The 57671-nt window shown below is 33.8% G+C and carries 56 protein-coding genes (2 of these 56 cut by a window edge); 28 read left to right on the top strand and 28 right to left on the bottom strand.

All coding sequences use genetic code 11. The features are described 5' to 3' along the window. From AC3E9W_RS14465 to tsaB, 6 genes are all read left to right on the top strand, one after another. Nucleotides 1-371: the 3' portion of an ABC transporter permease gene (locus tag AC3E9W_RS14465; RefSeq protein ID WP_306159668.1), read on the top strand. Its footprint begins 874 nt before the window's first position; only the last 371 of its 1245 coding nucleotides appear in the window; its start codon lies beyond the left edge, outside the window; the stop codon is at nt 369-371. 2 nt (nt 372-373) lie between these two features. Next, nucleotides 374-1639: an ABC transporter permease gene (locus AC3E9W_RS14460; RefSeq protein ID WP_306159666.1), complete on the top strand. Its 1266-nt coding sequence runs from the start codon at nt 374-376 to the stop codon at nt 1637-1639. A 37-nt stretch (nt 1640-1676) separates the two neighbouring features. Beyond that, nucleotides 1677-2798 (top strand): efflux RND transporter periplasmic adaptor subunit, encoded by a 1122-nt coding sequence (locus AC3E9W_RS14455; RefSeq protein ID WP_125722708.1) that lies wholly within the window; start codon nt 1677-1679, stop codon nt 2796-2798. 85 nt (nt 2799-2883) lie between these two features. Continuing rightward, nucleotides 2884-4335 carry a TolC family protein gene (locus AC3E9W_RS14450; protein WP_306159662.1) on the top strand — a complete coding sequence of 484 codons (1452 nt, stop codon included), beginning with the start codon at nt 2884-2886 and terminating at the stop codon, nt 4333-4335. 6 nt (nt 4336-4341) lie between these two features. Further along, nucleotides 4342-5634 (top strand): efflux RND transporter periplasmic adaptor subunit, encoded by a 1293-nt coding sequence (locus AC3E9W_RS14445; RefSeq protein WP_306159660.1) that lies wholly within the window; start codon nt 4342-4344, stop codon nt 5632-5634. A gap of 95 nt (nt 5635-5729) precedes the next feature. Then, entirely contained in the window at nt 5730-6401 is a 672-nt protein-coding gene (gene tsaB, locus AC3E9W_RS14440; protein WP_488768878.1) for a tRNA (adenosine(37)-N6)-threonylcarbamoyltransferase complex dimerization subunit type 1 TsaB, read from the top strand. Between the two features lie 177 nt (nt 6402-6578). Here the strand turns inward: tsaB and AC3E9W_RS14435 are convergent, their stop codons facing one another. The 3 genes from AC3E9W_RS14435 to AC3E9W_RS14425 all read right to left on the bottom strand — a co-directional run bounded on the left by AC3E9W_RS14435 (nt 6579) and on the right by AC3E9W_RS14425 (nt 8935). After that, complete coding sequence (locus AC3E9W_RS14435; RefSeq protein ID WP_488768877.1) at nt 6579-7391, bottom strand: mechanosensitive ion channel family protein; 813 nt, start codon at nt 7389-7391, stop codon at nt 6579-6581. A gap of 120 nt (nt 7392-7511) precedes the next feature. Continuing rightward, nucleotides 7512-7889, bottom strand: coding sequence for a YtxH domain-containing protein (locus AC3E9W_RS14430; protein ID WP_488768876.1), 378 nt, complete (start codon nt 7887-7889; stop codon nt 7512-7514). Nucleotides 7890-8035: 146 nt separating this feature from the next. Continuing rightward, nucleotides 8036-8935 (bottom strand): NifU family protein, encoded by a 900-nt coding sequence (locus tag AC3E9W_RS14425; RefSeq protein WP_488768875.1) that lies wholly within the window; start codon nt 8933-8935, stop codon nt 8036-8038. Nucleotides 8936-9078: 143 nt separating this feature from the next. On the opposite strand from AC3E9W_RS14425, the gene AC3E9W_RS14420 reads away from it, so the two are divergent. Next, nucleotides 9079-10068: a PorP/SprF family type IX secretion system membrane protein gene (locus tag AC3E9W_RS14420; protein WP_488768874.1), complete on the top strand. Its 990-nt coding sequence runs from the start codon at nt 9079-9081 to the stop codon at nt 10066-10068. A gap of 10 nt (nt 10069-10078) precedes the next feature. Further along, nucleotides 10079-10597, top strand: coding sequence for a gamma carbonic anhydrase family protein (locus tag AC3E9W_RS14415; RefSeq protein WP_488768873.1), 519 nt, complete (start codon nt 10079-10081; stop codon nt 10595-10597). 91 nt (nt 10598-10688) lie between these two features. Here AC3E9W_RS14415 and AC3E9W_RS14410 read toward each other — a convergent pair whose 3' ends face one another. The 6 genes from AC3E9W_RS14410 to AC3E9W_RS14385 all read right to left on the bottom strand — a co-directional run bounded on the left by AC3E9W_RS14410 (nt 10689) and on the right by AC3E9W_RS14385 (nt 15537). Then, nucleotides 10689-11405, bottom strand: coding sequence for a LytR/AlgR family response regulator transcription factor (locus tag AC3E9W_RS14410; RefSeq protein ID WP_488768872.1), 717 nt, complete (start codon nt 11403-11405; stop codon nt 10689-10691). A 106-nt stretch (nt 11406-11511) separates the two neighbouring features. Beyond that, a complete protein-coding gene (locus tag AC3E9W_RS14405) occupies nt 11512-12222 on the bottom strand; it encodes a dioxygenase family protein (protein ID WP_488768871.1) in 711 nt (236 codons plus the stop codon). Between the two features lie 12 nt (nt 12223-12234). Further along, a complete protein-coding gene (locus tag AC3E9W_RS14400; protein WP_488768870.1) occupies nt 12235-13365 on the bottom strand; it encodes a sensor histidine kinase in 1131 nt (376 codons plus the stop codon). Beyond that, the gene (locus tag AC3E9W_RS14395) at nt 13366-13692 is read right to left on the bottom strand and encodes a DUF4907 domain-containing protein (protein WP_488768869.1); all 327 of its coding nucleotides are present in this window, start codon (nt 13690-13692) and stop codon (nt 13366-13368) included. Next, nucleotides 13682-14689 carry a Kelch repeat-containing protein gene (locus AC3E9W_RS14390; RefSeq protein ID WP_306159635.1) on the bottom strand — a complete coding sequence of 336 codons (1008 nt, stop codon included), beginning with the start codon at nt 14687-14689 and terminating at the stop codon, nt 13682-13684. Before AC3E9W_RS14390 ends, AC3E9W_RS14395 begins: the two co-directional genes overlap by 11 nt. Before the next feature lie 14 nt (nt 14690-14703). Beyond that, nucleotides 14704-15537: a DUF6268 family outer membrane beta-barrel protein gene (locus AC3E9W_RS14385; protein ID WP_488768868.1), complete on the bottom strand. Its 834-nt coding sequence runs from the start codon at nt 15535-15537 to the stop codon at nt 14704-14706. Between the two features lie 231 nt (nt 15538-15768). Here AC3E9W_RS14385 and AC3E9W_RS14380 point away from each other — a divergent pair, with 231 nt between their 5' ends. Beyond that, entirely contained in the window at nt 15769-17097 is a 1329-nt protein-coding gene (locus tag AC3E9W_RS14380; protein ID WP_488768866.1) for a DUF4270 family protein, read from the top strand. Continuing rightward, nucleotides 17098-18333 (top strand): BamG family beta-barrel-assembly machinery protein, encoded by a 1236-nt coding sequence (gene bamG, locus AC3E9W_RS14375; RefSeq protein ID WP_488768865.1) that lies wholly within the window; start codon nt 17098-17100, stop codon nt 18331-18333. A 4-nt stretch (nt 18334-18337) separates the two neighbouring features. Here bamG and murI read toward each other — a convergent pair whose 3' ends face one another. From murI to AC3E9W_RS14335, 8 genes are all read right to left on the bottom strand, one after another. Continuing rightward, nucleotides 18338-19114, bottom strand: coding sequence for a glutamate racemase (murI, locus tag AC3E9W_RS14370; protein WP_306159627.1), 777 nt, complete (start codon nt 19112-19114; stop codon nt 18338-18340). A 149-nt stretch (nt 19115-19263) separates the two neighbouring features. Then, nucleotides 19264-19767, bottom strand: a complete 504-nt coding sequence (locus AC3E9W_RS14365; RefSeq protein ID WP_170830271.1) for an OmpH/Skp family outer membrane protein — start codon at nt 19765-19767, stop codon at nt 19264-19266. A 14-nt stretch (nt 19768-19781) separates the two neighbouring features. After that, a complete protein-coding gene (locus AC3E9W_RS14360) occupies nt 19782-20819 on the bottom strand; it encodes an OmpH/Skp family outer membrane protein (RefSeq protein WP_306159625.1) in 1038 nt (345 codons plus the stop codon). A gap of 42 nt (nt 20820-20861) precedes the next feature. Beyond that, on the bottom strand, nt 20862-23609 hold the full coding sequence (locus AC3E9W_RS14355) for a BamA/OMP85 family outer membrane protein (RefSeq protein WP_456893808.1): 2748 nt from the start codon (nt 23607-23609) through the stop codon (nt 20862-20864). Further along, on the bottom strand, nt 23542-24282 hold the full coding sequence (gene uppS, locus AC3E9W_RS14350; RefSeq protein ID WP_306159708.1) for an undecaprenyl pyrophosphate synthase: 741 nt from the start codon (nt 24280-24282) through the stop codon (nt 23542-23544). Before uppS ends, AC3E9W_RS14355 begins: the two co-directional genes overlap by 68 nt. A 1-nt stretch (nt 24283) precedes the next feature. Then, entirely contained in the window at nt 24284-24973 is a 690-nt protein-coding gene (gene porG, locus AC3E9W_RS14345) for a type IX secretion system protein PorG (protein WP_488768864.1), read from the bottom strand. A gap of 173 nt (nt 24974-25146) precedes the next feature. Beyond that, nucleotides 25147-26031 carry an NAD kinase gene (locus AC3E9W_RS14340; RefSeq protein WP_306159620.1) on the bottom strand — a complete coding sequence of 295 codons (885 nt, stop codon included), beginning with the start codon at nt 26029-26031 and terminating at the stop codon, nt 25147-25149. Nucleotides 26032-26129: 98 nt separating this feature from the next. Next, entirely contained in the window at nt 26130-26792 is a 663-nt protein-coding gene (locus AC3E9W_RS14335) for a CBS domain-containing protein (protein ID WP_306159618.1), read from the bottom strand. 115 nt (nt 26793-26907) lie between these two features. On the opposite strand from AC3E9W_RS14335, the gene AC3E9W_RS14330 reads away from it, so the two are divergent. The 7 genes from AC3E9W_RS14330 to AC3E9W_RS14300 all read left to right on the top strand — a co-directional run bounded on the left by AC3E9W_RS14330 (nt 26908) and on the right by AC3E9W_RS14300 (nt 33669). After that, entirely contained in the window at nt 26908-27621 is a 714-nt protein-coding gene (locus AC3E9W_RS14330) for a pyridoxine 5'-phosphate synthase (protein ID WP_306159616.1), read from the top strand. A 96-nt stretch (nt 27622-27717) separates the two neighbouring features. Continuing rightward, on the top strand, nt 27718-28482 hold the full coding sequence (locus AC3E9W_RS14325; RefSeq protein WP_488768863.1) for an alpha/beta fold hydrolase: 765 nt from the start codon (nt 27718-27720) through the stop codon (nt 28480-28482). A gap of 52 nt (nt 28483-28534) precedes the next feature. After that, entirely contained in the window at nt 28535-28879 is a 345-nt protein-coding gene (locus AC3E9W_RS14320) for a phage holin family protein (RefSeq protein ID WP_306159611.1), read from the top strand. A gap of 112 nt (nt 28880-28991) precedes the next feature. Then, on the top strand, nt 28992-30314 hold the full coding sequence (locus AC3E9W_RS14315) for a trigger factor (protein ID WP_488768862.1): 1323 nt from the start codon (nt 28992-28994) through the stop codon (nt 30312-30314). Between the two features lie 317 nt (nt 30315-30631). Next, nucleotides 30632-31306 (top strand): ATP-dependent Clp endopeptidase proteolytic subunit ClpP, encoded by a 675-nt coding sequence (gene clpP / locus AC3E9W_RS14310; protein WP_306159607.1) that lies wholly within the window; start codon nt 30632-30634, stop codon nt 31304-31306. 169 nt (nt 31307-31475) lie between these two features. Further along, nucleotides 31476-32708, top strand: coding sequence for an ATP-dependent Clp protease ATP-binding subunit ClpX (gene clpX, locus AC3E9W_RS14305; RefSeq protein ID WP_306159605.1), 1233 nt, complete (start codon nt 31476-31478; stop codon nt 32706-32708). Nucleotides 32709-33108: 400 nt separating this feature from the next. Then, on the top strand, nt 33109-33669 hold the full coding sequence (locus tag AC3E9W_RS14300; protein ID WP_488768860.1) for a murein L,D-transpeptidase catalytic domain-containing protein: 561 nt from the start codon (nt 33109-33111) through the stop codon (nt 33667-33669). A 20-nt stretch (nt 33670-33689) separates the two neighbouring features. Here the strand turns inward: AC3E9W_RS14300 and AC3E9W_RS14295 are convergent, their stop codons facing one another. Both AC3E9W_RS14295 and AC3E9W_RS14290 read right to left on the bottom strand, forming a co-directional pair. Further along, a complete protein-coding gene (locus tag AC3E9W_RS14295; RefSeq protein ID WP_488768859.1) occupies nt 33690-34163 on the bottom strand; it encodes a hypothetical protein in 474 nt (157 codons plus the stop codon). Nucleotides 34164-34223: 60 nt separating this feature from the next. After that, nucleotides 34224-35189 (bottom strand): GlxA family transcriptional regulator, encoded by a 966-nt coding sequence (locus tag AC3E9W_RS14290; protein WP_488768858.1) that lies wholly within the window; start codon nt 35187-35189, stop codon nt 34224-34226. 140 nt (nt 35190-35329) lie between these two features. Between AC3E9W_RS14290 and AC3E9W_RS14285 the strand changes: the two genes are divergently transcribed. From AC3E9W_RS14285 to serB, 7 genes are all read left to right on the top strand, one after another. Further along, nucleotides 35330-35743 (top strand): VOC family protein, encoded by a 414-nt coding sequence (locus AC3E9W_RS14285; protein ID WP_488768857.1) that lies wholly within the window; start codon nt 35330-35332, stop codon nt 35741-35743. After that, nucleotides 35740-36156, top strand: coding sequence for an SRPBCC domain-containing protein (locus AC3E9W_RS14280; RefSeq protein WP_488768856.1), 417 nt, complete (start codon nt 35740-35742; stop codon nt 36154-36156). Before AC3E9W_RS14285 ends, AC3E9W_RS14280 begins: the two co-directional genes overlap by 4 nt. Before the next feature lie 14 nt (nt 36157-36170). Further along, the gene (locus AC3E9W_RS14275; RefSeq protein ID WP_488768855.1) at nt 36171-36575 is read left to right on the top strand and encodes an SRPBCC family protein; all 405 of its coding nucleotides are present in this window, start codon (nt 36171-36173) and stop codon (nt 36573-36575) included. Between the two features lie 238 nt (nt 36576-36813). After that, on the top strand, nt 36814-37224 hold the full coding sequence (locus tag AC3E9W_RS14270; RefSeq protein ID WP_306159591.1) for a VOC family protein: 411 nt from the start codon (nt 36814-36816) through the stop codon (nt 37222-37224). 1 nt (nt 37225) lies between these two features. Continuing rightward, nucleotides 37226-37663, top strand: a complete 438-nt coding sequence (locus AC3E9W_RS14265; protein ID WP_488768854.1) for an SRPBCC family protein — start codon at nt 37226-37228, stop codon at nt 37661-37663. 58 nt (nt 37664-37721) lie between these two features. Then, nucleotides 37722-38156 (top strand): VOC family protein, encoded by a 435-nt coding sequence (locus AC3E9W_RS14260; RefSeq protein ID WP_456893821.1) that lies wholly within the window; start codon nt 37722-37724, stop codon nt 38154-38156. A 156-nt stretch (nt 38157-38312) separates the two neighbouring features. Beyond that, entirely contained in the window at nt 38313-39542 is a 1230-nt protein-coding gene (gene serB / locus AC3E9W_RS14255; protein ID WP_488768853.1) for a phosphoserine phosphatase SerB, read from the top strand. A 502-nt stretch (nt 39543-40044) separates the two neighbouring features. Here serB and AC3E9W_RS14250 read toward each other — a convergent pair. Continuing rightward, on the bottom strand, nt 40045-40287 hold the full coding sequence (locus tag AC3E9W_RS14250; RefSeq protein WP_488768852.1) for a redox-active disulfide protein 2: 243 nt from the start codon (nt 40285-40287) through the stop codon (nt 40045-40047). 61 nt (nt 40288-40348) lie between these two features. Next, nucleotides 40349-41860 carry a GH3 auxin-responsive promoter family protein gene (locus tag AC3E9W_RS14245; RefSeq protein WP_456893825.1) on the bottom strand — a complete coding sequence of 504 codons (1512 nt, stop codon included), beginning with the start codon at nt 41858-41860 and terminating at the stop codon, nt 40349-40351. Between the two features lie 242 nt (nt 41861-42102). On the opposite strand from AC3E9W_RS14245, the gene AC3E9W_RS14240 reads away from it, so the two are divergent. Then, nucleotides 42103-42897, top strand: coding sequence for a DUF2797 domain-containing protein (locus tag AC3E9W_RS14240; protein ID WP_488768851.1), 795 nt, complete (start codon nt 42103-42105; stop codon nt 42895-42897). A gap of 254 nt (nt 42898-43151) precedes the next feature. Continuing rightward, on the top strand, nt 43152-44198 hold the full coding sequence (locus AC3E9W_RS14235) for a glycosyltransferase family 9 protein (RefSeq protein ID WP_306159576.1): 1047 nt from the start codon (nt 43152-43154) through the stop codon (nt 44196-44198). Between the two features lie 130 nt (nt 44199-44328). Here the strand turns inward: AC3E9W_RS14235 and AC3E9W_RS14230 are convergent, their stop codons facing one another. The 3 genes from AC3E9W_RS14230 to sppA all read right to left on the bottom strand — a co-directional run bounded on the left by AC3E9W_RS14230 (nt 44329) and on the right by sppA (nt 49817). Next, complete coding sequence (locus AC3E9W_RS14230) at nt 44329-46932, bottom strand: AsmA family protein (RefSeq protein ID WP_488768850.1); 2604 nt, start codon at nt 46930-46932, stop codon at nt 44329-44331. Between the two features lie 167 nt (nt 46933-47099). Further along, nucleotides 47100-48047 (bottom strand): alpha/beta hydrolase family protein, encoded by a 948-nt coding sequence (locus AC3E9W_RS14225; RefSeq protein ID WP_488768849.1) that lies wholly within the window; start codon nt 48045-48047, stop codon nt 47100-47102. Nucleotides 48048-48059: 12 nt separating this feature from the next. Next, nucleotides 48060-49817 (bottom strand): signal peptide peptidase SppA, encoded by a 1758-nt coding sequence (gene sppA / locus AC3E9W_RS14220; RefSeq protein ID WP_488768848.1) that lies wholly within the window; start codon nt 49815-49817, stop codon nt 48060-48062. A 138-nt stretch (nt 49818-49955) separates the two neighbouring features. Between sppA and folK the strand changes: the two genes are divergently transcribed. Further along, complete coding sequence (folK, locus tag AC3E9W_RS14215) at nt 49956-51092, top strand: 2-amino-4-hydroxy-6-hydroxymethyldihydropteridine diphosphokinase (protein ID WP_488768847.1); 1137 nt, start codon at nt 49956-49958, stop codon at nt 51090-51092. A gap of 141 nt (nt 51093-51233) precedes the next feature. On the opposite strand, the gene AC3E9W_RS14210 is transcribed toward folK, so the two are convergent. From AC3E9W_RS14210 to AC3E9W_RS14195, 4 genes are all read right to left on the bottom strand, one after another. Further along, nucleotides 51234-51587 (bottom strand): MmcQ/YjbR family DNA-binding protein, encoded by a 354-nt coding sequence (locus AC3E9W_RS14210; protein WP_488768846.1) that lies wholly within the window; start codon nt 51585-51587, stop codon nt 51234-51236. Nucleotides 51588-51705: 118 nt separating this feature from the next. Continuing rightward, nucleotides 51706-54711 (bottom strand): Ig-like domain-containing protein, encoded by a 3006-nt coding sequence (locus AC3E9W_RS14205; protein WP_488768845.1) that lies wholly within the window; start codon nt 54709-54711, stop codon nt 51706-51708. 106 nt (nt 54712-54817) lie between these two features. Next, a complete protein-coding gene (locus AC3E9W_RS14200; protein ID WP_488768844.1) occupies nt 54818-55360 on the bottom strand; it encodes an RNA methyltransferase in 543 nt (180 codons plus the stop codon). Between the two features lie 74 nt (nt 55361-55434). Then, on the bottom strand, nt 55435-55866 hold the full coding sequence (locus AC3E9W_RS14195; RefSeq protein WP_109191880.1) for a DUF1573 domain-containing protein: 432 nt from the start codon (nt 55864-55866) through the stop codon (nt 55435-55437). 159 nt (nt 55867-56025) lie between these two features. Between AC3E9W_RS14195 and mutS the strand changes: the two genes are divergently transcribed. After that, nucleotides 56026-57671: the 5' portion of a DNA mismatch repair protein MutS gene (mutS, locus tag AC3E9W_RS14190; protein WP_488768843.1), read on the top strand. The gene runs 961 nt beyond the window's last position; only the first 1646 of its 2607 coding nucleotides appear in the window; the start codon lies at nt 56026-56028; its stop codon lies off the right edge, out of view.

The following is a 57671-nucleotide window of genomic DNA, read 5'->3' as shown; positions in this document are numbered from 1 at the left end:
GTATCTGTACCATTATTGCAGGCGTGGTAGGTGTGAGTAATATCATGCTTATTATTGTGAAAGAAAGAACCAAAGAAATCGGTATTCGAAAAGCATTGGGAGCTTCACCTTTTTCGATTATTTCGATGATTCTTCACGAATCTATCTTTATCACGACAATTGCTGGTTTTGTGGGCTTGCTAGGAAGTCTGCTTTTATTAGAATTCGTCGGGCCAATGGTAGAAAGCGAATTTTTCAGAAATCCAGAAGTAGATTTCGGTGTGGCTTTAACCACTTTAATCCTGCTAGTATTTGCGGGAGCTATGGCGGGATTTTTTCCAGCCTACAGAGCAGCCAAAATTAAACCTATTGTAGCACTTAGAGACGAATAATTATGTTTAGTAAAGATAATTGGGACGAAATATTACAGGCTTTAACAGCAAACGTCTTCAGAACGGTTCTAACTGCTTTTGGGGTATTTTGGGGAATATTCATTTTAGTAATATTGCTTGCTGCCGGAAAAGGACTGGAAAACGGTGTGAAAAAAGGTTTTGACGGAATTGCGACAAATACCATGTTTATGTGGAGCCAGACAACATCAAAAGCGTACAAAGGTTTGCCAAAAACACGACGTTATGATTTTAGAAACAGCGATGTGGCTGCACTAAAGCAAGCGATTCCAGATTTATTGTACGTTTCTCCTAGAAATCAACTGGGAGATTTTAACGGAACCAATAATGTGGTGAGAGGAACCAAAACTTCTGCTTTTACTATTTATGGAGATTATCCAGAATTGATTAAACAGCAGCCTATGGATATTATCAAAGGCCGTTTTGTTAATCAGCAGGATATTGAAGGAAGAAGAAAAGTAGCTGTAATTGGTAAAGGTGTTATTAGCGAGCTTTATGGTAAAGAAGAAGAATGTGTAGGGACTTATATCAAAATTAACGGTATCAACTTTATGGTGGTTGGAGTTTATAAATCCAAACAGCAAGGCGGAAATGCAGAACAAGATCAAAAAAATATTTTTATTCCGTTTACTACTTTTCAGCAGGCCTTTAATTATGGCGATAAAGTAGGATGGATGGCTCTTACAGCAAATGATGAATCGTCTATAACGGAATTAAAACCTAAAATATTAGAAATCATTAAAGCACTGCATTCTGTGAATCCTACAGATGATCGTGCCGTAGGAAATTTTGACTTGTACGAACAATTTAATAAAGTGCAAAGTCTGTTTAATATTCTGCAAGTAATTGCTTACTTTGTTGGAACATTAGTTTTGATTTCGGGAGTAATTGGGATTTCTAATATCATGCTGATTGTAGTGAAAGAACGAACAAAAGAAATCGGAATTAGAAGAGCTTTGGGAGCAACTCCTGCAGCAATTAGAGGACAAATATTATTAGAATCTATATTTTTAACCATTATTTCAGGAATGCTCGGTATTGCTGTTGCTACAGGAATTATAGCGCTTTTAAATATGGCATTAGATTCCATGCCGCCAGGAAGCGACACTATGTTTGCGAATCCTAGCGTAGATTTGAGAGTTGTATTTGTGGCATTATTAATATTAGTAGGTTCAGGACTGCTTGCAGGTTTTATTCCGGCGCAGACCGCTATTAGTGTTAAACCTGTAGATGCATTAAGATCAGAATAAATTATCAATCAAAATAAATCGATTAAACCAAAAACAAATGAAAAAAGGAGTAACCGTAACCATTTTAATATTTATTGCAGTTGTTTTTTTTGGCGCGCTTTACTATTTGTATGCTAAAAATCAAGAATCGCCAATTGTATTTAAAACGGAAAAAGCAGAAATTAAAACCATCGTAAAAAATACTATTGCGACGGGAAATATTCAGCCTGACGAAGAGGTTTTAATCAAGCCAAATATTTCAGGTATTATTGAAGAAGTGTATATCAAAGCTGGAGAAAAAATCAAAGCTGGTGATATGATTGCCAAAATTAGAGTGGTGGCAAATGTTTCGAATGTGAGCAGTACACAAAATCAAGTGACGACAGCGAAAATTGCATTAGACAATCAAGAAAAGCTTTATAAGAGACAAAAAACATTGTTTGAAAAAGATGTAATTTCTGCAAATGATTTTGATGCGGCTCAAGTAGCATATAATCAGGCGAAACAAACTTATTTGGCTGCAAAGCAAAGTTTGGATATTGTTAAAACGGGAACAACGTCATCTTTAGGAAACTATGCAAATACTTTGATTCGTTCTACAGTTAACGGAATGGTGCTGGATGTTCCTGTAAAAGTAGGAAACCAAGTTATCGAAAGTAATAACTTTAATGAAGGAACAACAATTGCAAGTGTTGCCGATGTTGGAAGAATGATTTTTATTGGGAAAATTGATGAATCTGAGGTTGGAAAAATTAAAGAAAAAATGCCGATTGAAATTACAATTGGTGCAATTGAAAATAAAAAGTTTGATGCTGTTTTAAATTATATTGCTCCAAAAGGAGTTACAGAAAATGGTGCAATCCAATTTGAAATAAAAGCGCAAATGGTTAACAGAGACGATACTTTTATTAGAGCTGGTTTAAGTGCTAATGCTTCCATTATTTTGGAGAAAGCAGAAAAAGTTCTGGCAATAAAAGAGTCTCTGGTTCAATTTGACAAAAAAACACAAAAGCCTTATGTAGAAGTTGAAACTGCTCCACAGAAATTTCAAAGAAGAGATTTGGTTCTTGGGGTTAGTGACGGAATCTATGTTCAAGTTAAAAGCGGTGTAAATGATACAGATAAAATTAAAATCTGGAATCAAGGCTTGATTAACGAAGGAGACAAAGAAAAAAAATAATCTAATTTGAAGGTTTAAGGATCTTTTTGGTTTTAAAAATGTTAAATTTGCGTAGTTCGGTTTACTGCGCCTTCATTAAAAGTATATGAAAATAAACAAATATAATAGTCTGGTTATTGCAATGTTATTCGGTTTCGGATTAACTGGACAGGCACAATCAAAGCAATGGACTTTAGAAGAGTGCGTTAGATATGCTCTTGAAAATAATATCACAGTAAAACTATCTGAATTAGATGTAAAAAATGCTGAAATTGATAAAAGAGGTGCTTTAGGAAATTACCTTCCATCTGTAAACGGAAATGCTTCTCACTCTTGGAACATTGGTTTGAACCAAGACGTAACTACCGGTATTTTACGTAATTCAACTACACAATATTCTTCTGTAGGATTAAATGCTGGAGTAGATATATATAAAGGTTTGCAGAATCAAAATACTATGAGGAGAGCAAAATTAAGCATCATTTCTTCTCAGTATCAGCTGCTAAAAATGCAGGAAGATATTTCTTTAAATGTTGCCAGCGCTTTTTTGCAGATTTTATCTAATAAAGAAGATTTAAAAGTTAAAAAGGAACAGTTGATAATTGATGAAAAACGATTTGCGCGTTCTGAAGAAATGGTAAATGCAGGAACTATTCCGCGTGGAGATTTATTCGATTTGAAAGCAACTGTTGCAACAGACAAACAAAATATTGCAGTTTCTGAAAATAATTTATTGATTTCTAAATTGAGTTTAGCTCAGCTTTTACAATTGAAAGAATTTGCAGATTTTGATGTTGTAGATGATACTAAAGTGGCAGATGAAAACAATATACTGGCACAGACACCAGTAGAAATCTATAATAAGGCTAAAGAAACGAGAACAGAGTTAAAACTAGCCCAGACAAATCTGGAAATTGCAGAAAAAAACGTTGCTATCGCTAAAGGGGCGTATCAGCCAACCTTAAGTGCTTTCTACAACTTTAATACGAGAGCAAGTTATTCTGATATTATAACTGGGTCAACACCAAATACGGCAAATCCAACTTCTCAGATTGGATTTGTTGAAGGAACTAATCAAGCAGTTTTACAGAATAATTTCACGCCTGTTTTAGGAAAAGCAGATCCAATTTTTGACCAATTTAGAGATAATAAAGGACAATCTTTCGGATTTCAGCTTTCAGTGCCTATCTTCAATGGTTTCTCAGTACGAAATAATGTAGAACGTAACAAAGTAAGTTTAGAAAAATCTAAAATAGATTTAGAGCAAAAAAGTTTAGATTTGCAACGTAATGTTTATACAGCTTTTACAGATGCTAAAGCGGCTTTAAATACGTTTGAAGCATCTACAGTAACCTTAGAAGCAAGACAGCAGGCTTACAATTATGCAAAAGAAAAATATGATGTTGGTTTAATGAATTCATTCGATTTCACACAAGCTCAAACATTATTGACCAATGCGCAGTCTGATGTTATCAGAACGAAGTACGATTACATGTTCAAAATTAAAATATTAGAGTTTTATTTCGGAATTCCAATTGTTCCAATTATTACAAAATAATCTATTATGTCAAAAAAAACAGTTTATTTCTTATTAGGCGGTGTGTTAATACTTATCATTGCTTTAGTGGCTCTTAAAAATGGTGGAATAATAGGAAGTAAAGATGAAGGAAAAGAAGTAGAAATTGCAAAAGTGACGGCTTCTACAATTGTTGAAACCGTTTCGGCGACAGGTAAAATTCAACCTGAAATCGAAGTTAAAATTTCACCTGAAGTTTCTGGAGAAATCATATTATTGAATGTAAAAGAAGGGCAAGTTGTAAAAAAAGGAGATTTATTGGTTAAAATCAATCCCGATTTATATACTTCAAGCTACAATCGTTCGGTTTCTAATTTGTCTGGATCTAAAGCTGGTTTAACACAGTCTGAGGCTAGTTATAAAGAAGCAAAAGCCAATTACGAGCGTAATAAAACACTTTATGACAAAGGTGTAATTTCGAGATCGGATTGGGACAAAGCAATTGCATCTTTTGAAGTGGCAAAAGCAACGAAACAAAACTCCTATTATAACGTTCAGAGTGCTTCGGCTTCTGTTAGTGAAGCAAGAGATAACTTAGGACGTACAACAATTTATTCTCCAGCAGACGGAACTATTTCTGTATTAAACGTAGAGTTGGGAGAAAGAGTTTTGGGAACGCAGCAAATGGCCGGAACAGAGCTTCTTCGTGTTGCCAACCTGAATAATATGGAGGTTGAAGTTGACGTAAACGAAAATGACATCGTAAAAATAAAAATAGGCGACGAAGCAAATGTGGAAGTTGATGCTTATTTGAAAAAGAAATTTAAAGGAATTGTAACCAGTATTTCAAATTCTGCAAGCACCACTTTGACTTCAGATCAGGTAACTAATTTTAAAGTTAAGGTTCGTATTTTAAAAGACTCTTATCAAGATTTATTAGAAGGAAAACCAAGTACTTATTCTCCTTTTAGACCTGGAATGACCGCTACGGTTGATATTATTACCACAACAAAAACAAATGTTTTGGCAGTGCCAATTAGTTCTGTTGTTGTAAAATCGGACACTACGGCTGTAAAAGATTTTAAAGTTGAAGATCCAAATGAAGATAAAAAAGCAGCTCCAAAAAGCGATAAAAAATTCGAATGTGTTTTTGTTAAAGTTGGAGACAAAGCTAAAATTAGAGTCATTAAAACTGGAATTCAGGACGATACTAATATCGAAGTAATGTCTGGGTTAAAACCTGGCGATGTTGTGATTACAGGTCCATATACTACAGTTTCTAAAGAGCTAAATTCTGGAGATAAGGTAAAACTTAAGAAAGCTGAAACTCCAAAGAAATAATCATATTTTAAGCTAAAAGAAGCCGAAGCTAGTTTTAAAACCTTCGGCTTCTTTTAGTTCACAAAAAAATAATTAATATTTAAAAATTACATATTTTGTCTTTTATTCTCAATATCGAAACGGCTACTAAAAATTGTTCAGTATCTATTGCAAAAGATGGCCAGACCATTGTTTGCAGCGAATTGTCAGATGAAGGATATTCGCATGCCGAAAAACTTCATGTTTTTATTGAAGAAGTAATAGCAAAAGCAGGTATTTCTGTGCATGAATTAAAAGCTGTTGCAGTTAGTCAGGGACCAGGATCGTATACGGGTTTGAGAATTGGTGTTTCGGCAGCAAAAGGTTTGTGCTATGCTTTAAATATTCCGTTAATTGCTGTAGATACCTTGCAGACTTTGGCTTCTCAGGCAGGAGTTGCAGATGGGAAAATCATACCGATGTTAGACGCACGCCGTATGGAAGTTTACAGCGCTATTTTTAATTCAGATTTAACGCTTGAGAGAGCTATTAAAGCTGAAATTATTGACGAAAACTCATTTCAAGAATATACAGACAAGCTTTACTTTGTTGGCGATTGTGCTGATAAATGCAAGCCATTTTTGACTAAAGACAACTTTGTTTTTTTAGAAAATATAAAATACCCTTCAGCTCAAGCAATGAGTAAAATTAGTTTTGATAAATATCAAAAAAGCGACACTGTAGATGTCGCTTATTTTGAACCTTATTATTTGAAAGATTTTATGATTGCTCCGCCAAAGAAACAATAATAATTTACTTAGACGAAATTGCTTTTAAACACATAGAAACATAGTTTTAGAAACTTAAATAAAGGCGTTTCACTTATTTAAATACACATAGTTGAACTATGTGAAAGAAATATTTTTCTCTTTGTTGTCGTCTTTGTGTTAAAATTAAATTTTCAATTTCAATAACACTGATAAGTACTATTTCTGTATAGTATACGGTTGAACTGAAATCCCAGCTTCATCCAAAGCTATTTTGCAATTTTCTAGAGTGTCAGAAAAAACGGCTCCGTAATTAGCATTTTTTGCCCAAGGACGAACAGCAAAATCAATAGAACTTGCCGATAGATTTTTTACGAAAACCTCTGGCGCAGGAGTCTTTAATACTTTAGGATTTTTATCCAGAACCTCAAGAAGAATTTCTTTCGCCTTTCTGATATCTGAATCATAAGAAATAGCAAAAGTCAAATCTGCTCTTCTTTCTCCCTGCATCGAGTAATTGATGATATTTCCGTTAGATAAAGAACCATTAGGAACAAATACAGTTTGATTATTTCCGGTAAGCATTTTGGTTACAAAAATCTGGATTTCAAGAACTGTTGCGATAACACCTTGCGCTTCTATCGTGTCTCCCACTTTAAATGGTTTAAAAACAATAATAAGCATTCCGCCGGCAAAATTAGAAAGTGATCCTTGCAATGACAAACCAACTGCAAGACCCATAGCTCCTAAAATAGCGACGAATGAAGAAGTCTCTATTCCTAATTTGGAAATGAAGGTTACAAACAATAATATTCGTAACGCCCACAGTAAAATGTCCGATAAGAATTTTGTCAGCGTCGGATCAAGATCTCGCTTGATCATTATTTTTTTAATAATTCGATTAATCAATCTGATGGCATATAAACCAACAAATAAGATTAAAAAAGCAGAAATTAATTTTGGTGAATAATCTACCAAAATATTAATAAATCTAGTAACGTATTTACTTACTTGTTCGGGATCGAGATTCATAATTTTTAAAATAAAAAAACCTTCTCATAGGGAGAAGGTGGTGTTTGTGCTGCAAATATAAATATATTTTATATTATTAGAAATATCAGTTTATGCTTTGACCTAGTTTTTTATTGTTTGTTAAGCCTCTGTAACGGGTTTTTCGCTTACATCGACAACAGTTTCAGAAGAAGTAGTTTCTGCAGGTTCGTTTGCAAAAGAAGCTGTTTTTTCTTTAATAGTATCAACTGCATCATTTACCACTTTGGCCGCTTTATCGGCATATTCGTTTACCGTTTCTTGTGCTTTTTCAGCATAATCTGCAGCTTGATCAATAATAGGTTCCGAAACTTCTTTTACTTTTTCAATTGTTTCTTCTGCAAAAGCTTCGGCTTTCTCGATATACGGTGCGGCAGCTTCTTTAGCTTGTTCAAAAGTACTTTCGGCATTATTGGCCAATTCGGTCACAGACTCTTTGGTTGAGCCAAATAAATTTTTAAAAAATGAAGATAATCTCATGGTTGTTAATTAATTGGTTAGGAGCACAATATTAGTTAAAATTTAGAATTAACTCGTTTTTTTTAATGATAAATAATTGATAGCGAGTGATTAATAATAAAAAAAGCGCCTCAAAGAGACGCTTTCTATGTATTTTTTTAAAGTAATTAAGCATTAACCGCTTCCACTTTAATCGCTTCATCGTTTAGCATGCTTTTTAGCATGTTTTCGATGCCGCTTTTTAGGGTAAAAGTAGAAGAAGGGCAACCGCTGCAAGCACCTTGAAGCAATACTTTTACTGTTTTATCATCTTCGTTATAAGATTCAAAAGCAATGTTTCCGCCATCAGCAGCTACTGCAGGTTTTACATATTCTTCTAAGATATTGATGATTTGCTGAGAAGTAACATCCAGTTTATCAAAAGCTTCATCTTTAGTAACTTCATTTTTCGTAGCAGTCTGGATAAGACTTTCGTCCAAAACAGTTCCTCCGTTTTCGATAAACTGTTTAATAAAAGTTCTTAATTCTAAAGTAATTTCAGACCAGTCATTGATTTCATATTTGGTAACAGAAATATAGTTTTCGTCAATAAAAATCTCTTTCACGTAAGGGAATTTAAATAATTCCTGAGCTAGCGGAGAAGAAGCGGTCTGATCGATGTTTTTATATTCTACGGCATTACGAGTCAGCATTCTGCTTACAACAAATTTCAATGCAGAAGGATTTGGAGTAGTTTCTCCGTACACCGTAATTGGCTGTTTTTTGGCTTTTGTTTCGTCAATTTTAATGATAACACCTCCTTTGTCAACAAACGCGCTGATTTGCTCTGCAACAGCATCTTTTACATCGTCCCAATCCACAATACTGTATCTTTCGATAGCGATAAAATTTCCTGAGATATAAACGGTCTTAACAAACGGTAAATAGAACAATTGCTGCGCTAGGGGAGAGGCTTGTGCTTCGTCAATATTTTTGAACTCAAAGTTTTGATTTTGAGTAATAAAGTCTTCAAATTCAAACTTTAATATAGTTGGATTTTGGGTTTCTTTTATAGTGATTTTAGTCATGATTATATATTTTTTGCAAATTTACTAAAGTTATTTTCTACTAATGGCTATATTTGATTTTTTAATGAAATAATTAAGACTCTTTTCAAATAAATCGTGTTAAATTGCAAGAGTGAAAATAATATAGAAACAAAATTGCCTTTATGAAATTTAAAATCAAGGTTTTATTAATTTTTCTCATTACTGTTTCGTACTCTTATTCTCAAGAGGGAATACCTGTTTATTCGGATTATTTGTCTGATAATTATTACTTAATTCACCCTTCTATGGCAGGTGCTGCAAACTGCGCCAAGATCAGATTAACAGCCAGAAAACAGTGGTTTGGAGAAGAAGATGCTCCAGCATTGCAAACTTTGAGTTTTAACGGAAGAATTGGCGAGCGTTCTGGTGCGGGAATTATTCTTTTTAATGATAAAAATGGATACCATTCTCAAAAAGGTGTGAAGTTGACTTACGCGCATCATATTTTGTTTTCGAGAGATGAAATAGATTTGAATCAATTGTCGTTTGGTATCAGCGGAGGCGTAATGCAAAATCAGTTAGACGAAACAAAATTTGGGCCTACTTTAGATCCCCTGATTTCTAATTCTGTCCTTACCGATAATTATTTTACGATGGATGTCGGCGCATCTTATAATTATTTAGACTTTTATGCACATGCAACGGTTCAGGGCTTGATACAGACTAGAAAAGACTTATATTCAGATTATGAGAATAATAATTTGAGAAAATATTTATTGAGTGCTGGTTATGTGTTCGGTAAAAATACTAATTGGACTTGGGAGCCTTCGATTCTTTTTCAGTTGTTTGACCAAACGAAAGGAAAAACACTCGATTTGAATATGAAAGCGTATAGAAATATGGATTTTGGAAGTCTTTGGGCTGCGTTATCCTACAGAAGAGCTTTTGATGGAGCGCAATATATTGCAGGAAATAGTGTATCAACTCAAAAACTGCAATATTTTACGCCTATTATTGGAGTAAATTTCAAGAATTTTATGTTTGCTTATACCTATTCTCAAGTTATGGGAAATGTGAAGTTTGATACAGGCGGATACCATCAAATTACTTTGGGAGTTAATTTATTCTGCAGAAAAGCACGTTACGACTGTAATTGTCCTGCAATTAACTAAATTTATTTTTATGCTGATTAAATCTGTAAACGGAAAATCACCTCTTATTCCAGAGGATTGTTATGTTGCCGAAAATGCTACAATTGTAGGAGATGTTACTTTTGGAGCATCTTGCAGCGTTTGGTTTAATGCTGTTGTGAGGGGGGATGTACACTTTATTAAAGTCGGAAACAAAGTAAACATTCAAGATGGTGCTGTAATTCACTGTACATACCAAAAACATCCGACAATTATAGGGAATAACGTTTCGATTGGGCATAACGCGATTGTGCACGGTTGTACGATTCACGATAATGTTTTAATCGGAATGGGGGCAATTGTTATGGATAATTGTGTTATAGAAAGCAATTCAATAATTGGTGCCGGCTCTGTGGTAACACAAAACACGGTTGTGCCTTCGGGAACTATTTACGCTGGAATTCCAGCCAAAAAAGTAAAAGACATTGACCAGTCTGATTTTGCAGGCGAAATCGAACGCATTTCGAATAATTATGTAATGTATTCGAGCTGGTTCAAAAACGAAGAATAACTTTAAAAATTCCAAATAAAAAATTCCAAATTCCAATGTTCTCAGCAACCTTTTGGAATTTGGAATTTTATTTTTTTTGGAATTTATCAATTTAGAGGTTTATTTTTTCGAAGAAAGTATTTTTGTAGCTTTCGCTGATTGGGATTCTTTTATCGCTTATTAAAACCTTGTTTTTCTGAATCGATTTTACGTGTTTGATATTGATAATATACGATCTGTGAATTCTCGCAAAACCTTTGCTAGAAAGTAAATTTTCCAATTTAATTAAACTGATCAATGTCAGCGTAAACTTATTGTCGGTGGTGTAAATTTTGACATAGTCTTTTAAACCTTCGATAAAAAGAATATCGGCAAAATTCAATTTTACATTTTCATATTCTGCTCGAACAAACATAAAATCCTGTTGAATTTCGGGCGTATTGTTGTTTTCTGCAACTGTTTGACTTGCCACAGAAGGCTGTAAAGCTTGCTGTGCTCTTACTACCGCTTTTAAGAATCGATGAAACGGAATTGGTTTTACTAAATAATCGACAGCGCCAAGATTAAATCCTTCGACAGCATAATCAGAATAAGCAGTTGTAAAAATAACCAAAGGCTTTTTTTCTATAGTATTTAAAAAATCAATTCCAGAAAAATGCGGCATCTGAATATCCAGAAAAACCAAATCAACATTATTCTGATTGATAAATGAAACGGCATCAATAGCATTATTGAAAGTGTTTATCAGCTCGAGAGTATCTACTTTTTTGACAAAATCCTGCAATAATTCTACAGCTAAAGGTTCGTCATCAATAATTACACATTTCATCTTTTCTGAATTAATTTGTTAAAATTTGTTTAGCAGTCAAAAGTAATTTGAAACCAGTAAATTAAGTTTTAAAATTTTCATAAAATACTGGTTTAACTAATCAAAATTATGCGTTTACGGTTATGGTTTTCGTTAGTGTAAAACCATCCGTCAGATTGCCTGTTATGGTTGCCAGTTCATCGGCTAAACTATCAGCAAAAACATTATCTCTCGTATTTGCAGTATCTGCTTGCCCGTGAGCAGCATAATTGGTGCTGGAATATACCTCGCTTGAAATTGTTTCTGGAAAAGCAATCTGTGTTACCAGTAAAGAATTTCCTGTGCTTGACAGAACTTCTACGTGTACGTGAGGCGCTCTTCCTTGGTACCAGCCTGGATAAATTGATATAAAAGAAACTTCTCCGCTCGTATTAGAAGTTTGTCTTCCTCTCAAGAAATGAACAGACGTATAATCGGTCTGCTGCATTTGTGTTCCGCCATATTCAGAATAATTTCCATCTTTGTCGCAATGCCAAATATCTACTAAAGCACCAGAAAGAGGTTCGCAATTGTTATTTTTGTTCTCAATTTTTAAATTAATCAATAAGGCAATTCCAACACGGTCAGATTTGATGTTTTCTAAAACCAACTGACTTGGAGTTTTGATCGGAAACGGACCTTTTGTTTCTGAAGGAGAAACGGTGCAGCTTCCGTCTCCAGAATTAGCCGAGTCAGTTTCTTCATTGTCGCTTTTAGAACAAGATTCTAAAAATTTGGTAGCTGTTGCCAATGAGGCAATGCCCAAAATACCATTTCGGATAAATTTTTTTCTGTCCATAATCAGTTTTGTTTAATGTAATGCGGTTTTAATTTCGTCTAACTTTAAATTCAAATGAACTCGGTAATATTCGTTATCCTGAGTAATGGTTAGTTCGTGTGCGTTTGGATACAGAAGATCAAGACGGCTTTGGATATTTACCAATCCAATTCCCGAATTTTCTGGGTCTTTCACATAATTTTCAATGGTGTTTTCGATCCAGAAATCAAGATTGTTATCTGTAATCAAGATCTTGATTTTTACGTGAGCTGCTCCTTTATAGTCGGTTCCGTATTTAAAGGCATTTTCGACAAAAGAAATCAATAATAGAGGCTCGATAAATTTGTTTCTCGTATCGCCGTGAACATTAATTACAATGTCTTCAATATTGTTTAATCGCAGCTTTTGCAGTTCGATATAATTCTGAATGTAATTAACTTCTTTTTCTAAAGCCACCGTTTTGTTGTCAGTCTCATACAGCATATAGCGCATGAGTTCAGACAAGGTGACGATGGCATCAGGGACCAAATCAGATTTTTTGTGTGCCAAAGAATAAATACTGTTTAAAGAATTAAATAAAAAATGCGGATTGGTTTGTTTGCGCAGATATATTAATTCAGTATTTGTTCGATGTGTTTCGGCAATCAGTTTATTTTGCTGATTATTATAAAATTCAGTTAATGTTCTAATAATGGCAGAGATTGTAATAACAAGAATATAAAAAAATGAAGGCCCAATTTTAAAGAAAAGCGGCTGTTTCATTTCTACTCTTTCTGTCATTCGTTCTCTAGGCATAAACTTTGGGTCAAAAAGCCCATGAGAATTATGAGGGACCAATCTGGCATGTACGATATTCTCGGGTCTTAAATGTCTAATTTCAGGAATAAAATAGTGTAGCCTGATAACCATAAATACAGCAATTAAAACAAAAGCAAACGTAAAATAAAGCCAGTATTTTTTTTGCAGCAAATAATTTGGAACCAAATAAAAATAGTTGAAATAAAACAAAATAATTCCAGTAATCCACTGCGCATAAAAATCGTTATTGATCTTAAATGGACTTTCGTAAAACTGAATTAAAGAAGTCAAAATAAAGAAAATCCATATCGCACAATGGAATAATATTTTGTTATAGCCTGTATTTTTAATGGTATCGATCTGCATTTACAATTTTATTTTTAATAAAATTAATTCATTTTTGGTTACCGTTGGAGATAAGTTTTGTTTGAGTTTCTGCTTAACAAGATTAGCAACTTTTAGGGCATCGGTTTCTGTTTCAAAACTTTTAGTGTCGCTTATTACAGGAATAACCGATTGTTTTATTAAAACTTTTTCTTTGTAGGCAATGGTATAGCCCCAGCCAGCATCGGTTTGAAAAGAAGCTGTTGTTAAGGTTTCTTTTTTTGCGCAAGCTGCACAAAGAAGAATTATAAAAACGATTAAACTCTTCTGGATGTTACTCCAGAAGAATTGTTTATGTTTAATTATCATCGTCACTTTGTTCATCCAATGGTTTAAACTCCCATGCATCATCAAAATAGGTAGAACCAATTCGTCCTAACATGTAAAATCCGCGGTTATTGATGGCAAAACCAACGGCGTCTGTTCTTGTTGCGCCTTCCATTGGAGTTCTTTCTGTCCATAAATCAGTTGATGGATTGTATTCCCAAATAGTTTTGATGTTTTCACCTCCTACAACATATCCTAAACCATTCATAGAAAAACTAGAGGCATTAGAGCGTACAATTGCATAATCGTCATTGTAGCTGTAATCATCGTCTGTATCTTTGTCGATATCACGTTTTCTTGTCCACACATCTGTCGATGGGTCAAATTCCCAGAAATCTTCCTGATAAACGCCATTGTTTACTCCAGTTACTAAATAAGCCTTGTCTGCAATTGTAAAAACTGTCGCATTACGTCTTTTGTTTCCGCTGAAACCATTTACCAAGGTCCAAGTATTGGCCTGATCGTCATATTGATAAAAATCTTTTAAATAATTTCCATCATAGCCTGTTCCAAAATACGCTTTTCCGCCTACCTGAAAACCAACGGCAGCATAACGTGCTGTTCCTGCAAAATCTGTTTTTTGTGTCCAACTATTTGCAGTAGGATCGTACTGATAAAAATCTTTCAGTTTGTTTGTTCCGTCGTAACCAAGACCAACATAACCTTTTTCGTTTAAAGCAAAACTAGAAGCAGAACTTCTTCCTACGCCTCCAAAATCTGCTTTTTGTTCCCAATAATCTCCAGTTGAGTTATAAACCCATAAATCTTTTAAATAAACATCTCCGGTATAACCGCCAACTACATAGGCAAAATCTCCGATAACGAAACTTGTTGCACTAGATCTCGCAGGGCCGTCAAAAGCCGATTTTTTAATCCAGTTTCCAATCAAATCATCGTCATCATTATCATTGCTGCAGCTTATCAAAAAGAGGCTTGAAAAAAGCGCTGTGAATAAAATTCCTTTTTTTAGATTAATCATAGTGTATTTAATATTTATTGTTTGTATTTGATCCCTATTCCTAAAGCGTAGCCATTCCCGCTATTGTAGTCGTATGTTTTATGGTCGCTGTTATCCAGTAAATTGTATTTTTTGTTGAAATCGTAACCCGCTTTAAAATTTAAAAACCAATTGCCTCCAACATTTCTTTCATATTCTAAAGCCGATGCCATTTGCGATAAAACTGCCTTTTCAGCATTATTATCTGTTTTGTCTAAATGATAAAAATTCCCATTAAAACTATTCGTCAGACTAAACTTGTTTCTGTCATTGTTTGAATAGGAAATTCTCGAATCTGGGAATCCAATTTTAAAATCGGTTTTCTCATTTATTTTATAATCAAAAGCAACCATCGGCGTGATTTTTGGCGTTCCAAAAATTGAAGTTCTTCCAGCTCCAATTGTTAAATTTATTTTTGAACCAAACTGCTGTGAAATTGCCAAACTTCCTAAGACTATAATATCTGAAAAATCCAATTTACTTTGGAAATTTGCCGTAGGAATAATAGAAACCTGCCATTTTGTTTTTTCTGCTATTTCAGATGAATATTCAAACTTGTTTTGAACTTGGTTGAATTGATCTTGATCCGCATAAAAATTATAGGGGTTCAATTCGTAATTCACCTTCAAATTAGAATATTCCAATGTGTTCGCTATTTTGCTTTTTGTTCCTATTTTTTTCTGATAAAGAACTGCAATGTCTGTTTCATTAAAATTTATCTTTTCTGTTGGCTCTGTTTTAAAATTTACAGTAGCACTCAAATTTTCCTGAGCTTTTAAACCAAAAAATGAAATCAAAAAAAGAGAACAAATTAAAAACCGTACTTTCATTATTTATTTTATTGGCTCAAAATTAGATGGATGGCGCCCTTAAAAAAAAGAAGATATATATATGACGTGTTTTGATAGACAAAATCGGCGTTTTCCCAGTCGAATTAATATTTGATAATAGAATTCAGGTTATAGATCAATTCGTGCTATTTGTAGCTTAAAAAAGCGCGGTAGTATATGTTATAGTGTGTCGCCAAAGTGTGCAATTTATATTTGCTCAAAAATAAAATTATGCACAAGTTTATATTGATACTGCTTTTTGTACTGACCTTATTTTCATGTGGTACAGATACCGATACGGGAGAATTTACTGTTGGGTCAGATTATCTGGCTTTAAGCAATAAGGTGATTATGATTGATACTGTTACGGTCGATATGTCAACTATAAATTTTGACTCTCTAGCAACTTCAAATCGCGGCAGAATTTTAATTGGAAATTATGAAGATCCTATTTTCGGAAAAGTAAAATCAGATAGTTATTTCCAGCTTTCTACAAGCATTTATGCATTATCCAGCGTTGGTTCAGATACAGAAGCTGTCAATTATGTTTTCGATTCTATTTCGATGATTCTGAAATACGACCATTATTATTACGGAGATACAACAAAAGTGCAGACGTTTAATATTCATCGTTTACTGCAAAAAGTGAAGCCAAATACCGAGGATGATAATTTTTATAATAACTCAACTTTGGCATACAGTCCAGAAAGTCTTGGTATAATATCATATAGACCAAGACCTGTGCAAAAAGATTCTATTAATATCAAAATGAGCAAAGAGTTTGGTGAAGCCCTTTTTCAAAAAATCAAAAAAAGAGAGGTTACAGATTTTGATACTTTTACAGAATACTTGAAAGGATTGGTTTTAGTTCCAGAAACTTCAAATTCGTCCAGCGCTATTGGATTTAGTGTTTCTGAAAGTAAGGTTCGAATGTATTATTCCAAATACCAAGCCGATGCAGATGAAGTACCTTTTACAATCGATTTTCAAATTTTGGATGCTACTAAGCAGTTCAATTCTATTTCCTCAGACAAGACAGGGACTATTCTTGAAAACCTTCCCATTTCGACGGGTAAGCTTTCCAGTACACTGACCAACAATCAGGGATATATTCAATCGGGGACAGGTGTGGCCTGTAGGGTGGATTTTCCGAATATAAAGCAGTTTAAAAATATATCAACCAATGGAGCCATTGTCGATGCAGAATTGATTTTGAAACCTGTCAATAATTCTTATTCCGAAAAATATCCTTTAGCAGATTCTCTAACTGTTTATGTGGGAGATAATTTGAATAGAATTAGTTCAACGCTCGTAAATTCTGCTGGAAGCACAGTTTATGGGAAACTGAATCAAAAGAGCGACGAATTTAATGAAAATGTCGGGTATTCTATTTCTATCGGAGCTTTTCTCCAGAAAGAAATGCTAAAAGCATCCGATTCAAGGTCGTCACTTATTTTAACCTTGCCCGGAATAGCCCAGTCTGTTAACCGAATAGTTTTGGGCAATCAAAAACATGCCAACAATAAAATTCAGCTGAAAATTTATTACATCTCTTATTAAATGAAAAATAATATTGTTTTATGGAGCTGCTTCCTTCTACTGTCGCTGACTTCCTTTTCTCAAAGTATTTCAAGTTCTCCGTATTCGCTTTATGGCGTTGGCAGTTTGTATGATGCAGATTTTGGCTATCTGCCTTCAATTGGCGGTTCAGGTATTGCTTTGCCTTCAGATACTTTTATTAACAACCTAAATCCCGCATCGCTAGGATTTATGTATTCGAATCATTTTCTTTTTGATATTGGAGGAAAAGCTATTGCCACAACGTATCAGAGTAGTACGCGTACAGAAAAGCGAAATAATTTTCAATTTTCGCATTTAGCTTTTGCTTTTCCAGTGACTAAAAATTCAGGTTTTAGTTTAGCACTCCGACCTTATTCTAGTTCGGTGTTTAAAATCTCAAATTTAAAGCTTCCAATTGCCGATAGCCAGGAATACTATTATGTAACGGCTCAAGGATCTGGCGGTTTGAATAATTTAGATTTTTCATACGGATATAGATTCGGTAAAAAATTGACATTGGGAGCAACGGGAACAGTTTTGTTTGGAAATACGGTTGATGATCGCGCTTTTTTAATTTCAAATGCCATTACAACAATACATAAACAAACAGATTATAGAGGAGTTCGAGCGACTTTAGGTGCTCAGTTTAAAATAGATTCTACTTTTACAATCGGAACAACGGTTAAAGTTCCAGCGAGAATAAACGCTTCAAAAGTACAGACGGTAACAAGCATCGCAGACGAAGTAGAATCTGCAATAGAAACCGATCAAGCTACAGATACAGACGATTATTATATGCCTCTAGAAATTGGTTTTGGAGCCAGCAAAAGGTTTAAAAATAATCTGAATGTGACTTTGGATTACGAAAAGAGTTTTTGGAAAAACACAAAGCAGTCTGAACTTTATGGCGAATTTGTAAATCAGGATCGTTTTGCGCTCGGATTTACTTATAGTGCCAAAAAGAATGTCAGGAAATATTGCGATAGAGTAGGGTACGCTGCAGGTGTGAATTTTGATAATGGCTATCTAGAAATCGACAAACAGCGCGTAAACAATGCCTCTATTTCTATTGGGTTAAATCTGCCAATAGACAATACATTTTCTTCACTTAATATTTCTTATTCTTACGGGCAGAAAGGCAGAATTGCAAATGATTTAATAAAAGAAAATTACCATAAAATATCACTCAATTTATCGTTGGACGGAATTTGGTTCGTCAAGCGAAAGTTTGAATAATATTCTAAAAGTCTTTTTTGATTACAGGATATTTATGTTCTAAAATTGACTCTAAAACCGTAGGATTTGAGTTGACATAAAATAAAGGATCATGATCTGCACTTTCAGAAAAACCAACTTTATCGCGAAGCAGGTTTTTGGTCTGGCGCGCAACAGCTTCTCCTGAATCTATTATTTTAATATGATCTGGGAGAATTTTTTTTATCTGTGGAATTAAATAAGGATAATGGCTGCATCCTAAAACCAAATAATCAATATTAGCTTCGATCATAGGCTGTAGGTATGACTCCAGTAATTGTGTCATTTCTGGCGAATACAAATTGCCATCTTCAATAAGCTGTACAAGTCCGTGCCCAACTTGTTCAATGATTTTAGTATTCTGAAACATCTCAGCCGTTTTATTAAATAATTCACTGTTAAGAGTTCCTTTTGTAGCTAGGATTCCAATTACCTGTGTCTGCGAATTGTTCGCTGCAGGTTTAATTGCAGGCTCAATTCCAACAAACGGAATATCATAATCTCTACGAAGTTCGAATATAGCATTTGTTGTTGCTGTATTACAGGCCACAACAATTAATTTGCAATTATTCTCTAATAAAAATTCTACATTTTTTTTACTCAATGCAACAATTTCGTCCTTACTTTTTTGTCCATAAGGAGCATTTTTACTGTCAGCCAGATAAATGGTTTTTTCATTTGGAAGAAGATCATGAATAGCGCTCCAGATGGAAGTTCCGCCAATACCAGAATCAAAAACGCCTATAGGATTATTGTTTGTCATAAAGCAAAAGTAGTATTTTTTAAATATAAATTCGTTATTCTAAGTTAAGTCAAATCTATAAATTATGCCAAATATTATGTTTAATTTTTTGTAAAAAAAAACTGCTCAAATTATAAAATTGAGCAGTTTAATTATAGCGATTTAATTTCTTAGAATCCTAAATCTTTTTTAACGTCAGCAGTGATGTTTGGACCATCAGCTAATAATAAAGTAGAACCGTCTAAAACGTATTGGAAACCTTTAGCTTTTCCAACTTTTTGGATAGAAGCTCTTACTTTTTCCATTAATGGTTTTACGATGTCAGTTTCTTTTTGTTGTAATTCTTTTTGAGCATTGTCTCTGTAATCAACAATTCTCTTTTGCATATCTTGAACCTCTTTAGAACGCTCACCGTTTACAGCATCAGTTACAGTTGCAGCTTCAGCTTCGTACTTTTTGATTTTTACTTGATATTCGTCAACCATCTTTTTGTATTCAGCATCATAAGTTCCACTTAATTTCTGTAATTGATTTTGAGCATCTAGCATAGCAGGCATTTTAGACATGATCTCGCTTACATCAACATGGGCTACCTTCGCTTGCGCGTTCATTGTGTTACTTGCTCCTAAAATTAAAATCGCAGCAATTAGTAAAGTTTTGATTTGTTTCATCATTTTTAAAATATTAATTAATTATTGGTCGTATTTGCTTTTTGTTGTTCGGCTTCTTTTGCTTTTTTAGCCGCTTCTCTTTCTTCTAAAATTTTCTTTCTTCTCTCTTCCAATTCTTTTTTACGCTGTTCGTAAAGTAATTGTCTTTCTTCTGCTTTTGACATTGCAGGCTGTTCTGTGGCAGGAGTTTCTCCTGTTGCCGCAGGCGTTGTTGCAGGTTTAGCAGTCGAATTTGTGTTAACAGCTCCGCTTGTTGCAGCAGGGACCGCTGTTGATGGAACTGTTCCAGAAACCGTGCCATTTTTTTTGGCTTCTCTCTCTGCAGCTGCTGCATTTCTTCGATCTTCGTATTCTTTTCTCTTAGCTTCCTGCTCTAATTTTCGATCTTGAATTAATTTCTCTCTAGCAGCTCTTTTTTCGTCTAGTGCTTTCTGGCGATCTTGCATTGCTGGATTCTCATCAATTGCATTTTCAAGATTTTCTTTAGCTTCTTGCTGTTTCAATTCTTTTTTCGTCAGCTGTTCACGTTTTTCAGTACGGTTTAAAATTCTTAAAACCTGATCGCTGATATCAAATCTTTTATTGCTAAAAAGCATCGTAAGATCTGATGATTTATCAAAAACAAAATCGTAATTTTTTGCTTCTGCTATATCTTGCACAGCAGTAAAAACCTGATCTTGTATAGGCTTTGCCAAAGCTGCCTTTTGTCTCATTAAATTACCGTCAGAACCAAATTGTTTCTGCTGATAATCCATCATTTCCTGCTCAAGAAACTTAATTTCAGTTTCTCTTTCTTCTATTAATTCTTTTGTAAGTAAAGCTTTTTCTGTTTTTAAGCTTTCTTTCAAATTATTTATATTTAATTTTTTAGCCTCAACTTCCTGTTTCCACTTTTGAGCTTTTTGCTCCAATTGTGATTTGGCTTCTTTATAATCGGAAACATTTTCTAAAATATATTCCATGTCGATGTAGCCTATTCTAGTCGTCTTACCTTGTGCCTGACTTGTATTTGCTACAATCAAGGCTAAAAATATAAATAAAAATTGTTTTCTCATAACATAACTTTATTTGATGATTTTTAACCAAACGTTATTTCACTAAAATTGTTGTCCAATGATAAAGTGTGTTTCCCATCCATTCGCTTTTGTTTGTCCTGGAAGAGCGTCAAATCCGTAACCAAAGTCGATACCCAATAATCCAAATGCAGGCATAAATACGCGTAAACCAGCACCAGCAGAACGGTTTAAGTCAAACGGGTTGTAATCTTTAAACGTTGGATATGATGAACCTGCTTCTAAGAATGTTAATGCAAAAATAGAAGCCGATGCTTTTAATGTAATTGGGTAACGTAATTCCATAGAGAATTTGTTGTAAATCGTTGCACCAATTGCATCACCATTTATGTTTACTGGAGTTAAAGAGTTATTTGGATAACCTCTCAACTGAATAGTTTCTCTACCATCCATTGAGTAGTTTGCCATACCATCACCTCCTAAGTAAAAACGTTCAAACGGAATAACACCTCTTTCTTGGTTATAAGCTCCTAAGAAACCAAACTCTGTTAGCGTTCTTAATACTAATTTTCCATAAACCTTAGTATACCAGTCTCCTTTAAATTTAACTTTATAATATTCTAACCAGTTGTATTTTTTCTGATCGACTTTTGCCACATCTGTATCAGCGCTTGAATAGTCTGATCCTACACTCGCATAACCTGTTTGACCGTTTACAGTTTCTGTTTTAACATAGTCACCATTGTTAAGCGGTTTTCCGTCTATACCACTTCCTGATGTTCCTGTATATTGTGTTTTGTATTCTTTCTGGTTTTGCAAATCACCATAATCAATTCCGTTAAATAATGAATATGGAGGAGTAACTTTAGCAGAAATACTAAATTCAGAACCATACATTGGGAAGATAGGATTTGTTCCTTTATTACTTCTTGAAAGTCCGATTGTATAAGCTAAGTTTCTTGACGCACCATTACCAAACGTAAACAAACCTGTATTATAATTGTTCAAGTCGTAATGCTGATAACTTACCGATTGTGATAATACGAAGTAGTCATCTGGCACGGTTAACCTTTTAGCTAAACCAACTTGGACTGTAAAAATATTAAAACTTTTGCTTCTATCAACAGTTCGAGTAATATAATTGTTAAGAAATTGCTTACTATATGAAATAGATGAACTAAACTGTACTGGTTTCTTTCCTCCAAACCAAGGCTCTGAGAACGATAAACTATACGTTTGGAAGTATGTACTTCCTTGCAGACGAAGCGCTACTTTTTGTCCATCTCCCATTGGTAAAGGCTTATAAGCTTCTTTGTCGAACATTTTTCGCGCAGAGAAGTTGTTAAACGAAAGTCCTAATGTACCAATGAAACCTCCACCGCCATAACCTCCTTGAAGTTCGACCTGGCTAGATCCTTTTTCAACTACATTGTATTCAATATCAACAGTTCCAGCTCCAGCATCTACGTTTTTAAACTTAGGATCGATTGCCTCAGGATCAAAGAATCCTAATTGTCCAATCTCACGAATCGTTCTAACCAATTGTTCTTTACTGTATTTTTCACCTGGTTTTGTTCTTAACTCACGGTAAATAACATGATCGTTTGTTTTGTCGTTTCCAACAACCGTAATTTTATTGAAATAAGCGATAGGACCTTCAGTAACTCTAATCTCAAAATCGATAGTGTCATTAACCGTTCTAACCTCTACAGCATTAATGTTTGAGAACAAATAACCGTTGTTTTGGTACAAGTTAGTAATGTCTTCAGCATCTGGTTTTGTTTTATCAGCAATTCTTTTTTCTAATAAAACTCCGTTATAAGTTTCTCCTTTTTTAATCCCTAAATAACGGTTTAAAAGCTGATCTGAATAAACGGTATTTCCTAAGAACTTGATATTTCCGAAGTAATATTTGTTTCCTTCTTCTACATTAATATTAATAGAAAGTGTATTTTTTTGTTTGTTATATTTTATAGAATCGTAAATAATACGCGCATCACGATATCCTTTTTCTTTGTACGTTGCGATTACTTTTTCTAAATCAGTTTTATATTTTTCTGGAATAAATTTAGAAGCTTTAAAGACACGAATAAAATTTTTCTGTTTGGTGTCTTTCATCGCAGCACGCAATTGCGTGTCTGTAAGTTGTTTGTTCCCAGTGAAATCAATATTGCTGATTTTCACTTTGTCACCTTTGTCTATTCTGACAAGCATATTAACTTGGTGTCCGTTAATAGTATCAGGAGTATTGGTAATAGTAACTTTTGTGTTATAAAAACCTTCTTTTTTATACTTGTTTTCGATGTAGTTTTTAGTGGTTGTAATTAAGTTTTCGTTGACAATTTTGTTTTTTGTCAAGTTGTTATCTTTAATTAAACCTTCGATTTTACTTTTCTTTACACCAACGATTTTAACTTCATTTAGTTTAGGAAGCTCAACAATGTCTAAATCTAAATAGATACTGTCATTTTCTACTTTATTAACATAGAACGCGATTTCATCAAAAAGCCCTAGTTTTCCTAATTTTTTAATTGCACTACTGATTTCTTCTCCAGGTACAGTGATCTCTTGGCCTTTTTGAAGTCCTGAAAAGGTAACAACAGTCTGTTCATTGAAGCTTATTTTACCAACAACAGAAACTTTAGCTAGAATATATTTTTTTCCTTGATCAAAAGGAACTCTTTCTTGTGCTTTAATTTGTGAAAAACTACCCAAAAGTAAAAGGGTAAAGACTATTTGTATTTTTTTTTGCAACACTAAAAAATTATTTAATTTGTTCACTGGTTTTTCCAAATCTACGTTCTCTTTTTTGATAACTAATAATAGCCTCATATAAATCTTGGTCTTTAAAGTCTGGCCACAAGACATTAGTAAAATACAATTCTGCATAGGCGATCTGCCATAGCAAAAAATTACTTATTCTATGTTCTCCACTTGTTCGTATTAATAAATCTACGTCAGGTAAATTTTGCGTGTAAAGATGCTCATTTATAATTGAATCGTCAATAGTGTCTATTGAAATTATATTATTTTTAACTTTATCACTAATTGACTTTACGGCATTTACCAATTCTTCTCTAGAGCCGTAGCTTAAAGCGAGAGTAAGAGTTAAGCGTGTATTATTTTTAGTCTTTTCCATAACATCCAAAAGTTCTTTTTGGGCTGTTTTTGGCAATTTATCAAGATTTCCTATTGCATTAAGTCTGATATTGTTTTCTTGAAGGGTAACGAGTTCTTTTTTTAATGAATTAATCAATATTTTCATTAATGCCTGTACCTCAAGTTTTGGGCGGTTCCAGTTTTCTGTAGAGAAAGCATATAGCGTTAAATATTCAATTCCTAGTTTAGCTGAGGTTTTGATGATGTCTTTTACAGATTTGGTACCATTTTCGTGGCCAAATGCACGCAGAAAGCCTTGTTGTTTAGCCCAACGTCCGTTACCGTCCATAATAATGGCAAGGTGTTTTGGTAAGTTTGTGTGATCTATTGATTCTATTAAATTCATTTTATTCTGCGCAATAGCAAGGTTTTTGTCCAAAGGTATAGGTTAAAGTAATACCTGAAAAAACATACCAGTCATTATTATTTAAATTTCCAAACTTTAAAATGTTTGAACTACTTGTGTCAGGGTTGCTTCCGTCAATATTGTCTGTAAAAGTATAACGTACTCCAGTTTCAAGTCCTAATACGAAACGTGGCGTTATATTCGATTTTATACCTAATATAAAAGGTATAGCAAGAGAGCTTGAGTTTTCGGAATATATTACGTTTGGGCTTGTAGTATACCTATATAAATTATCGAAGATAAAGAAATTTAATCCTGAATATACATAAGGTGTAATTTTTGTATGATAATCATGTAAGTTAAAATCAAAGAAGTTAAATTCTAATCCAGCAGAAAGCTCTTTTATGTCATTATCAAAACGATAGCCTCTCTGGTTTCTTCCTGATTCCTCCGATTTGAAATCGTTTCCACTAACATTTGATTGGGTGTAAGAGAATCTCCAAGAATGTCTAGGGCTTCTATTCCATTTATACAGAATGCCAAAAGCTAGTTTTTCTGGGTTGATATAAGTTGTTTTACCAACATCTCCAACAAAGTTGCTTCCACCAAGAAAAACACCAATCTCATTGATTTGAGCATTAAGTGTAATAAAGGGGAAAAAACATAACAATAAATTAAAAATTTTCTTCATTTAATTCAAAATTGCGTGCAAATATAATAATTATCAATACGAATCAAAGTTCCTTTGCTTAAATGTGCTTTTTTTTCAATTTACGTTATGATTTTGAGCCATTTAATGATGATTCACTACATGCAGAACGAGAAAATGTGGTATTATCGTATAGTGAAGAATCAGAAAAGAGTTTAATTTCTTTTATCTTCTCCCCAGAGCAGTTTGTTTCTCAAGGTCTTTAAGAAAGTTTCGCCTGGTATTTCAACCATTTTAATTTTGTAATCTGTTTTTTTAATTTTTAAAATAGATTCATTTTTCACAGAGGAAATTCTCGAATCTAAAGAAACCAAGTATTGGTCTTCTCTTCCTGTTACGCGTAGTGTAATTTCAGTGTCGTCAGGAATAACAAGAGGTCTGGCGGTTAAATTGTGAGGGGCAATTGGCGTAATAACAAGGCTTTTTACATCTGGCGTTAAAATTGGTCCGCCGCAGCTTAGAGAATATCCTGTTGATCCGGTTGGCGTTGAAATGATTAATCCGTCGGCCCAATAAGAATTTAAATATTCATTGTTCAAATAAGTTTCAACCGTAATCATCGAAGTCGTGTCTTTTCTGCTCACTGTAACTTCATTCATTGCAAAATTAAGTTCTTTAAAAGCCTCGTTATAAGGTTCACAGCTTAATCCTAACAAAGTTCTTTCAGAAGTGGTGTAATTTTGATCTATTACATATTGTAGTAAACTTTCGATATTTTCTTTCTGAACTTTAGCAAGAAAACCTAATCGGCCTGCATTTATACCTAATAAAGGAACTCCAGAATTACGAACAAAAGCAGCGGCTCTTAAAATGGTACCGTCACCTCCAATACTAATCAGCATTTCAAAACTATTGTCTAAAGCAGTACTTGGAGAAAAAGTTTTGTATTCTTTTTTTACAAGCTGTTTTTCGTAAAGCATTTTCAGGAAATTTTCTTCAATTACCATTTCAACGTTATTGGTATTGAAAAATTTGAAAATGTCTTTTATAATAGGTTCTGTGCTATTCTGATAGTATTGTCCGTAAATGGCTATTTTCATTCTATTTAAATTAGATAATTTGTCAATGTGTCAATTAGATAATTTGCAAATGTGAAAAATGTCTAATTAACTAATTTTCTCATTGGCACATTCAAAATCTATATATTAAGGTATTTGTCTAAATAATCTGATCGCTCTTTTAAGCTGTTAATATAAGTGTCTTCCTGATGTTCAGAAATAATTTCGTAACCATATCTTCTATAGGTCTGGATAATCTCATTAATTGCTCCTAAACCAATTTTTACCGTAATCTGAACATTGTTTTCTGTATCAGCTTCAGAAACAAAACAGCCTAAAACTTTTCCGTTATTGCTTTCTATAATTTGGGTTACCTCACTCATTGAATAATCCAAAAGACCTTTTTGTACAATAATAATAGCGCCTGGTTCTTTTAAAAATGGAGTTTCTTGAAAAAACTTCATAATGTCTACCATTTCATAATAGCCAATATAATTATTGTTTTCGTCAAGAATAGGAAGGATGTTCGTATGGTTTTTGGCAAAAACCTCTAGAACATCAAGCCAAATCATCGATTTTCTGGCAAAAAAACGTTCTAAAGTATATTTGTAGTCAATTGCTTTTTTATCAATGTCAAACGTTTCAACATCATCAGAAGAGATGCTTCCAATGAAAGTACCGTCTTCTAAAATCGGGAAATGAGAAAAATTTACATCGATAAAAAAGTCTTGAATCGAGGCTATCGTTTCCTGACTGTCAATCGCTCTGAAATCGTTTGTGATATAGTTTGTAATTTCTGTCATAAATCAATTGAGGATATTTGATGCAAAATAATCAAAAAATACCGAAAACCGCTCTGTTTTACTTTGTATTTTTGTCGTAACAAATATAAGGTTACTAGAATTAATATCTATTTATATGACAAAATTAAGTGTAAATATCAATAAAATAGCAACGCTACGAAATGCTCGCGGCGGAAATGTTCCTGATTTATTAAAAGTGGCTGCAGATATTCAGCGATTTGGCGGGCAAGGAATTACTATTCACCCACGTCCAGATGAGCGCCATATTCGTTATCAGGATGCGCGCGATTTAAAAGCAGTAGTTACAACAGAATATAATATTGAAGGAAATCCGCAGCATAATTTTATTGATTTGGTTTTAGAATGCAAGCCAGACCAAGTAACCTTGGTTCCAGACGCAATTGGCGCTATAACTTCTTCTGCAGGTTGGGATACAATAAAAAATCAAGAATATTTGACAGAAGTGATTCAGGAATTTCAAAGAAACGGAATCAGAACTTCGATTTTTGTTGATCCGATTTTGGAAATGATTGAAGGAGCTAAAAAAACGGGTACAGATAGAATTGAATTGTACACAGAATCTTTTGCGCACCAATACGATTTAGGAAACGAAAGAGGGATTGATCCTTATGTTGAAGCCGCTAAATTGGCAAATGAATTAGGTTTAGGAATCAATGCTGGACACGATTTGAGTTTGGATAATATTAAGTTTTTTAAACAAAATATTCCTGGTTTATTAGAGGTTTCTATTGGTCATGCCTTGATTTCAGAGGCACTTTATCTAGGTTTGGATAATACGGTGAATATGTATCTGAATAAATTGAAATAACACTTTTGCGAGTCTCTGCGAAACTCTGTGTGATAACTTTTACACAAAGATTCACACAGAGTTTCGCAGAGAATCTCAAAAAATAAATATTTAAATATGTTATACTCAAAAATAGAAGGCGAAGGAAAACCATTTGTCATCATCCACGGCTTTCTCGGAATGTCTGATAACTGGAAAACCCTAGCAGGACAATATGTAGAAGCCGGATTTCAAGTTCATATTTTAGATTTAAGAAACCACGGCCGCAGTTTTCACTCAGACGAGTGGAGTTACGAAGCAATGGTTCAGGACGTTTATGAATACTGTCAAGCAAATAATCTAACACGAATTGATATTCTAGGACATTCAATGGGAGGAAAAGTTGCTATGCTATTCGCGACTACGCATCCAGAAATTGTAGATAAATTGATAGTGGCAGATATTGGCCCGAGATTTTATAAACAGCATCATCAAGATATTTTGGAAGGATTAAACGCTATTGATTTTTCGGTAAAACCAAGCCGAAATGACGTAGAAGCAACTTTGTCACAATATGTTCCCGATTTTGGAACACGCCAGTTTTTATTGAAAAATTTATATTGGAAAGAACCTGGGCAATTAGCTTTCAGATTCAATTTAGAAGCTTTTAATAATAATCTGGATGCTATAGGAAAACCTTTGCCAGACGGTTTAGTTTTTGACCAGCCGACATTGTTTATCCGCGGAGGAAATTCTGGTTATATTCAAGATGCAGATCTTAATGGAATCCGTCAGCATTTTCCAAACTTAAAACTAGAAACGATTCCAAACGCTGGGCATTGGCTTCATGCCGAAAATCCGAAAATGTTTTTCGAAATGACAGCTTCCTTTTTAAAAGAGTAGTTTTTGTGATAAAAATTTTAGTACATTTATTTAAAATTTAAAAGAAAAAGTTATGAAATTAATACTTAGACTTCTTGTTACAGCAGCCTTGGTTTTGTTACTGTCTAACCTTTTAACTGGTGTTCATGTGGCAAGTTTTGGAACAGCTGTAATTGTTGCTTTTGTTCTAGGATTGCTTAATTTGTTTATAAAACCAATATTGGTTATCCTGACATTGCCCGTAACAGTGGTTACTCTCGGATTATTTTTATTAGTTATAAACGCCATCATTATTTTACTTTGTACAAAGATTGTAGGAGGCTTTGCGGTAGATTCGTTCTGGACAGCATTAATATTTAGTGTAATTTTGTCTATTCTGCAATCGATCACCTATAAAATACTAGGAGACGATAAATAAAACATTATGTCAGATTAAAACTGCTTCTAATACAATAGATTAAAAACTTGGTTGGGTTGCAAAAATTTTATAATTTTGCAACCCAATTTTATTATGTAAATTAAAGAAGAAGATGGATATTAAAAGAGTAGCAATAGACGCTGTAAACGAGACAATCGTTATGAACGTTGTTCATATGGATTATAAAGGTCAAGTAGCAAAAAGAATTAACGAAAAGATGCCTTTAGCACAAGTTAAAGGATTTAGAAAAGGTGCCGTGCCTAAAGATCTTGTTGAAAAACAATACGGAAAAGCTATTAAGCAAGAAGAGATCAAAAAAGTAGTTGATTTGGCTTTAGAGCGTTATATTCAATCTGAAAGATTAAATCTTTTAGGAACTCCTCTTGCTAAAGTAAATGAAGATTTTAACTGGGATGCAGAAGAATTAACTTTCGAATACGAAATTGGTTTAGTGCCAAACTTCGAAATTGATTTAGAAGCTAAAAATGATATCGTAAAATATATCGTTACTGCTGACGATAAATTAATCGACGGACAAGTAGAGCGTATCCAAAAACAATTTGGAAAAGCAATTCCTCAAGAAGTATCTGATGAAAACTCAGATTTAACTGGAACTTTCTCAAACGAAGCTGAAGGAATCGACAATACAACTACAATTGCAGTTAGCGCTTTCAGTAAAAAAGCTGGAAAACAATTCGTAGGTAAAAAAGTTGGAGATGTTGTTACAGTAAGCACAAAAGGTTTATTTGAAGACGATCACCAATTAATGGATTACTTAAAAGTTGCTCACGAAGGTGTTCACGGTTTAGATGTTGAAGTAAACTTTACTATCAGTGCTATCAACGGTTCTGAGCCAGCTGAATTAAACCAAGAATTATTTGACAAACTTTTTGGTGAAGGAAAAGTAGCTTCTCTAGAAGATTTAAAAGCTAAAATTAAAGAAGATGCTGAAGCACAATTTGCACAGCAATCAGAACAAAAATTATTATTAGACGTTCAGGATTTCTTAATCGAAAACACAAAATTCGATTTACCAGCTGAATTCCTTAAAAAATGGTTGCAAACTGTAGGAGAGAAAAAATTAACTGCTGAAGAAGCTGAAGTTGAATACGCAAGATCTGAAAAAGGTTTACGTTTCCAATTAATCGAAGGAAAAGCTTTAGCACAAAGCAATATCCAAATTACATTTGAAGACTTAAAAGCTTTTACATCAAGCGCTATCAGACAGCAAATGGCTCAATTTGGACAAACAAATCCAACTGACGAAGAAGTAGAAGGAATCGTGGCTAGAGTTTTATCTAACCAAGAAGAAGTGAAGAGACTTTCTGAGCAAGTTGTAGCATCAAAAATGTTAGATATCTTCAAAGAAAAAGCTAACCCAACAACTAAAGAGGTTACTTACGAAGAATTTATCGCTGCTTCTTACGGAGAATAATTTCTAAAATAATATTCATATTAAGAGCGTCAGGAAGTTTTTTCCCGACGCTCTTTTGTTTTAATTTATTTTTTGATTACTTTTCAGAAGCTAATCCAGCTATCCGTTGCAAGTTTTTTTATTGTCGCCTTTTTTTGTAAGGTAAAAAAAGAGCTTCCGTTGGTCGCTTTTTTCTACCAACAAAAAATAGTTGTCAATTAAAAAAAGCTTTCCACTGCTATCTGGGCTAGAAACAGGACAAATTGACATTTTTTTGAAAGAGGTACAACCTTTGATGAGAAAATAATATCATTAACATAAACTTAGAACACTACAATATGAACTACGGTAAAGAATTCAAAAAATTTGCTACAAAGCACCAAGGAGTAAACGCAATGTATTACGATAAAATCGTAGCCGCAATGACTCCAACAAACATGACTCCATATATTATAGAAGAACGCCAGTTGAATATTTCTCAATTAGACGTTTTCTCAAGATTAATGATGGATAGAATTATCTTTTTAGGAACAGGTATTGACGATCAGATTGCTAATATTGTTCAGGCTCAGTTATTATTTTTAGAAAGCGCTGATGCTTCAAAAGATATTCAAATTTATTTAAACTCTCCAGGAGGAAGTGTTTACGCAGGTTTAGGAATTTACGATACAATGCAATACATCAAACCAGATGTAGCAACAATCTGTACAGGAATGGCAGCTTCTATGGGAGCAGTTTTATTATGTGCAGGAGCAGCTGGAAAACGTTCTGCATTGCCTCACTCAAGAGTAATGATTCACCAGCCATCTGGAGGAGCACAAGGAGTTGCAACAGATATGGAAATCAACTTACGTGAGATGTTAAAATTGAAAGATGAATTATATAACATCATTTCACAACACTCTGGACAGTCATTCGAAAGAGTTCACAAAGACAGTGAGCGTGACTATTGGATGAAAGCTGACGAAGCAAAAGAGTACGGAATGATTGACGAAGTATTAAGAAGAGGATAATTTTCTTAAAGCTTCTAAGTTATTAAGATGCTGAGTTACTGAGGCTCTTTGTAATTTTAAAAAATCATAAATAAAGTATAAGATTAAGCTGTAAAGAAGTTAAGTTTTTAAGTTTTAGGTCAAAAAGCTTAGAAACTTAGTATCTTTGCAGCTTAGTAACATAAATAGAATGGCAAAAGTAGTATTAGAATGTTCGTTTTGTGGAAGAAAGAAGCCAGAAACTAATTTATTAATTGCGGGTATCAATGCACATATTTGTGATAAATGTATTGAACAAGCACACGGAATTGTATTAGAAGAATTAAAATCTAGCGGAAGCGCAAAACTAGTTGGGGACTTAATTTTAAAGAAACCAAAAGAAATTAGAGCTTTCCTGGATCAATATGTTATTGGTCAAGATCAGACTAAAAAAGTAATGTCGGTTGCGGTTTACAATCACTACAAACGTTTAATGCAACAGCAATTGGACGACGAAGTGGAGATTGAAAAAAGTAACATCATCATGGTGGGACAAACCGGAACTGGAAAAACATTAGTAGCAAAAACCATTGCAAAAATGTTAGATGTTCCGTTGGCAATTGTTGATGCAACAGTTTTGACAGAAGCAGGTTATGTTGGAGAAGACGTAGAAAGTATTTTGACACGTTTACTTCAAGCTGCAGATTATGATGTGGCAAAAGCCGAAAGAGGAATCGTATTTATTGACGAAATTGATAAAATTGCCCGTAAGAGTGATAACCCGTCAATTACGCGTGACGTTTCTGGAGAAGGTGTTCAGCAGGCATTATTAAAATTATTAGAAGGAACAGTTGTAAATGTACCGCCAAAAGGAGGACGTAAACACCCAGACCAGAAATTTGTTGAGGTAAATACTCAAAACATCTTGTTTATTGCCGGTGGAGCTTTTGATGGCGTAGAGCGTATTATTTCAAAACGTTTAAACCGTCAGGCAGTGGGTTACTCAACTTCTAAAAATGTTGACAATATCGACAAAGACAATTTGTTGCAGTATATCATTCCAAAAGACATCAAAGACTTTGGTTTAATTCCTGAGATCATAGGTCGTTTGCCAGTTTTAACGCACATGGATCCTTTGGATAAAGAAACACTTCGTGCTATTTTAACGCAACCTAAAAACGCTTTAATCAAACAATATCAGAAATTGTTCTTAATGGATGATGTTGAATTTACCATTACAGACGAAGCATTAGATTTTATTGTAGATAAAGCTTTAGAATATAAATTAGGTGCTCGTGGATTACGTTCGTTATGCGAAGCTATCCTGACAGATGCCATGTACGAACTGCCAACTTCAGACGATATCAGTCTGACAATTGACAAAGAATACGCAGAACATACGTTAAGTAAAAACTTATTGAAGCGTATGGAAATTGCTTCTTAAAGTAATCCTATAATTTTGTCAAAGTTTTAAACTTTGACAAAGTTCACATCCTAAACCTGTTCATTTTTTTGAGCAGGTTTTTTTTTATATTTTATTTCGTGTTATTTCTTACATTTGTTTTAGCCGATTCGTTTAATCATAAGTTTTAAATATGGATTTTGGAAGTATGGAAATTGGTTTGCTGATATGGCAAATTGTTCTTTTTGTTTTTTACGGTGCTTTTTTTGGAATTATTTTTTATACTTTGTTTTTGGTTATAAAAGCACTTAAAAAGTATTTAAGAGAATAAAAAAATAAATTGAAACTTAATCTGGTAATTAAATTATTGAAGATACTATATTGCTTCATTATTTTTTTTGCGTTGTGGTTCTGTGTCCAAAAGAAAGAGGATAAATCACTTTTGCTTCCAAAAAAAGAAGACAAGTTATTTGAGGCGAAAACAGATTATAGTTCTTATTACAAAGAAGCTTTAGCATTTTGCAAAACCAACAATTACAATCAAAATTTCTTTTTTCTTATTGATTTAGGATTGCATTCTGGCTATAAAAGATTTTTTATTTACGATTTTAAGCAAAACAAAATTGTAAAATCTTATATGGTGAGTCACGGCTGTGGCGATAACCAATGGCGAAGAACTTCTTCTAAAGAAAAACCGCAGATTAGCAACGAGTTCGATTCACATTGTTCCTCAATTGGGAAATATGTGGTTTTAGATCGCGGTGTGAGTCAGTGGGGCATAAAAGTAAATTATGTTTTGCAGGGAAAAGACAAAACAAATTCGAATGCACGAAACAGTGCCATAGTGCTCCATTCTTGGGATGCAATTTCAGATAATGAAGTTTATCCAGAAGGAACGCCAGAAGGTTGGGGCTGTCCAGCAGTTTCAAACGAAAGCATGAAAGAAATTGACGAACGTTTGAAAAACAATAAAAAAGTCCTGATGTGGATTATCAAGACTTAATATGATATCGCCATCGTGGCTTACTTTGTAATCGTCAAATAAGTAGGATTAGCAATAGCTTGACCATTAAGCCAAACATTTTTTTTGGTAGTAGAGTTTTTTGTTCTCGAATATTCAACTTTTACAATGTCTTTGTCATTTTCATTCCATTGAATATAAGTTTCGGGAAATTTCTCTTTAGGATTGTGGTTTAAGAAAATTCGAATTGCATATCGATCTGAATTTTGGTAAATCATGAAAAAATTAGGATAATCTAAATTGGCTTGATATTGCGGAACCAATTTCCCGTCCAATAAAAAAAGTATTTTTATTTTCTTTGGGTCGTAACTATCAGGATTGCTCGGATTCAATAAATCTTCATTTTTAGAATTAACAACACTGAAGTCTATAGAGGCATCAAGATTAAAACCTTCAATAATGTCTTCTTTAAAAGGATCAGAATCACAACCAATAGAAACCAATAGAATTAGTAAAAGACCAATAGCTTTTTTCATTATTTTAGGATTTAGAAATTTCAAATAAAAATAAGAAAATTTTTAACAAAACCAACTTTTTTATTGAACCCTAAACTTCTCTCGATATTCAATAGGTTTCATTCCGACCATTTTATAAAACACTTTCCTAAAAGCTTTCGGATCGTTATAACCTGTTTTTTCAATAATTTCTGAAATTGAAAGCTGGGTTTGTTCTAAGTATTTTTTGGAGCTTTCTACTCTAATATTCTGAAGATATTCAATTGGCGGAATTCCAGTTACTTGTTTAAAACGGCGTGTCATGTTTCTTGCACTGGTCGGAATATCTTTGGTGATTTCTTCCAGTTTTTCAATTGTATGATACTGACTTTCTATTTTTTGCTGCAACATGGCAACCAAAGTGTCATTGTGTAAATGATTAGGTCTGAAAGTGCTAAAATAACTTTGCTTGTATCGATTTAAATCGATAGAAAATATTTTAGCAATTTTTACTGCCATTTCATTTCCACAAAATTTCTGGACTAAAAGTATCAATAGGTGAAAGGTAGAGGTCGAGCCTCCGCTTGTGTACAAACTTCCGTCAGCGGTTAAAGTCTCTTCAGGTTTTAATTTGACCATTGGAAAAGCTTTTGTAAAAGCACTGCAAGCATCTACATGAGTTGTGGCTAATTTTTCGTTTAGCAAACCTGACGCAGCAAACAAAAAAGCTCCTGTACAAAAACTGGCTAATTCAGCTCCAGCTTGATGTTGTTTTTTCAGCCAGGGAATAAAATTTTTATTCTTTTTAATCATCTCGCTCATATTGTCGGTAGTAAAAGCGGGAATTAAAATTAAATCTAAAACACTATCTGAAGACTCAATAGCATTGCTTTTATATCCAAATAAATTTCCTTGATCGGCTTGTTCTTGCGATTGAAAAATCATTATTTCAAATGGTTTTTCGGCTCCCGAGGTAAGTTTGTTTGCGGTTTCAAATACTTCTAATATCGCTGCTATACTTAATAATTTATAGTCGTGAGGTACGATTAAACCTAATTTCTTGCTCATGATATTTATAGTTTTTTGGAGGTTCAGTTTATACAAAAATAAGTAAATTGTCTTAAATGCCCCTAAAAATGACTTTTATTGACATTTTAACTAATCTTAATATTTTAAATTTGTTTTAATTAATTCGTAATTTTATAAAGATGAAAACAAAGATATTCTTAAATCTTGCCGTAAAAGATTTAAAACGTTCAATTGATTTTTTTACACAGTTAGGTTTTTCGTTCAACGAAAAATTTACCAACGAAAAAGGAACCTGTTTAGAGATTGGTGAAAATATTAATGCAATGCTTTTGGTGGAAGAGTTTTATCAGACTTTTACAAAAAAGCAAATTTGCGACACGAAAACAACAAGCGAAGTTCTTATTGCGATTTCAGTAGAAAATCGTGAAAAGGTGGACGAAATTATGGAGAGGGCCGTTAAGGCAGGAGGAACTGATTACAACCAGTCACAAGATTATGGCTGGATGTATCAAAGAACTTTTCTAGATATAGACGGACATCATTGGGAAGTGTTTTATATGGATGAGAATAATATTCCAAATAATCCAGAATGATTTCAGTACAATGCATAATAAATGCACCAATTGCAAAGGTGTGGAAATTATGGACTTTGCCAGAACATATTATAAATTGGAATTATCCATCAGAAGAATGGCAGACAATTGCAGCAGAAAATGATTTAAAAATCAATGGTAAATTTAAATATACCATGCAGGCAAAAGATAAAAGTGCAACATTCGATTTTGAAGGAATATATACAGATGTAAAAGTTCTTTCCTCAATTGAATATTTACTTTCTGACAAAAGAAAAGGAACTATTCGCTTTGAAGAATATAATGGCGCTGTAAAACTTACTGAAATATTTGAACCCAATCTTCAAGACTCAGAAGATATGCAGAAACAATGGTGTCAGACAGTAATAGATAATTTCAAGACTTATGCTGAACATATTAAGAACAATAATTAACTAAAAAATTAAAAATGATCACAATACAAACAACCGTTAATGCATCTCTAGATAAAGTTTGGAATTTTTGGAATACCCCAGAACATATTACAAAATGGAGTTTTGCTTCTCCAGATTGGCACACACCTTACGCAGAAGCCGATGTGAGAGAAGGAGGCAAATTCAAATCGACTATGGCAGCAAAAGACGGAAGCATGAGTTTTGACTTCGAAGGTGAGTTTACTCTGGTAAAACCAAACCAAGCACTTTCTTATGTAATGGCAGACGGAAGAAAGGTTGAAATTACGTTCACAGAAACTTCAAATGGTGTTGAAATAATTGAAAGCTTCGACCCAGAAACTCAAAATCCAGAAGAAATGCAGCGCGCTGGCTGGCAGGCCATTTTGGATAATTTTAAGTCTTATGTTGAGCAAAATTAGATTCAAAGTCTTCAGAAGTTACAAAGTTGCAAAGTGACAAAGCAACAAAGATTTAATGCGATGCGGTAAAAGTGAAGGATTTTATCGTTAAGCAAAAAATAAAAACTTAGCGTCTTAGTGCCTTCGTGGCAAAACATACCCGCAAAGGTTCAAAGATTTACATTTAAAATTTACTTACATAACTTATATGGTTTAAAAAAAAGAAGAAAAAATATCTAACCCAACAAAAAAACAAAAAATGACAAAACAAATATGGTTGAATCTTCCTGTAAAGGACGTAGCAAAAGCGAAAGATTTTTTCTGGAAAATAGGTTTTTCGTTTAATGAACAGCATGATACGCCAAGTTCGACGTGCATGATTGTAGGAGAAGGGCATTTTGTAGTAATGCTTTTTGAAGAAATGCTTTTTTCAAGTTTTTCTCAGCACAATCTCACCGATACAAAATCAAGTTCTGAAGTCTTGATTTCGATCGATGCAGAAAGCAGAGAAGAAGTAGATGAATTAGCAGAAAAAGTCAAAGAAGCTGGCGGAACTGTTTTTTCGCCTCCTGCAGAAAGTCAAGGATGGATGTATGGCTGCGGTTTTGCCGATTTGGATGGTCATCGTTGGAATGTTTTATTTATGGACTTTAGTAAATTACCCGGTTAATATGGAAAAATTAGTATTTAATATCGATGTAAAGGCTTCCAGAGAAAAGATTTGGAAAGTCTTATGGGACGACGCAACCTACAGAAAGTGGACAAGCTCTTTTTGCGGAGAAAGTTACGTGCAAACGAATTGGAACGAAGGCGATAAAATTTATTTTTTAGGGTCTGGCGGAGAGGGAATGAACAGTATAATTGAAACTAAAATTCCGAACGAATACATGGCGTTTAAACATATGGGCGAGCTTAAAGATTTTAAAGAAGTTCCGCCAAATGAAGAAACGAAAAAATGGATAGGAGCAATGGAAACCTACAGATTAATTCAAAAAGGGGATGTGGTTGATCTTCATGTAGAAGTCGACGTAATCGATAAACATATAGATTTCTTCAAAGAAGCTTTCCCAAAAGGATTGGAAACGATTAAAGAGTTAGCAGAGAATTAGTTCTCAGTGTTAAGGACTAGAAACAACAAACAACAAACAATAAACAATAAAAAACATCATGGCAGCAGTAAACCCATATTTAATGTTTAACGGGACATGCGAAGAAGCATTCCTATTTTATAAATCAGTTTTTGGCGGAGAATTTCCGTATATCGGAAAATTTAAAGATGCTCCAGCAGAAGAAGGAGAAGTGCTTTCTGAGGAGGCACAAAATAGAATTATGCACGTTTCACTTCCAATTGGGAATACCATTTTAATGGGAAGCGACACACATCCAAGATACGGAGACGTAGGTTTTGGAGATAATTTCTCTATTTCTATCAATGCAGAAAGCACAGAAGAAGCAGACCGAATTTTCAACGGACTTTCTGCTGGGGGACATGTAGAAATGCCACTGGCAGACACTTTCTGGGGAGCTTATTTCGGAATGTTCAAAGATAAATTCGGCATCAACTGGATGGTTAATTTTGATAAAAATGAACCAATGAAATAATCAAAAAGTTACGTTATCTTAATAATAAAAGATAATTGTTAAATTACTCGAAAAAGCACATTGATATGTGCTTTTTCTTTTCAAAAAAACAAGGATTATTCTTTTTTATCAACTAGAGATTGCCGATTTTTGTCGCTTCAAATTCAAGAAAGAAAAATGGCAGCAGAAGATAAAGAAATAATTTTATTAAAAGTTTCAGGACACGATAAAATTGGAGTTACAGCAGGCTTAACCGCAGTTTTAGCGGCATACGATGCTAATATTTTAGATATCGGTCAAGCCGATATTCATGATACACTTTCTTTGGGAATTTTGTTCGAAATTGCTGCTGGATCATCTTCGGCGCCAGTTTTAAAAGATCTTCTGTTCAAAGCTTACGAACTGGAAATTAAAGTAAAATTTATTCCGATTTCTATAGAAGATTATGAAACATGGGTAAAATCACAATCTAAACAACGTTACATTATCAATATTTTGGGCGAAAAACTGGCAGCTTCACAACTAGCGGCAGTAACCAAAATCATGTCAGATCAAAATCTGAATATCGATTCTATTATCCGATTGACGGGAAGAACTTCTATTGTCGAAAAAGAAGAATATCCGCGTTCTTGTATTCAATTGTCTGTAACAGGTGAAATTGTAAACAAGATTATCATGACGGCCAGTTTTATGGAAATTTCTAGAACGCTAAACGTTGATATTTCTTTTCAAGAAGACAATATCTACAGAAGAAATCGCCGTTTGGTTTGCTTCGATATGGATTCTACTTTAATCCAAACTGAAGTAATCGACGAATTGGCAGAACTAAACGGAGTAGGAGATCAAGTGCGTGCCATTACAGAATCGGCTATGAACGGAGAAATTGATTTTAACGAAAGTTTCAAACAACGTATGGCTTTGCTTGAAGGTTTGAGCGAAGAAGTATTGCAAAACGTTGCTGTCAACTTGCCAATAACACAAGGAGCGCATCGTTTGATGAAAGCCTTAAAGTATTACGGATATAAAACCGCAATTCTTTCTGGAGGATTTACCTATTTCGGAGAATATCTTCAAAAAGAATTAGGCATAGATTACGTTCACGCCAATCAGTTAGAAATAAAAGATGGTAAGCTAACCGGAAAATATATCGGCGACATTGTAGACGGTCAGAAAAAAGCCGAACACTTAAAAGCAATTGCCGAAAAAGAAGGAATCCACATTAACCAAACTATCGCAGTTGGAGACGGAGCAAACGATTTGCCAATGCTAAACCTAGCCGGTCTCGGAATCGCTTTTCACGCCAAACCAAAAGTAAAAGAAAGCGCTTCAACATCTATTTCAAGTTTAGGTCTCGACGGTGTTTTATATCTTTTAGGATATCACGATCGCTATATCGATATGATGTAAAATCTATTCATAAGAATAGTTTTCAATAGTTTTGTCACCCTGAGCGGAGTCGAAGGGCGCTCCAATAGGACACGGGCTTCTCCCGAAGCGTCGGGACGCTCAGTCTGACAATCGAAATTCATAGTTTTGTCCTCCTGAGCGAAGTCGAAGGACGACAATCAAGATAAAATAAACCTCAGTCTCTCAATTAAAAAGAGCTGAGGTTTTTTATTTGGGCATGTCCCGCCAGAAAAAGGCGGGTCGGGCTATCCGTTGCAATCTTTTGTGCCGAACCCCGGCACAAAAGGATTTCCACTTCTATCCCTCATGCGGGTTAGTGGAATTTCCGTTTTTAAAGAATTAAAGAAATGTGAATTGCCTCCAGCTTTAGCTGGAGGTATGGAAGAAAACAAAAAAAAGGCTTTAGCCAAATGTTTAACAGGTTTGGCTAAAGCCTTCAAAGAGTCTTTTTAGAACCACTAGCTAAAGCTAGTGGCAATTTATATTTTTTTATAGGGCTATTTTATTCACGAGATTCCAACTCTCTTTTCATTTCTTTTAAATTTCTAACATTTAAAATCAGAATTGGCAATAAAGCAATAGGAACAACATTCATAGAACTAAAACCTTTCATGAAAATAATGAACAAGTTAAGAGCAAATAACATAAACAATACAACAGCAAAAATAGCATTAACCGTTTTCAATGTCTTCTGATTTTTAATCAGTTCTTCTGTTGTCATTTCGCTAAATTTAGTATTCTTCATGTGTTTTATTTAGATAAAAATCATTTGTAATTTTAATTCGTGAATTCGTGGCGGAAAAAAATCAACACATTTCCTTCAACTGCTCCAAATAATCCCTCTGATTCGAAAGTCTCGGAATCTTATGCTGTCCGCCTAACTTATCTCTTTCTTTTAACCAATCATAAAAAAGATTTTCGCGAGCAACATTAACCACCAAAGGATTCAAAGTCATATTGTTGTAGCGTTTGGCTTCGTAATCAGAATTTAAAGTTTGTAGCGTTTCGTCTAAAACTTTTTGGAAAAGGCCAACATCAGCAGGGTGTTTCTTAAATTCGATCATCCATTCGTGTGCGCCTTTTTCTTTGTCTTGCATAAAAATAGGAGCAACCGTATAATCAATCACTTCAGTTTGTGTAACCTGGCACGCTTTTGCAATAGCCTGATCAGTATTTTCGACCATCAATTCTTCACCAAAAACATTAATATGATGTTTCGTTCTTCCCGTAACCCTAATTCTATACGGATTTAAAGAGGTAAAACGAACTGTATCGCCAATCAAATAGCGCCATAAACCAGAATTGGTAGTAATAACAATTGCGTAGTTTTTATTCAATTCGACATCAGCCAGACGAATCACTTTTTGGTTTGGAGTTCCAAAAGTATCCATCGGAATAAATTCGTAGAAAATTCCGTAATCCAGCATCAGTAATAAATCACTTGAATTATTCAAATCCTGAATAGCAAAAAAACCTTCAGAAGCATTGTATATTTCGTAATATCTAAAATCTTTGCTTGGCAGAATATTTTTGTATTGTTCTTTGTATGGAGAAAAACTCACACCGCCATGAAAATAAACTTCTAGGTTGGGCCAAAGTTCGAATAAATTCTGTTTTCCTGTATTTTCCAACACTCTATTCATCAATACCAACATCCAAGAAGGAACACCAGCAAAACTGGTTACATTTTCGTTTTTAGTTTCATTGATGATAGCAGCCATTTTTGTTTCCCATTCGCTCATCAGCGAAGTTTTGCTGCTTGGCGTGCTGCTAAATTCTGCCCACATTGGCATATTCTCAATCAGAATAGCCGACAAATCGCCAAAGAAAGTATTGTTGTTTTCGTAAATTTGAGAACTTCCGCCTAAACGAAGGCTTTTTCCCAAAAACAATTCAGAATCTTCGTTATTGTTTAAATAAAGACACAAAAGATCTTTACTGCCTTTATAATGGCAATCTTCAAGCGCTTCATTGCTTACTGGAATAAATTTACTTTTGGCATTTGTGGTACCGCTCGATTTGGCAAACCATTTAATTGGAGTTTCCCAAAAAACGTTTTGTTCGCCCAAACGCGTACGCTCAATAAGAGGCTGCAGTTCTTCGTAAGTTGCAATCGGAACTCTTTCTGCAAAAGTCTGATAAGAGTTAATAGTCGAAAATTCATATTGTTTACCAATAACCGTATTTTCAGACGCCATCAATAAGTTGTGCAATAATTCTTCCTGAACTTCATTAGGATATTTTAAAAAAAGCTCTATTTGATGAATCCTTTGTTTTAGGACCCAAGATGCAAACGAATTGATAATTGATAAAGGCATGAATCTGGTTTTTAGTTAACTGATTTTAGGTTTTTAATCTTACAATCTGTGTAAAACAAAAAAACTTAAAATTTGAATATCGAGAGACAAATAGTAACTTTGTCTTCATATCAAAAATAATGTTTTTTTGTAAAAAACAATTCGATTTGAAGTAAAGATTCTACCTAATAAGTCGAATTTTAACACAAAAAACTTTAAATCTTTTGATAAGTCTAAATCAGCAATTATAAATAAAAAAACGAATGCAATATCAAGGTGTACTGACAAAAATGCAAACTGAACTTGGAAGCCCAATTCAATACTATTTAGTTTTCGAGGATAGTTTCTTAAATGTTAATCAGTTATTAGACAAAGAAATTGAAATCAATTTTGTGGGCTGTCAATGCTTGAATTGCGGTAAAAAGAAAAAAATATACCGTCAAGGTTTTTGTTACGAATGTTTTTATTCAAGTCCGGCAGTTGGAGATTGGATTATGAGACCAGAATTGAGTACAGCGCATTTAGGAATTGCAGATCGAGATTTAGAATATGAATCGAAAGCACAGTTACAGCCGCACATTGTATATCTGGCTTCGGCATGCGAAATAAAAGTTGGAGTAACCCGCAAAACGCAAGTCCCAACTCGTTGGATCGATCAAGGTGCTTCTCAGGCAATTGCAATCGTTGAGGTTCCGAATAGATATTTGGCAGGAATAACAGAGGTAGCTTTAAAAGATCATTATACAGATAAAACCAATTGGAGAAAAATGCTCCAGAATTCGGTTGAAACTTTTGATTTAATCGCAGAAAAAGCAAAAATAGAAAGTTTGATTCCAGCAGAAGTTAGAGATTACTTTTATGCACAAAAGAATGATCTTTACGAACTTCAATATCCAGTTTTAAATTATCCGGCAAAAGTGAATAGTTTAAATCTAGATAAAACACCTTCTTTTACAGGAAAATTGACTGGAATAAAAGGGCAATATTTATTATTTGAAAACGGAACAGTTTTCAATATTAGAGGTTCAGAAGGTTACGTGGTTACAATAAACGTCTAGAGTTATAGCCCATTCGTCTATTTTTGGCTTATAATGGTATAATTATAATCTTAAATTTAAAATAAAGGTTATACTTTGGCAACTTTCTAGAATAAATGATGTGAATTTTGATATTATAATTTACAATTCTATAATATTTACTTTATTCAAATAATTTATTTTTAAGAAAAATTTAACTTATATTTGGTTTGGTGTACACACTCACAAACCGAATATGGTTAAAGTTTTTTAATTCAAAAAAAACAAATTATTAAATGAGTAACTTAAAGAAAGTTAATGTTTTTAGGCGTTCATTAATGCGAAATCTAACTAAGAATATAGGAAATTCTGGAGTTAGTAATGCAGGGCCTATAGATAAGAGCAAAATTAAAAAAGTCTTGATCTGCAGACCTAATGGACGATTAGGGAATATGCTTTTAATTACGCCTCTAGTTCAGGAAGTGAGTAAAATTTTTCCAGATTGTAAAATTGATGTGTTCGTAAAAGGAATGCTGGCGCCAATTGTTTTTGAAGAATACGAAAACATCGATAAGATTATCCATCTGCCTAAAAAGCCTTTTAAAGAATTGGTAAAATACTTTAAGGTTTGGACGCTCATTAGAAATCAAAATTATGATATTGCTATAAATGTCGATCAGAATTCTTCTTCGGGAAGGCTGGGAGTAAAGTTTTCAACAGCAAAATATAAGTTTTTCGGAAATCTTCCAGAAGGCGTTACCTTAGAATATCCAGATTACGATCATATTGCAAAATATCCAGTTTATAACTTTAGATATTTTTTAAGCCAAGTAGGAATAGAAGATAAAAATGATCCTATTGCACTTTTGGATTTAAAATTATCTGATGCCGAAATTGCAAACGGAAAACAGATTTTAGATAAAATTATTGATCCAGCTAAAAGAACGATTGCTATTTTTACCTACGCAACAGGAGAAAAATGTTACTGTGTTTCTTGGTGGGAAGAATTTTATACAGCTTTGAAAAAAGAATTTCCAAACGATAATATTTTTGAAGTTTTGCCAGTAGAAAATGTTTCTCAAATAAACTTCGAAGCGCCAACTTTTTACAGTAAAGATGTTCGGGAAATAGGTTCTGTATTGGCCAATGTAGATGTTTTTGTTGGCGCAGACAGCGGAATTATGCATTTGTCAAGTGCTTCAAAAGCTCCAACAGTAGGTTTGTTTTCGGTTTCTAATTTGAAGAAATACGAACCTTACGGAAATGGAAGTGTAGGCTTGGATACCAATACTTTAGCCGTTCCAGATTTTATAAAAGCAATGCACAAAATATTAGATAAATAAAAAAAAGAAAAACCTGTTTTTTAAAACAGGTTTTTCTTTTTAAGGGACTAAGCTACTAAGGTGCTAAGCTCCTAAGTTCTCAAAGTTAAAAACTTAGAAGCTTAGTGTCTTAGCACCTTAGTAGCTTTTACTAGGGATTCTTCTTCTTAAACAATCCATTCAATAAATCACTGGCTTTTTTAGTTACTTCCTGAGTTTTTTGCTCTTTTTCAGTTTTAGCCGCTTGAGTCGTATCTTTTGCTTTTGTGTTTTTGTTGATCAAATCTGTTAAAGCAGAAGTTCCTTTTTGAGTCAGTTTTTCTTTTTGCTGGTTCACCAATTGTGTAGTCAAATTGCTCACCGCCGCTTTCATGTCTGTACTGATTTTAGGATTTGAAAAGTTACCGGTCAAAGAAGCATTAATTGGAATATTGTCCAGTTTTGCAGCATCGGCAGGAGATAATTTTGCAATTAGATTATTAGCTTCAGTACCTAGATATTTAGCAGGAACATCAAATTTAAGCGTGTAATTCATAGTTTGGTCAAAACCGTGCGTTCCGCCAATGGTAGCTTTAATATCTTGATATTTAATGTCAAATGGTTTTACATTTACTTTTCCGTTATCAAAAGTCAATGCCATTTTCAAATCATTTAAATTCAATTTGTTCAAATCAAGAAACTTAACATTTGAAGTCAACGAATTTAAAACAGTTGAGTTTTTTGCATTTACAGTAGTCGACAACAATTGCCCCAATAAATCTCCTGAAATAGATTTTAAATCTGGAGTCAGTTCTTTTGCATCCAAATTACCATTTAATTTGATGGTCGAATTCAATTTTCCGTTAATGATTCCCGCGATTGGAGCGATTTTTTTCATCATATCCAACTGCGTAAAAGTTTGTGCGATATCAACTTGATTGAATCCTAAATTCATATCAAAAGTCGGCACTTTTTCTTTTGTAGAAACAGCTCCGTTTAGACCAATAGATCCGCCGAAAATATTGGTTTTAAAGTTTTCAAGAGTTGCTTTTTCATCTTTAATAAGCAATCTTCCAGAAACATCTTTTAGTTTTAAATTGTCATATAAAACCGTTGTTGCTTTTGCATTTAAAGTACAGTTTAAGAACGCAGGAATCTTCATTGCCTCAGCAGGTTTTGCTGGGGTTTTTGTTTCTGTTTTTGCAGGCTCGCCAGAAGTCATAAAATCATCAACCGCCAATTGGTTTGAACTCATATTAAAGTTTCCTTTAAGCTCTTGTTTTTTAAACATAAAACCATAGAAATTCTCTAGAACTCCATTTATGCTGATATCACTTTTTCCAGTTGTAGCATCAAATTGTTTTAAGTTGATTGTACTTGTATTAAACTGAACTAATGCAGTACTAATGTTCATCGATTTGTTGTTTTCGTCAGTATATTTAAATCCTGACAAACTCATTGTACCAGCATTTTTGATGTTTTGGTATTGGCTTTTTTCTACAGAAGCCATATCAAAATTAGTGGTAACATCAGCTTTTAAAATACCCGCCAAAGGTTTATCCATCTTGATAGGATACGCTTTTGAAAGATTCGCCAAATTGATTGTTCCTCTTAAAGCCGCATCAACAATCGGATTTACAGTTATGTTTTTGATATTCGCTTTAGCGTTAAAAACATCCTGATCAATTCTAAAAGATAACTTATCTAGGTTAACATAAGTATCATTTAAAATTCCAGTTTCGTTGATAATTTTGGTGTCAATAACAATATTCTGAACCGATTTTGGAAGGTTAGGATATTGGAAAGAAGCATTGTTTGATGCAATTTCGATATTGAATTTAGGAACAGTTGTATCTGTAAGTTCTCCTTTTGCAAAACCGTTTACAGTAAAATCTCCAGTTGTTTTTACACCCTCTAAGCTTGAAGAATAAGCAGAAGGAATTAAACCTAAGAAATTGGTAAACGATGAAGTAGGCGTTTTAAACTTTAAATCGTAAATCTGCGCTTTTTCGGCCATCTGGATGAATCCGTCAAATTCTAAAGGCAATTGATTAATTAAAGCTTTGTTTTCTTTGAAAGTATATTTGCTCTTTTCTAAATCAATACCAAGAACAGCATCTAGCGTTAGTTTCACATTTTTCATGTAATTCATCTTATCCATGTCCAATGAAACTTTCGCAGTAGATTTTGTAGTTAAATCTAATTTAGAATTGGTAAAATCTCCAGTTCCTTCGTGGTTTAAACTGTCAATTACCATTTTAATTTTAGAACCTTGATCGATGTATCTAAAAGTAAAATTCTCAATTTTATAGTTCTGAATTTTTAAAGCAAGCGGTTTACTTTCCTCGCTTTTTGTTTCTTCTTTTTTATCTTTTAATGCGATATCAAAGTTTCCGACACCATCTTTATTAAAAATGATATTCACTAATCCGTTTGTAGAGCTAATTCCCTGAATGTTTAAAGGTTCTTCTTTTCCTTTGAAAAGTTCTTTAATGCTCATTTTTAAGTTCAGCTCTCCCAGAGATACTAATGTATCGCCTTCAAAAGGAGCTTTGTTTATGATAACTAATTTCTCGATTCCAACAGTAGCATTTGGAAAATTCTTGAATAAACTTAAATCGGCATCTGTAAAACTTACTTTGGCATCAACGCTTTCGTTAATGGCCTCGACAATTTTAGATTTGATTTGGTCTTTAAACAAAAACGGAATGGCAAATAATGCCGCAACAAATACCACAAGTACTATGGCACTTATTTTTAAAACTTTTTTTAGCATATTAATAGATTTGAGGGTTTACATAAATCGACTCCACAAAAATAGTTTTTTTTGCAAGAGTCCAAAATAAAGTTTTCTTAAAAATGTAAGAATTAACTTTATTTTAAAGAATTAAAAAAATCCGCTCTGATATTAGATCAAAACGGATTTTTTAAGGTGTTATTTTATTATTTCTGAATAAATGAAACTATTTTCTCGACTAATGCTTCAGAAATAGGAAGAGTTTCGTTATTGTAGCTCGCTATATTGTCTTCCTGATTGCCATCAATAATTTTCATAATATGATTCATCTTATCAATAATCTGCAATTCAGCATTTTTATTAGCCTGTTTTAAATTTTCGGCATCTTTAACCGCGATCTGTAGATCATTGTTTCCTTGTGCGATTAAAACCGGAATAGTGAGTTTCTGTATTTCGGTCTGCGGATTGTATTTGAACCATGAAATCAGGTAAGGCTGAATACTTGGCCTGAAAAGAGAATTCAGCATCGGATCGACTTTTTTTACCTCAAATCCATTTTTTAAACTGTCAATAATTGGAAAAGTTAAGTCGTTAAGCTGTTTCATGGATTTTGCTCCAATCTGCGTTTTCAAGATTTTATCAGCGGGCTCGCCTGCGCCTGCAATCGAAACAAATTTATCGGCTTTTGCACTCGCAACCATTCCAATCAGAGAACCTTCGCTATGACCAATTATAATTATTTTAGAAAAGCGTTTGTCTAGTTTTAGGTAATTAATCCAGCTTTTTGCGTCTTGAATGTAATTTTCAAAAACCAGACTGCTTTCAGATCCGCCTGCCGCTTTACTCTCGCCAATGGCTCTTTTGTCATAGCGTAATGATGCAATTCCGTTTTTTGCGAGCGCATCAGCCAGCATTTTTAACGAATTGTTTTTCATCATCGGATTATTTCCATTTCGGTCCGTTGGGCCAGAACCAGCAATAATTAAAGCAACTGGATATTTTTTGGTCAAATCTGGAGTTGTCAGCGTGCCGAAAATCTGATCGGTATTTATTTTTAATATGGCTGGCGTTTCCTTAAAAGTGATTTCTTTCTTGTCTTGAGCATTTATAAAACTCCAAAACAAAACCGTTAAAAAAAGAATTACTTTATTCATTTTTCAATTCAATTAATAAATATTGATTCCGTAAGGCAATATCGCTTGAACTCCTTTTTGTTTTTGGAATTTCTTAACCTGCTCGATCAGAAGGTAGTTTTCTTCGCCGATTTCTTCTTTGATGAAAGCCTCTTTAGATTTTGCAAAAGGAAGTCCTGAAATAAGATCGTTTAGCGTTTTTTCGTATTCAGGATAATTCTGAGTGCTGTATTTTTTTACTTTAGCTATTTTCGCAGCTTCAGCAATCGCATCATTCAATCCGCCGATTTTATCAACTAAACCAATTTTCAACGCTTCCGATCCAGACCAAACTCTTCCTTGCGCAATAGAATCAACTTGTGTAAAAGTCATTTTACGGCCTTCTGCCACATGAGTTACAAAAGTGTTGTAGATTTTTTCGACTCCTTCTAAAGTGAACGCTTTGAATTTTTCATCAACTGGAACAAACGGACTGTAGTTTGCCGAATTCTCATGCGTTTTTACTTGCTCAGAGTTAATTCCTAATTTATTGGCTAACGGACTAAAGTTTGGCAGCATTCCGAAAACACCAATAGAACCTGTAATGGTATTGTTTTCAGCAAAAATTTTATTGGCGTTGCAAGCAATATAATAACCGCCAGATGCAGCGTAATTACCCATAGAAACTACAACTGGTTTTACTTTTTTGGTAATTTCAATTTCTCTCCAAATTAAATCAGAAGTTAGCGCGCTACCGCCTGGACTGTCAATTCTAAGAACGATAGCTTTTACGTCATCATTTTTTCTGGCTTCTTGCAGAGAGCGTCGCATCGAACCTTCGCCAATAGTGTTGACATCTCCTTCGCCACTACCAATTTCGCCTTGAGCGTAAATAATAGCAATCTGATCTGTTGCCGAATTGGCCAAAGCAGTCGTTACATAATTTTGAGTATAATCTGCAATCGAAATTTTATTGTAATCTTCGTCTTTGTCCACTTTTAGCGCTTTTCTGATAGCGTCATGGTAAACATCTTCATAAGCTACAATATCGACCAAATGCTGTTGTTTTGCCATTTCTGGAGTTCGTGCCAAAAGGCCATTGGCAATTTCGTTCAATTTAGGAAGCGGAATATTTCTGCTTTTTGCAATATCGCTAGAAACGGTAGCCCAAATAGAGTTTAAAAGAGCCGTAATCTGTTCTCTATTGGCATCACTCATTTTATTTTCTAAGAAAGGCTCAACGGCACTTTTATATTTTCCGTGACGGATAACTTCCATACGAATTCCCGATTTGTCCTGAAAATCTTTGAAAAACATCACTTCAGATGAAAGACCTTTAAAATCAAGATCTCCAGCAGGATTTATATAAATGGTGTTGGCAACAGAATTTAGATAATATTCTTTTTGAGAATAAGTATTAGCGTAAGCCCAAACAAATTTTCCTGATTTTTTAAAGCTTTCCAAAGCATTTCTCAAATCTTTATACTGAGCAAGACCAAGAGAAGATTCATCATTTAAGATCGAAATTCCTTTGATGTTGTCATCGGTTTTAGCTGCTTCAATCGCATTAATAACATCGGTCAAGCCAATGCCTTTTTGCTCAGAAAAGCGAGTAACCCAAGGATCTTTATATTTTCCGGCGTAATCGTTTTTAATTTCTTTTAAATTCAATTCAATAACCGAATCCGATTTAACAGAAACACTATCGTCTCCGCCAAAAATAACTCCTAGAAAGATTACTCCAAAAAAGAAGAGCATGATAAAAACAAAAATACCAATTACGGTGGCAATTACATTTCCTAAAAACTTCATATGTATATTTTTTTTATAAGTAGCAAAAAAGAGCAAATTGTTACAAACGAGACATCTAAATTATTGATCGAATTTGAGACGTCGTTTCACAAATATATTGGTTAATTCTAAAATAGTTTTAGTTAATTTGCATTAATTATGAAATTACAGCATCAAGTCGTTTTATCGATAGGCAGCAACCAAGGCAGCAGACTAGAAAACATTCAAAATTGTATTGATTTACTGCATCAAAATGTTGGTACTGTTATCCAAGTTTCCAAACTTTATGAATCTCCTGCTTGGGGTTTTGAAAGTGATGCTTTTTATAATTGTGCATTGCTTTTGCATACCAATTTATCTGCTCATAAAATACTCAATCAAATTTTAAAGGTCGAAAAAGAATTAGGGAGAATCCGCTTAAATCAAGAAGGATATCAGTCTAGGATTATTGATGTCGATTTGATTGTTTTTGATGATGAAATAATTGATACGGAAAAACTTCAGGTTCCGCATCCGCTAATGCAAAATAGGAATTTTGTGCTGCTTCCTATGCGGGATTTAAAACTAAATTGGGAACATCCGATTTTAAAAAAAACAATTCCAGAACTGATTTCAATTACTCCCGATGAAAGTATTTGTACGGTTGTTCAAAGCTTAGAAAGTCCGATTGATAAAATTCCGCTCAACCGATTTAATTATGTTTCTTTTGAAGGAAATATTGGAGCAGGGAAAACAACTTTAGTACATAAAATTGCAGAAGATTTTAACGGAAAAACTGTTTTAGAAAGATTTGCTGATAATCCGTTTCTGCCGAAGTTTTACAAGGATCAGAATCGATATGCGTTTCCTTTAGAAATGTCCTTTTTAGCCGACCGTTATCAGCAATTATCTGATGATTTGGCGCAATTTGATTTATTCAAAGATTTTATCGTTGCCGATTATCATATTTTTAAGTCGTTGATTTTTGCAAAAATAACGCTTGCAGAAGATGAATATCGTTTGTACAGAAATCTATTCGATATCATTTACAAAGAAATGCCAAAACCAGATTTGTATATTTATTTGTATCAGAATACAGATCGGCTTCTTCAAAACATCAAAAAACGCGGACGTGTTTACGAACAGAATATTGAAGCGGTATATTTAGAGAAAATCAATAACGGTTATCTGGAATACATAAAATCTCAAACCGATTTGAATGTTTTAATCATCGATGTTTCGGATCGCGATTTTGTAAAAAAACACGAAGATTATCTTTATATTTTAGATGAAATTCAGAATAAGTTAATTGGTTAATGTGCCAATTAGAGAATTAGATAATTTTCTTAGTTTGTCGCAAATTAAATAACTAATATTTTGCCTCATAATATAATCGACACATTTTTTCCATTACCAAATTACCAAATTATCTCATTTTCTAATTATCTAATTAAAAAATTACCTAATTATACCAAGTTGTTTTCTCACTTTTACAGATAATTTCTCCTGAACAAGATTATAAGACTGCTGAATGTATTTTTTCCATTCTGACTTTTTCATTCGTGTAATATCATCAATTAAAACCCATTTGTATTTTGCAACATATGGCGCTGGTTTAAATCCAGGTTTATTGCTCATTTCTTCAAATTCTTCGTCCAAAACTTTAAACGAAGCCGATGTAGGATTTTGATCCAATCCTACCACACAATACATTTTAGTGCCTACTGAAAACACAAGATCATGCTCCCATTTAATATCTTCGGTTGTGCCAGTTAATTTTTGGCAGATTTCTCGAATTATTTCTATATCCATTTTATGCTTTTAGTAATTTTTAGAATTAGATTATTAGGCAATGTGTCAATTAGATAATTTAAGCAGAAATCCAAAGTATTATCTAATTTTCTAATTGACACATTATATAATTGATAAACTATCTTTTTAAAGTAAAATGTCCTCTTAAAACCGGCATCGAATCATCGACTTTTAATGCATACCAATAATCGGAAGCGGGAAGTGGAATTTGATTTAAAGTGCCATCCCAGCTCATTTTGAAACGGCTTAATTGTGCTACAAGTTTTCCGTAGCGATCAAAAATAGTAACAACTGCCTGAGGGTAATTTTCCATTCCGGTTACTTCCCAGATGTCGTTGTAAGTATCATTATTTGGTGTGAAAAATGGAGGAAAAACCAGTACTACAAATTGTTTTTCATTTTCACCACATCCGCTTTTTTCTCGTGCATAAGCGGTCTGAAGTCCTCCAGGAACATCATAAAATACATTAGAATCTTGATAATTGACACCATCTACAGAATATTCAAAATAATCTTCTGCTTTTACAGGATAAATAATCGCTCTAGTTCCTTCAACATCTATACGGGCAATCTGCGGAACTTTATGTTCTTCGACTATGATTGTTTTTGTGCTAGTACAATTTTCAGGACTTGTAACAGCTACAGTATATGTTCCGCCTTCAGTAACATCTATAGTTTGAGTAGTTTTGCCGTTTGACCATAAATAACTCATGCCCGAAATTCCTGCGTCTAATGTTCTGGTTTGAAACTGGCACAAAGGCAAAGTTTCATTTGTAACAGCTGGTGGCGTATAAATGACAATATTTATTGGAATTCTAGTCGAATTTATGCATCCGCTATTTGAAGCTTCAGCGTAATAAGTTGTATTGGCTGTGATTGTTGGCGTTGTAAAAGTCGGTCCGGTAAAAAGACTTGTTGTTGCAGTTGCTGAATCGTACCAGTTTATGGTGCCAACATTTGAAGTCGCTTTTATAGTTAAACTTCCTGAACCGCAATTTGTATACGTATCTTGTTCTGCAATAGGAGTAGAAGGAGTAGTATTTACAGTTGCAGTTACCAATTTGCGGTTCGATTCGCAGCCAGCATCAACATAGTAAGTTGTGGTTGCAGTTATTATTGGAGTAGTGTAGCTTGGGCCTGTCGCCAATAAGTTACCGCCAACAGCAGCATCAAACCATCTTATTGTTGCTCCAGCAGTTGTTGTTGAATTCAAAGTAAAACTTCCAGAATCGCAAACTGCACTAGGAGTCAGAGGTTGTGTTGCTATGGGAATAGTAATTTTAGTACTCGCAGCAATTTCTAACGGAGCTTCACCCGGCATTCCGCCATATTCTACAATATATCCTTTTGGCTGATAATTGTCGCCAGGAGTTAAAGAACCCGTATTAGATAAATCATTCCAAGAACCCCTTATTCCAACGCCAGGCTGAGTGATGTGAGCATAATCTTCATCGCCTTGCTGGTTAGGTTCGCCATTATTCCAAAAAGCAAAATTTGGTGTTGAGCCATTGGCATTTCCATTCCAAAAAACAGTTCCATTTTCTGGTCCAGTAACCCATTTCCAAACACCTTCTGTTTCGGCATCGCTTCCGCCAATCCATCCCGTTCCAGAGGCTTGTTCACCAATTAATTTTGCTTCATCAGCAGATAAAATTGTGGCTAAATATCCTTGAAGCCCATAATAAGTGCGTGCCGATGCTGCATCTCGTGCCGCAGTCCATGTGATGCCAATACTTGAAACGTATTCGTAATAATGCTGTGTAGACGGCAAATAATTTGCTTTACCCATTGTAATAGAAAATGTTCTAATTCCAGAAGCCGTTGCAGAAGAATTTGTAAAAACAACATCTTTAATGGCTGCAACAAAATCTGAATATAAAACATCTGCTCCTGTAGGACTTGATAAGGTTAGTTTTCCAGCTGTTGCCTCCCAGCTTGTAGTAATATTTGGGTGTGATGCAGGATTTGAAAGTTCCAGTTTGTCAAGGCCACTCGAATATCCAGAAGAAACTTGAATATAAACAGCTTCAGTGCCTGTGTCTGATGGATCATTATCTATTGTAACATCTTCTACAATTTTAATAGTGCCTTGAGGACAGTATAATTGATCACCTTTGGCTTTGATAGAAGGAGGTGCAGTAGCTGCAATTCTACTGCAATCAGTAGAATATCTAGCCGTATTGTCTCTGTAAGAAGGCCAGTTGGCATTAGAGTAATTTTCGTTATCTACGAGAATGCACGTCAGAGTTGGATTGTTTTTAAAATCAACAGCAGTAAGGTTTGAGTTTTGCCCATTTTTTACATTCAGATAAGTCAATTGATTATTATCACACCAAAAATTGATTAGACTACGATTGGTAGAAATGTCCAAACTGGTTAATTGATTGAAACGGCAATTTAGAACGAACAATTTTGTGTTTTGTGTAACATTTAGCGAGGTCAAACGATTGGAAAGGATATTGAAATAACTAAGGTCAACATTAGAAGAAACATCAATGCTTGATAGGTTGTTAGAAGCACAGCTTAAATCTCGTAATAAAATATTTTTAGACAAATCTAAAGAGCTTATTTGATTTGCAGTACAATTTAAACCTATTAAGGCTAGATTTTTGCCAACATCTAAAGTAGTTAAAAGATTATTAGAGCAAAAAAGCGTTTGTAAAAGCAAGTTTTGAGATACGTCTAAACTGCTTATTTTATTATGATCTACAAATAAAGTTTCTAAAGCCGTATTTTTTGCAACATCAAGAGTGGTTAGCTCATTGTAACCGCAATCTAAATGTCTAAGCAGTAAATTTTTTGAAAGATCTAAAGAAGTAATTCTGTTATTGGTATAGGGATTATTATTGTCTGATAATCCCAAGTCTAATTGTTCTAAATTTGTAAAATACTCAATTCCAGTTAGATTAGAAATTCTTCTGCCGGGAATTGTTAAGATTTTTACATTGACAACATTGGCGGTAAGAACTTGATTATCAATAATGCCATTATCAATATTCAAATCGATTAAAGCTTGTTCAAAATTAGGGTCAGGAATTTGAGTATATTGTTGTGCAAATCCAATAAAACTGGACAGCAGTAAAGGGAATAAAAAAGACGCTTTTAAAAAGTAATGTTTTTTCATTTTATAAAAGTATCACTTTTATAATAACAAAAAAATATTTTTACATTTCTAACATTTTAAGTCTGAAAAATATTTTAAAATCACATTTTTTTAATAAAATCACGCGTTAATTTTTATTTGGCCAATTCATTTTTTGAAACAAATCCCAAACTACAATTCCGGCGCTTACAGAAATATTAAGAGAGTGTTTAGTTCCAAGCTGCGGAATTTCAATACATCCATCACAGATAGCAACAGCCTCTTGCGATACGCCGTAAACTTCATTTCCGAAAACTAAAGCATATTTTTGGTCTTTTTCGATTTTAAAATCTTGAAGAAAAACGGAGCTTTCAACTTGTTCAATTGCCATCGTCAGTACGTTTTCTTTCTTTAAGTTTTCTATGACTTTCAAAACATTTTCATGATGTTCCCAAGCAACAGTTTCGGTGGCGCCAAGAGCGGTTTTATGAATTTCTTTGTTTGGAGGAGTTGCAGTAATACCGCATAAAATTATTTTTTCAATCAAAAACGCATCAGCAGTTCTAAATACAGAACCAATATTATGCAGACTTCTAATATCGTCTAAAACTAATATTAAAGGGGTTTTCTCTGATTTTTTGAAATCTTCAATTGATTTGCGGTCTAGTTCGCTGTTTTCGAGTTTTCTCATTGTGTTTAATTCAAGTCATAAAAAAAGCTTCCAAAGATAAGGAAGCTTTTTGATTATTTTAAATGTTTCTCAGATTAGCTTTTTACTGGATCTGGTAAAACTGTACCTTTAATAGTAAGGATTTTTGTTGGTTGTCCTTCTGCGTTAGAAGTTACTGTTACCGTTTTTGTGAAAGCACCAACTCTGTCAGTAGCATATTTTACACCAATAACACCTTTAGCTCCTGGAGCAATTGGTTCTTTTGGAGTTGTTGGAACAGTACATCCACAAGATCCTTGAGTGTTAGTAATGATTAATGGTTTTGTTCCGTTGTTAACAAAAACAAACTCACGTTTTCCATCAGCATTGTGAGCGATAGTTCCGTAATCAATAGTTTCTGTTTCGAAAAGCATACCTGCTCCTTCAACTTTTGCAACTTTAGTAGCTTTAGCTTTTTTAGTTGTTTGTGCATTTGTTGCTGTGATACCAGCTACAGCCAACATAGCGAATAAAATTATTTTTTTCATCTTTAAGGGTCTTTTTTTAAATGATAAACAAAGCTATGTAAAATTCTCCAACCGTAAACTAAAAAAATCTTAAAATATTTTAATTTTTGAAGCTTTCGATATGCCGTTAAAAAATCATAAATTCGCTGTCTTAATTTTTTCATTTTAAAACATTACAATTTGGCAGCTAAAGAAAAAGTGGTGAAGGAAACACCTTTAATGAAACAGTACAACGAGATCAAGGCTAAATATCCTGATGCCTGTCTGCTTTTCAGAGTAGGAGATTTTTATGAAACATTTGGAGAAGATGCCATTAGAGCTTCAAAGATTTTAGGAATTACATTAACTAAAAGAGGAGCAGGATCTGATACTGAAACGGCGCTAGCTGGGTTTCCGCATCATTCTGTAAACACTTATTTGCCAAAGTTGGTAAAAGCAGGACTTCGTGTAGCGATCTGTGATCAGCTGGAAGATCCAAAAATGACGAAAACCATTGTGAAAAGAGGAGTAACAGAACTTGTGACTCCAGGGGTTTCTTTGAACGATGAGGTTTTACAGTCAAAATCAAATAACTTCTTAGCATCGGTTTATTTTGCTAATAAAAATATCGGAATTTCATTTTTAGATGTTTCTACAGGAGAGTTTTTAACGGCTCAGGGAAATGCAGAATACATCGATAAATTATTACAGAACTTCAATCCGAGTGAGGTTTTGGTTCCAAAGAATAATAAGAATGATTTTAAAACTGCTTTTGGAGAAGATTTTCATAGTTTCTATTTAGAAGATTGGATTTATAAAGAAGATTATGCTTTAGAAACCTTAACAAAGCATTTTCAAACGAACTCTTTAAAAGGATTTGGTGTTGAAGAATTGAAGGAAGGAATCATTGCTTCTGGAGCAATTTTGTACTACTTATCAGAAACGCAGCACAATCGTGTTCAGCACATAACGGCGATTCAGCGTATTGCAGAAGATGCTTACGTTTGGATGGATCGTTTTACAATTCGAAACTTAGAATTATACCATAGCTATAATCCAAATGCGGTTACACTTTTGGATGTGATTGATAAAACGCTTTCGCCAATGGGAGGGCGTTTGTTGAAACGCTGGCTGGCATTGCCTTTAAAGGATGCAAACAAAGTAAAAAGCCGACATGAAGTTGTAGCGTATTTAAAATCGAATCCTGAGATCCTACATAATATTCAGTATCAGATTAAGCAGATTTCGGATTTAGAGCGTTTGATTTCTAAAATTGCGGCAGGTAAAGTTTCACCAAGAGAAATTATTTATCTAAAGGAATCTTTAGATGCCATTATTCCGATTAAAACTCTAGCGCTTGAAAGTCCGCAGGAAGCAGTGAAAGTAATTGGAGACAGTTTGCACGCTTGTGATCTGCTTCGTGAAAAAATTAAAACCACTTTAAATCAGGATGCTCCTGTTGCAATTTCAAAAGGAAACGCGATTGCAAAAGGGATTAATGAAGAGTTGGATGAATTGCGAGCGATTTCAACTTCTGGAAAAGAATTTTTAGAAGGAATTGAAAAAAGAGAATCGGAACGCACAGGAATTTCTTCATTGAAGATTTCATTTAATAATGTTTTTGGATATTATATCGAAGTTCGAAATACACATAAAGATAAAGTTCCAGAAGAATGGATTCGTAAACAGACTTTGGTAAACGCAGAGCGTTATATTACTGAAGAATTAAAAGAATATGAAACTAAAATTTTAGGAGCAGAAGAAAAGATCTATAAAATAGAAAGCGAACTTTTTGAACAATTAGTAGCGTGGATTGGAACTTATATTAAACCGGTTCAAATGAATGC

It is taken from the genome of Flavobacterium sp. 38 (assembly GCF_057799715.1).
Note: the sequence above shows the minus strand (reverse complement) of the source record. Positions and strands in the feature narration are given on the sequence as shown.

Coding starts and splice junctions, on each gene's coding strand:
- AC3E9W_RS14415 (WP_488768873.1), top strand. CDS start 10,079: ATGCTGATTAAATCTGTAAACGGAAAATCACCTCTTATTCCAGAGGAT.
- AC3E9W_RS14445 (WP_306159660.1), top strand. CDS start 4,342: ATGTCAAAAAAAACAGTTTATTTCTTATTAGGCGGTGTGTTAATACTT.
- AC3E9W_RS14380 (WP_488768866.1), top strand. CDS start 15,769: ATGCACAAGTTTATATTGATACTGCTTTTTGTACTGACCTTATTTTCA.
- AC3E9W_RS14360 (WP_306159625.1), bottom strand. CDS start 20,819: ATGAGAAAACAATTTTTATTTATATTTTTAGCCTTGATTGTAGCAAAT.
- AC3E9W_RS14395 (WP_488768869.1), bottom strand. CDS start 13,692: ATGATAATTAAACATAAACAATTCTTCTGGAGTAACATCCAGAAGAGT.
- AC3E9W_RS14340 (WP_306159620.1), bottom strand. CDS start 26,031: ATGAAAATAGCCATTTACGGACAATACTATCAGAATAGCACAGAACCT.
- AC3E9W_RS14460 (WP_306159666.1), top strand. CDS start 374: ATGTTTAGTAAAGATAATTGGGACGAAATATTACAGGCTTTAACAGCA.
- AC3E9W_RS14265 (WP_488768854.1), top strand. CDS start 37,226: ATGGAAAAATTAGTATTTAATATCGATGTAAAGGCTTCCAGAGAAAAG.
- AC3E9W_RS14250 (WP_488768852.1), bottom strand. CDS start 40,287: ATGAAGAATACTAAATTTAGCGAAATGACAACAGAAGAACTGATTAAA.
- AC3E9W_RS14225 (WP_488768849.1), bottom strand. CDS start 48,047: ATGAATAAAGTAATTCTTTTTTTAACGGTTTTGTTTTGGAGTTTTATA.
- AC3E9W_RS14425 (WP_488768875.1), bottom strand. CDS start 8,935: ATGACTAAAATCACTATAAAAGAAACCCAAAATCCAACTATATTAAAG.
- AC3E9W_RS14280 (WP_488768856.1), top strand. CDS start 35,740: ATGATTTCAGTACAATGCATAATAAATGCACCAATTGCAAAGGTGTGG.
- AC3E9W_RS14335 (WP_306159618.1), bottom strand. CDS start 26,792: ATGACAGAAATTACAAACTATATCACAAACGATTTCAGAGCGATTGAC.
- serB (WP_488768853.1), top strand. CDS start 38,313: ATGGCAGCAGAAGATAAAGAAATAATTTTATTAAAAGTTTCAGGACAC.
- AC3E9W_RS14420 (WP_488768874.1), top strand. CDS start 9,079: ATGAAATTTAAAATCAAGGTTTTATTAATTTTTCTCATTACTGTTTCG.
- AC3E9W_RS14260 (WP_456893821.1), top strand. CDS start 37,722: ATGGCAGCAGTAAACCCATATTTAATGTTTAACGGGACATGCGAAGAA.
- clpP (WP_306159607.1), top strand. CDS start 30,632: ATGAACTACGGTAAAGAATTCAAAAAATTTGCTACAAAGCACCAAGGA.
- AC3E9W_RS14410 (WP_488768872.1), bottom strand. CDS start 11,405: ATGAAATGTGTAATTATTGATGACGAACCTTTAGCTGTAGAATTATTG.
- AC3E9W_RS14430 (WP_488768876.1), bottom strand. CDS start 7,889: ATGAGATTATCTTCATTTTTTAAAAATTTATTTGGCTCAACCAAAGAG.
- AC3E9W_RS14385 (WP_488768868.1), bottom strand. CDS start 15,537: ATGAAAGTACGGTTTTTAATTTGTTCTCTTTTTTTGATTTCATTTTTT.
- AC3E9W_RS14275 (WP_488768855.1), top strand. CDS start 36,171: ATGATCACAATACAAACAACCGTTAATGCATCTCTAGATAAAGTTTGG.
- AC3E9W_RS14195 (WP_109191880.1), bottom strand. CDS start 55,866: ATGAAAAAAATAATTTTATTCGCTATGTTGGCTGTAGCTGGTATCACA.
- porG (WP_488768864.1), bottom strand. CDS start 24,973: ATGAAGAAAATTTTTAATTTATTGTTATGTTTTTTCCCCTTTATTACA.
- sppA (WP_488768848.1), bottom strand. CDS start 49,817: ATGAAGTTTTTAGGAAATGTAATTGCCACCGTAATTGGTATTTTTGTT.
- murI (WP_306159627.1), bottom strand. CDS start 19,114: ATGACAAACAATAATCCTATAGGCGTTTTTGATTCTGGTATTGGCGGA.
- AC3E9W_RS14405 (WP_488768871.1), bottom strand. CDS start 12,222: ATGGACAGAAAAAAATTTATCCGAAATGGTATTTTGGGCATTGCCTCA.
- AC3E9W_RS14290 (WP_488768858.1), bottom strand. CDS start 35,189: ATGAGCAAGAAATTAGGTTTAATCGTACCTCACGACTATAAATTATTA.
- bamG (WP_488768865.1), top strand. CDS start 17,098: ATGAAAAATAATATTGTTTTATGGAGCTGCTTCCTTCTACTGTCGCTG.
- AC3E9W_RS14365 (WP_170830271.1), bottom strand. CDS start 19,767: ATGATGAAACAAATCAAAACTTTACTAATTGCTGCGATTTTAATTTTA.
- AC3E9W_RS14325 (WP_488768863.1), top strand. CDS start 27,718: ATGTTATACTCAAAAATAGAAGGCGAAGGAAAACCATTTGTCATCATC.
- clpX (WP_306159605.1), top strand. CDS start 31,476: ATGGCAAAAGTAGTATTAGAATGTTCGTTTTGTGGAAGAAAGAAGCCA.
- AC3E9W_RS14240 (WP_488768851.1), top strand. CDS start 42,103: ATGCAATATCAAGGTGTACTGACAAAAATGCAAACTGAACTTGGAAGC.
- AC3E9W_RS14270 (WP_306159591.1), top strand. CDS start 36,814: ATGACAAAACAAATATGGTTGAATCTTCCTGTAAAGGACGTAGCAAAA.
- AC3E9W_RS14450 (WP_306159662.1), top strand. CDS start 2,884: ATGAAAATAAACAAATATAATAGTCTGGTTATTGCAATGTTATTCGGT.
- AC3E9W_RS14200 (WP_488768844.1), bottom strand. CDS start 55,360: ATGAGAAAACTCGAAAACAGCGAACTAGACCGCAAATCAATTGAAGAT.
- folK (WP_488768847.1), top strand. CDS start 49,956: ATGAAATTACAGCATCAAGTCGTTTTATCGATAGGCAGCAACCAAGGC.
- AC3E9W_RS14210 (WP_488768846.1), bottom strand. CDS start 51,587: ATGGATATAGAAATAATTCGAGAAATCTGCCAAAAATTAACTGGCACA.
- AC3E9W_RS14285 (WP_488768857.1), top strand. CDS start 35,330: ATGAAAACAAAGATATTCTTAAATCTTGCCGTAAAAGATTTAAAACGT.
- AC3E9W_RS14315 (WP_488768862.1), top strand. CDS start 28,992: ATGGATATTAAAAGAGTAGCAATAGACGCTGTAAACGAGACAATCGTT.
- AC3E9W_RS14330 (WP_306159616.1), top strand. CDS start 26,908: ATGACAAAATTAAGTGTAAATATCAATAAAATAGCAACGCTACGAAAT.
- AC3E9W_RS14205 (WP_488768845.1), bottom strand. CDS start 54,711: ATGAAAAAACATTACTTTTTAAAAGCGTCTTTTTTATTCCCTTTACTG.
- AC3E9W_RS14320 (WP_306159611.1), top strand. CDS start 28,535: ATGAAATTAATACTTAGACTTCTTGTTACAGCAGCCTTGGTTTTGTTA.
- AC3E9W_RS14235 (WP_306159576.1), top strand. CDS start 43,152: ATGAGTAACTTAAAGAAAGTTAATGTTTTTAGGCGTTCATTAATGCGA.
- AC3E9W_RS14435 (WP_488768877.1), bottom strand. CDS start 7,391: ATGAATCTCGATCCCGAACAAGTAAGTAAATACGTTACTAGATTTATT.
- AC3E9W_RS14355 (WP_456893808.1), bottom strand. CDS start 23,609: ATGAGGCTATTATTAGTTATCAAAAAAGAGAACGTAGATTTGGAAAAA.
- AC3E9W_RS14455 (WP_125722708.1), top strand. CDS start 1,677: ATGAAAAAAGGAGTAACCGTAACCATTTTAATATTTATTGCAGTTGTT.
- AC3E9W_RS14400 (WP_488768870.1), bottom strand. CDS start 13,365: ATGCAGATCGATACCATTAAAAATACAGGCTATAACAAAATATTATTC.
- AC3E9W_RS14230 (WP_488768850.1), bottom strand. CDS start 46,932: ATGCTAAAAAAAGTTTTAAAAATAAGTGCCATAGTACTTGTGGTATTT.
- AC3E9W_RS14390 (WP_306159635.1), bottom strand. CDS start 14,689: ATGATTAATCTAAAAAAAGGAATTTTATTCACAGCGCTTTTTTCAAGC.
- AC3E9W_RS14295 (WP_488768859.1), bottom strand. CDS start 34,163: ATGAAAAAAGCTATTGGTCTTTTACTAATTCTATTGGTTTCTATTGGT.
- uppS (WP_306159708.1), bottom strand. CDS start 24,282: ATGAATTTAATAGAATCAATAGATCACACAAACTTACCAAAACACCTT.
- AC3E9W_RS14245 (WP_456893825.1), bottom strand. CDS start 41,860: ATGCCTTTATCAATTATCAATTCGTTTGCATCTTGGGTCCTAAAACAA.